The organism is Pseudomonas sp. LB3P81 (genome assembly GCF_054897965.1).
In genome coordinates this window covers 742,360-800,030 of sequence record NZ_JBUBVG010000001.1, presented here as the reverse complement: position 1 = coordinate 800,030, position 57,671 = coordinate 742,360, and the positions used below count along the sequence as shown (strand labels likewise).

Annotated in this window: 47 protein-coding genes, 1 tRNA gene and 2 pseudogenes (2 of these 50 only partly in view); 28 read left to right on the top strand and 22 right to left on the bottom strand. The window is 58.6% G+C overall.

Annotation, left to right across the window (positions count from 1 at the left end; translation table 11 throughout):
* The 4 genes from ACYZTL_RS03575 to ACYZTL_RS03560 form a co-directional block, all read right to left on the bottom strand.
* Positions 1 to 1,197, bottom strand: partial view of a molybdopterin-dependent oxidoreductase gene (locus ACYZTL_RS03575; RefSeq protein WP_461950607.1) — the 5' end (the start) only. It extends 1,803 nt beyond the left edge of the window; only the first 1,197 of its 3,000 coding nucleotides appear in the window; its start codon is at positions 1,195 to 1,197; its stop codon lies beyond the left edge, outside the window.
* A gap of 142 nt (positions 1,198 to 1,339) precedes the next feature.
* Positions 1,340 to 2,254: a VOC family protein gene (locus ACYZTL_RS03570; protein ID WP_461950606.1), complete on the bottom strand. Its 915-nt coding sequence runs from the start codon at positions 2,252 to 2,254 to the stop codon at positions 1,340 to 1,342.
* A 419-nt stretch (positions 2,255 to 2,673) separates the two neighbouring features.
* Positions 2,674 to 3,978, bottom strand: coding sequence for a glycosyltransferase (locus ACYZTL_RS03565; RefSeq protein WP_461950605.1), 1,305 nt, complete (start codon positions 3,976 to 3,978; stop codon positions 2,674 to 2,676).
* A gap of 89 nt (positions 3,979 to 4,067) precedes the next feature.
* A complete protein-coding gene (locus ACYZTL_RS03560; protein WP_461950604.1) occupies positions 4,068 to 4,433 on the bottom strand; it encodes a response regulator in 366 nt (121 codons plus the stop codon).
* A gap of 262 nt (positions 4,434 to 4,695) precedes the next feature.
* Between ACYZTL_RS03560 and ACYZTL_RS03555 the strand changes: the two genes are divergently transcribed.
* From ACYZTL_RS03555 to ACYZTL_RS03535, 5 genes are all read left to right on the top strand, one after another.
* Entirely contained in the window at positions 4,696 to 8,187 is a 3,492-nt protein-coding gene (locus ACYZTL_RS03555) for a response regulator (RefSeq protein ID WP_461950603.1), read from the top strand.
* Positions 8,187 to 9,020: a CheR family methyltransferase gene (locus tag ACYZTL_RS03550; RefSeq protein ID WP_461950602.1), complete on the top strand. Its 834-nt coding sequence runs from the start codon at positions 8,187 to 8,189 to the stop codon at positions 9,018 to 9,020. Before ACYZTL_RS03555 ends, ACYZTL_RS03550 begins: the two co-directional genes overlap by 1 nt.
* Positions 9,017 to 9,610, top strand: a complete 594-nt coding sequence (locus tag ACYZTL_RS03545) for a chemotaxis protein CheB (protein WP_461950601.1) — start codon at positions 9,017 to 9,019, stop codon at positions 9,608 to 9,610. The genes ACYZTL_RS03550 and ACYZTL_RS03545 overlap by 4 nt, the downstream gene beginning before the upstream one ends.
* Positions 9,604 to 10,785: a hybrid sensor histidine kinase/response regulator gene (locus ACYZTL_RS03540; protein ID WP_461950600.1), complete on the top strand. Its 1,182-nt coding sequence runs from the start codon at positions 9,604 to 9,606 to the stop codon at positions 10,783 to 10,785. The genes ACYZTL_RS03545 and ACYZTL_RS03540 overlap by 7 nt, the downstream gene beginning before the upstream one ends.
* A gap of 77 nt (positions 10,786 to 10,862) precedes the next feature.
* Positions 10,863 to 11,240, top strand: coding sequence for a response regulator (locus tag ACYZTL_RS03535; protein WP_010460444.1), 378 nt, complete (start codon positions 10,863 to 10,865; stop codon positions 11,238 to 11,240).
* 126 nt (positions 11,241 to 11,366) lie between these two features.
* On the opposite strand, the gene ACYZTL_RS03530 is transcribed toward ACYZTL_RS03535, so the two are convergent.
* The 14 genes from ACYZTL_RS03530 to ACYZTL_RS03465 form a co-directional block, all read right to left on the bottom strand.
* Entirely contained in the window at positions 11,367 to 13,037 is a 1,671-nt protein-coding gene (locus ACYZTL_RS03530) for an ATP-binding protein (protein ID WP_461950599.1), read from the bottom strand.
* Positions 13,034 to 14,536: an ATPase domain-containing protein gene (locus ACYZTL_RS03525; RefSeq protein WP_461950598.1), complete on the bottom strand. Its 1,503-nt coding sequence runs from the start codon at positions 14,534 to 14,536 to the stop codon at positions 13,034 to 13,036. Before ACYZTL_RS03525 ends, ACYZTL_RS03530 begins: the two co-directional genes overlap by 4 nt.
* Before the next feature lie 202 nt (positions 14,537 to 14,738).
* Positions 14,739 to 15,794 carry a tetratricopeptide repeat protein gene (locus ACYZTL_RS03520; RefSeq protein ID WP_461950597.1) on the bottom strand — a complete coding sequence of 352 codons (1,056 nt, stop codon included), beginning with the start codon at positions 15,792 to 15,794 and terminating at the stop codon, positions 14,739 to 14,741.
* A gap of 100 nt (positions 15,795 to 15,894) precedes the next feature.
* A complete protein-coding gene (locus tag ACYZTL_RS03515) occupies positions 15,895 to 17,850 on the bottom strand; it encodes an acetoacetate--CoA ligase (RefSeq protein ID WP_461950596.1) in 1,956 nt (651 codons plus the stop codon).
* Between the two features lie 186 nt (positions 17,851 to 18,036).
* Positions 18,037 to 18,810, bottom strand: a complete 774-nt coding sequence (locus ACYZTL_RS03510) for a 3-hydroxybutyrate dehydrogenase (protein ID WP_461950595.1) — start codon at positions 18,808 to 18,810, stop codon at positions 18,037 to 18,039.
* A 7-nt stretch (positions 18,811 to 18,817) separates the two neighbouring features.
* Positions 18,818 to 20,209 (bottom strand): GntP family permease, encoded by a 1,392-nt coding sequence (locus ACYZTL_RS03505; RefSeq protein WP_461950594.1) that lies wholly within the window; start codon positions 20,207 to 20,209, stop codon positions 18,818 to 18,820.
* Positions 20,210 to 20,492: 283 nt separating this feature from the next.
* A complete protein-coding gene (locus ACYZTL_RS03500) occupies positions 20,493 to 21,908 on the bottom strand; it encodes a sigma-54 interaction domain-containing protein (protein WP_461950593.1) in 1,416 nt (471 codons plus the stop codon).
* A gap of 167 nt (positions 21,909 to 22,075) precedes the next feature.
* Complete coding sequence (locus ACYZTL_RS03495; protein WP_461950592.1) at positions 22,076 to 23,647, bottom strand: ABC transporter ATP-binding protein; 1,572 nt, start codon at positions 23,645 to 23,647, stop codon at positions 22,076 to 22,078.
* A 16-nt stretch (positions 23,648 to 23,663) separates the two neighbouring features.
* Positions 23,664 to 24,686 (bottom strand): ABC transporter permease, encoded by a 1,023-nt coding sequence (locus ACYZTL_RS03490; protein WP_461950591.1) that lies wholly within the window; start codon positions 24,684 to 24,686, stop codon positions 23,664 to 23,666.
* Entirely contained in the window at positions 24,686 to 25,747 is a 1,062-nt protein-coding gene (locus ACYZTL_RS03485; protein ID WP_461950590.1) for a microcin C ABC transporter permease YejB, read from the bottom strand. The genes ACYZTL_RS03490 and ACYZTL_RS03485 overlap by 1 nt, the downstream gene beginning before the upstream one ends.
* Positions 25,747 to 27,615 carry an extracellular solute-binding protein gene (locus ACYZTL_RS03480; protein WP_461950589.1) on the bottom strand — a complete coding sequence of 623 codons (1,869 nt, stop codon included), beginning with the start codon at positions 27,613 to 27,615 and terminating at the stop codon, positions 25,747 to 25,749. The genes ACYZTL_RS03485 and ACYZTL_RS03480 overlap by 1 nt, the downstream gene beginning before the upstream one ends.
* A gap of 136 nt (positions 27,616 to 27,751) precedes the next feature.
* A complete protein-coding gene (locus ACYZTL_RS03475) occupies positions 27,752 to 28,033 on the bottom strand; it encodes a peptidylprolyl isomerase (RefSeq protein ID WP_461950588.1) in 282 nt (93 codons plus the stop codon).
* 85 nt (positions 28,034 to 28,118) lie between these two features.
* Positions 28,119 to 29,000, bottom strand: coding sequence for an esterase/lipase family protein (locus ACYZTL_RS03470; RefSeq protein WP_461950587.1), 882 nt, complete (start codon positions 28,998 to 29,000; stop codon positions 28,119 to 28,121).
* Positions 29,001 to 29,226: 226 nt separating this feature from the next.
* Positions 29,227 to 30,300: a 3-deoxy-7-phosphoheptulonate synthase gene (locus ACYZTL_RS03465; RefSeq protein ID WP_461950586.1), complete on the bottom strand. Its 1,074-nt coding sequence runs from the start codon at positions 30,298 to 30,300 to the stop codon at positions 29,227 to 29,229.
* Positions 30,301 to 30,919: 619 nt separating this feature from the next.
* Here ACYZTL_RS03465 and ACYZTL_RS03460 point away from each other — a divergent pair.
* From ACYZTL_RS03460 to ACYZTL_RS03430, 7 genes and pseudogenes are all read left to right on the top strand, one after another.
* Complete coding sequence (locus ACYZTL_RS03460; RefSeq protein ID WP_461950585.1) at positions 30,920 to 31,678, top strand: carbon-nitrogen hydrolase family protein; 759 nt, start codon at positions 30,920 to 30,922, stop codon at positions 31,676 to 31,678.
* Complete coding sequence (locus ACYZTL_RS03455; RefSeq protein ID WP_461950584.1) at positions 31,678 to 32,121, top strand: GNAT family N-acetyltransferase; 444 nt, start codon at positions 31,678 to 31,680, stop codon at positions 32,119 to 32,121. The genes ACYZTL_RS03460 and ACYZTL_RS03455 overlap by 1 nt, the downstream gene beginning before the upstream one ends.
* A 126-nt stretch (positions 32,122 to 32,247) precedes the next feature.
* Positions 32,248 to 32,889, top strand: a complete 642-nt coding sequence (gene gacA, locus ACYZTL_RS03450) for a response regulator transcription factor GacA (RefSeq protein WP_008015884.1) — start codon at positions 32,248 to 32,250, stop codon at positions 32,887 to 32,889.
* Positions 32,890 to 32,891: 2 nt separating this feature from the next.
* Complete coding sequence (gene uvrC, locus ACYZTL_RS03445) at positions 32,892 to 34,715, top strand: excinuclease ABC subunit UvrC (RefSeq protein ID WP_461950583.1); 1,824 nt, start codon at positions 32,892 to 32,894, stop codon at positions 34,713 to 34,715.
* A gap of 32 nt (positions 34,716 to 34,747) precedes the next feature.
* Entirely contained in the window at positions 34,748 to 35,308 is a 561-nt protein-coding gene (gene pgsA, locus ACYZTL_RS03440) for a CDP-diacylglycerol--glycerol-3-phosphate 3-phosphatidyltransferase (RefSeq protein ID WP_017339130.1), read from the top strand.
* Positions 35,309 to 35,370: 62 nt separating this feature from the next.
* A tRNA-Gly gene (locus ACYZTL_RS03435) sits at positions 35,371 to 35,446 on the top strand.
* 251 nt (positions 35,447 to 35,697) lie between these two features.
* A pseudogene (locus ACYZTL_RS03430) lies at positions 35,698 to 35,850 on the top strand (Arm DNA-binding domain-containing protein); the annotation flags it as partial.
* 84 nt (positions 35,851 to 35,934) lie between these two features.
* On the opposite strand, the gene ACYZTL_RS03425 reads toward ACYZTL_RS03430, so the two are convergent.
* Positions 35,935 to 37,487, bottom strand: a protein-coding gene (locus ACYZTL_RS03425) for an IS3 family transposase (protein WP_461950368.1) whose coding sequence is annotated in 2 segments (ribosomal slippage) — positions 35,935 to 37,025 and positions 37,025 to 37,487 — 1,554 coding nt in all. Because the reading frame shifts where the segments join, the coding sequence is not laid out codon by codon here.
* Between the two features lie 488 nt (positions 37,488 to 37,975).
* On the opposite strand from ACYZTL_RS03425, the gene ACYZTL_RS03420 reads away from it, so the two are divergent.
* From ACYZTL_RS03420 to ACYZTL_RS03350, 15 genes are all read left to right on the top strand, one after another.
* Complete coding sequence (locus tag ACYZTL_RS03420) at positions 37,976 to 39,322, top strand: outer membrane beta-barrel protein (RefSeq protein ID WP_461950582.1); 1,347 nt, start codon at positions 37,976 to 37,978, stop codon at positions 39,320 to 39,322.
* Positions 39,323 to 39,427: 105 nt separating this feature from the next.
* Entirely contained in the window at positions 39,428 to 40,738 is a 1,311-nt protein-coding gene (locus ACYZTL_RS03415) for an ABC transporter substrate-binding protein (protein WP_461950581.1), read from the top strand.
* Positions 40,739 to 40,763: 25 nt separating this feature from the next.
* Positions 40,764 to 41,489 carry an ABC transporter ATP-binding protein gene (locus ACYZTL_RS03410; RefSeq protein WP_461950580.1) on the top strand — a complete coding sequence of 242 codons (726 nt, stop codon included), beginning with the start codon at positions 40,764 to 40,766 and terminating at the stop codon, positions 41,487 to 41,489.
* Positions 41,490 to 41,492: 3 nt separating this feature from the next.
* Entirely contained in the window at positions 41,493 to 42,203 is a 711-nt protein-coding gene (locus ACYZTL_RS03405; protein WP_461950579.1) for an ABC transporter ATP-binding protein, read from the top strand.
* A gap of 2 nt (positions 42,204 to 42,205) precedes the next feature.
* Positions 42,206 to 43,069: a branched-chain amino acid ABC transporter permease gene (locus ACYZTL_RS03400; RefSeq protein WP_461950578.1), complete on the top strand. Its 864-nt coding sequence runs from the start codon at positions 42,206 to 42,208 to the stop codon at positions 43,067 to 43,069.
* Complete coding sequence (locus ACYZTL_RS03395; protein ID WP_461950577.1) at positions 43,069 to 44,103, top strand: branched-chain amino acid ABC transporter permease; 1,035 nt, start codon at positions 43,069 to 43,071, stop codon at positions 44,101 to 44,103. The genes ACYZTL_RS03400 and ACYZTL_RS03395 overlap by 1 nt, the downstream gene beginning before the upstream one ends.
* Positions 44,104 to 44,188: 85 nt before the next feature.
* Positions 44,189 to 45,118 (top strand): LysR family transcriptional regulator, encoded by a 930-nt coding sequence (locus tag ACYZTL_RS03390; protein WP_461950576.1) that lies wholly within the window; start codon positions 44,189 to 44,191, stop codon positions 45,116 to 45,118.
* A gap of 129 nt (positions 45,119 to 45,247) precedes the next feature.
* Positions 45,248 to 45,742 (top strand): hydroxyquinol 1,2-dioxygenase, encoded by a 495-nt coding sequence (locus ACYZTL_RS03385; RefSeq protein ID WP_461950575.1) that lies wholly within the window; start codon positions 45,248 to 45,250, stop codon positions 45,740 to 45,742.
* 65 nt (positions 45,743 to 45,807) lie between these two features.
* Positions 45,808 to 46,827 carry a hydroxyquinol 1,2-dioxygenase gene (locus tag ACYZTL_RS03380; RefSeq protein WP_461950574.1) on the top strand — a complete coding sequence of 340 codons (1,020 nt, stop codon included), beginning with the start codon at positions 45,808 to 45,810 and terminating at the stop codon, positions 46,825 to 46,827.
* Positions 46,828 to 46,919: 92 nt separating this feature from the next.
* Positions 46,920 to 48,383, top strand: coding sequence for an aldehyde dehydrogenase family protein (locus ACYZTL_RS03375; RefSeq protein WP_461950573.1), 1,464 nt, complete (start codon positions 46,920 to 46,922; stop codon positions 48,381 to 48,383).
* 8 nt (positions 48,384 to 48,391) lie between these two features.
* Positions 48,392 to 49,459 carry a maleylacetate reductase gene (locus ACYZTL_RS03370; protein WP_461950572.1) on the top strand — a complete coding sequence of 356 codons (1,068 nt, stop codon included), beginning with the start codon at positions 48,392 to 48,394 and terminating at the stop codon, positions 49,457 to 49,459.
* Between the two features lie 90 nt (positions 49,460 to 49,549).
* The gene (locus ACYZTL_RS03365; RefSeq protein ID WP_461950571.1) at positions 49,550 to 50,422 is read left to right on the top strand and encodes a dioxygenase family protein; all 873 of its coding nucleotides are present in this window, start codon (positions 49,550 to 49,552) and stop codon (positions 50,420 to 50,422) included.
* A gap of 3 nt (positions 50,423 to 50,425) precedes the next feature.
* On the top strand, positions 50,426 to 50,737 hold the full coding sequence (locus tag ACYZTL_RS03360; protein ID WP_461950570.1) for a YciI family protein: 312 nt from the start codon (positions 50,426 to 50,428) through the stop codon (positions 50,735 to 50,737).
* A gap of 2 nt (positions 50,738 to 50,739) precedes the next feature.
* Positions 50,740 to 51,081, top strand: coding sequence for a Rieske (2Fe-2S) protein (locus ACYZTL_RS03355; protein WP_461950569.1), 342 nt, complete (start codon positions 50,740 to 50,742; stop codon positions 51,079 to 51,081).
* 231 nt (positions 51,082 to 51,312) lie between these two features.
* Positions 51,313 to 51,957 carry a Crp/Fnr family transcriptional regulator gene (locus ACYZTL_RS03350; RefSeq protein WP_461950568.1) on the top strand — a complete coding sequence of 215 codons (645 nt, stop codon included), beginning with the start codon at positions 51,313 to 51,315 and terminating at the stop codon, positions 51,955 to 51,957.
* A gap of 14 nt (positions 51,958 to 51,971) precedes the next feature.
* Here the strand turns inward: ACYZTL_RS03350 and ACYZTL_RS03345 are convergent, their stop codons facing one another.
* The 3 genes and pseudogenes from ACYZTL_RS03345 to ACYZTL_RS03335 form a co-directional block, all read right to left on the bottom strand.
* The gene (locus tag ACYZTL_RS03345; protein ID WP_461950567.1) at positions 51,972 to 53,705 is read right to left on the bottom strand and encodes an AMP-binding protein; all 1,734 of its coding nucleotides are present in this window, start codon (positions 53,703 to 53,705) and stop codon (positions 51,972 to 51,974) included.
* 153 nt (positions 53,706 to 53,858) lie between these two features.
* A pseudogene (locus ACYZTL_RS03340) lies at positions 53,859 to 54,032 on the bottom strand (CHAD domain-containing protein); the annotation flags it as partial.
* A gap of 47 nt (positions 54,033 to 54,079) precedes the next feature.
* Positions 54,080 to 55,939: a pyruvate kinase gene (locus ACYZTL_RS03335; protein ID WP_461950566.1), complete on the bottom strand. Its 1,860-nt coding sequence runs from the start codon at positions 55,937 to 55,939 to the stop codon at positions 54,080 to 54,082.
* Between the two features lie 679 nt (positions 55,940 to 56,618).
* Here ACYZTL_RS03335 and ACYZTL_RS03330 point away from each other — a divergent pair.
* Positions 56,619 to 57,671 carry the 5' end (the start) of a TonB-dependent siderophore receptor gene (locus ACYZTL_RS03330; protein WP_461950565.1) on the top strand. The gene runs 1,074 nt beyond the window's last position, so the window shows 1,053 of its 2,127 coding nt (coding positions 1–1,053); the start codon lies at positions 56,619 to 56,621; the stop codon falls past the right edge of the window.

The following is a 57,671-nucleotide window of genomic DNA, read 5'->3' as shown; positions in this document are numbered from 1 at the left end:
AGTGGCCAGGGCGGCATCGGTCTGCGGCCGGATCGGAATCCAGCGCCCGCCGAGGAGCTGTGCCGTCGGGTTGTTGTGTGGATCGATATGGACGAACTCGATGCCGAGTTCCTTGGCCCACAGGCGGCGGGGCGTGCCTTCGAAACCGGCATAGGCGCCGTTGGTGCTCTCCGGATCGCAGGACCAGAAGACCATCATCTCGGCTTCCTTGAGGCAGTCCTCGATACCGCCGTAGCCGGCCGGCACGCCGATCCGCATGGAATTGCCGAAATGGTGCATGGCGCCCCAGTACCAGCCCTCCCAGCTGTCCGGGTTGGCGGCGACACGGGTGAAGCCGATCAGGTTGGCGAAGCGCGTCAGCGAACTGAGGTAATAGCCGACATTGCCCCACTGGTGGTGGGACGACATCGGGAAGGTGATCGAGCCGGGCCCGTGAACGCGCTTCTGCCGGTTGATTTCCTTGGCGACGATAGTCAGCGCCTCGTCCCAGCTGATGGGTACGTAGGACGATTTGCCCCGGTTCTGCGGATTGCGCTCACCGTCGGGGTCGAAATCGACCCGCTTCATCGGCGTGAGAATGCGCTTTTCCGAGTAGACCAGTGACTTCAGCGACAGGGCGTGCGGCGCTACCAACGCGCGGCGTTTGGGCCGGAAGGTCTTGCCCCGCGCCTGCAGTTCCCAGCTCGGCGCATCCTTGTCGTCCAGTTCGAGCGGCGTGACGCGCTGGATCCGCCCGTTCTTGACATAGACGAACAGCGGGCCGCCATTGGTGCAGGTGGTGTAGCGGCGTGTGCCATCGCGCATCGGCAGGCCCATTTCCAGGCTGATCGTCTGGCTCATGCCGAGCGTCTGCGTGAACCACACAATCAGATGGTCCGGGCCTTTGGCGATGACCTTGAAATTCTTGGCAGCATGGACGATCTCGCCCATGTCGGGATTGGGCATCATGAATTTCAGCGCTGTCGGCAGGTCCTTGAACAGGATGCTGACATCGGCCTGCGCCGCTGTGCCGGCGCGCGTCGTCACCTTGCCGCCTTTGATTTGCAGGAAGCGGCCGATGCTGCCGTCCTGCAGCCCCATATAGGCGGTGCAATTCTTCTGCTTGAGCTGGGTGCGGAATTGCGGATGTTTGTGGGCAGTGAACCCGAGTACCTTCGGCAAGGCGAAAAGTATTGTTTTTAGAAGTATTTTTTTCATGTCTTATTTTAGTTCGTCAAATGCAAGGGAGTAGTTACCTCAAGGGGGCGATTTGCCCGATTCGGAGCCGCTGTGGCCGGGACGCCCGCCCGGATTGCGGGCGGGCTCCTTTCACTGGTCGATTACCGTCAGTCCAGCGGACTCAGATACCAGGGAAGGCCGGCCCCCACTGTAGAAGGGTGTCGCGGCCAAACGGGTAGCGCAGCGTTTGCGTGTCCTCGTTGACCATGTCGCCGTCGCAGTAATGCTCCACGTGGAATCCGGCTGGGTCGGTCCAGTAGTCGAAGATCTGACTGCCATGGAAGTGACGGCCGATGCCCCAGCGGTGCTGGTATTGCTTGTCCTGCATGACCATGTGCCCCATGCCGATATCGTCGAAATCGCGGCATTCGAAGGAGGCATGCTCCAGACCCGGTGCCGGCGCCCCGACGATTGCCAGGGTGTGGTGGTCAGTCCATTCCGGTCCCTTCTCCAGATGCAAGAAAGCGGCCAAAACGTTGGTTTCGTTGTCGTCGTGGATCAGCTCGGACGGTTTCATGCCGAGGTTCTCGCCGTACCACTCGATGATCTGCTGAGGCGCCGGGGAGAAGACCGCCACGTGGCCCAGCCGCTGGATGTGCGAAGGGGCATACTTGGGGCGCTGGTAGCGGCCGAGCCGGTTCTTCGCGTGCGCATCGTTCCAAGCGATCGGTGCACCGTTGCAGGGCACGGGCTGAAGGCGCTGTGCACCAAAAACGAACTCCAGCCGACGGCCGTCTGGGTCGACCGTATGGAAATACTTGCCGCCGCCGGGATGCGGGCAGTCCTCGACGTCCGCGCTGAATCGGGCGGCAAGTTGAACCAGTGCTTCCTGGCTGGCGACGCGAAAGCCCATGCCGACAAAAGCGGCTTCGCCTTGCGTGGTCACGTAGGAAAACGGCGCATCGCCATAGGCTCGCAGGTAGAGGGACTCCCCCTGCTGCGCGACATCCAGCAGGCCGTAATCGATCATGAACTGGCGGACCGCAGCCAGGTCGGGGTGGCGGAAGATGACGTATTCAATATCGTCGATGAGCATTTCTTATTCTCCTAACTGAAGGGTGCAGGCCCGGCTGATCCGGCGTCGGGACTTCAGCTGATTCCCGAGCAAAATTCGCCCAGCCATCGCTAAGGGGCATACCGTTTGAGCACTCTGCACAGTACTTGCTCGAATTGCCGAGGTTCTGATTTACATCAATAAGCCGGCTTGATGGCCTGCCGAAAAGGCGAGCCAGAAACACGATAGAGATGGCAGATAGCCGGGCGTACCGGGCGTTCGAGAAACACCATCCGAAAATGGGTCAGAGCGCCCGAAGCTGATTGAGACGGGATAAAGGGCAACGCCAAGCCTGAGAGGCCGAAAAACTTCAAACCTGGCGGGTTGTGGTAGTTAGGGCTGAATTTTTCAACGGCCTGTCAGTAGAGCATTAAGGTGATGAGGATTACTGGATAGTAAAGTTACGGGATCATCATTTGATTGCGGTTTTTGGCTTCAATCCATTGCGCCATGTACTGGGTACTTTTGTGTTGGTGATGACGCAACATGCTGCCGGTGAAATTATCCCTTCTGATCGCTGGCAGATGCTGCCGGCAATGCTCGATTCGGGCGATCAATGCCGGACCATGAATGTGTTGCTGGTAACGATTGGCGAGCAGTTGCAGCCCATGTGCCTGAGCCTCAAGCCATTGACTCTGGTCTTGATGAAGTCGTACGGCGTGGTCGGCGAACGCCTGTGCAGTGCAAGTCACCGCGCCCGGCCATGGTTCCTCGCCATGCATCGCTTCTGCACCTATCGGTGTCGTGACACTGGGGGTGCCGCACAGCATCGCATCGACAATTTTGCCTTTGATGCCCGCACCGAAACGCAGCGGTGCCATGCACACCCGTGCCGCGGACATGACTTGCAGCGCGTCCTCTGCCCAGTTCATCACATGAAAGCCCTGAGCCGCGTTGTGCAGGGCGGTGGCCTTGGGCGGTGTGTAAGCGCCATAGATGTGCAATTGAGCGCCGGGCAGTTGCTCGCGGATCAGTGGCCAGATGGCGGTTTTCAACCAGAGCACCGCATCCCAGTTGGGCGCATGCCGGAAGTTGCCGATATGCAGAAAGTGCGCACGCTCTTCGAACGGCACGGGCCGCTGACTCGGCAAATCGACCATCAGCGGGCACCAGTGCAACAGGTCGCGCGGCAGTTTGAACTGCTCGACCAGCAACTCGATTTCCACTTCAGAGATCATCAGGTTCAAGTCGCAACGATAGATCGCCGCAATCTCCCGCTTGGCCAGATCCGTGTCGGCCATGAACTCAAACTCTTCACGCAACGCCGGTGCGAACAGTTCGCTGAAGTCATTGGCGTCATCACTGTCCTTCAAACGCTGCTTGAGCCGCTGCTGCCGGGCATCGCGCAGGCTTTGCAGGTCCGACGTCTCAAGCACCCGCACCGCATCGGGACAATGCTTTTCAACGCGCCAGCCAAACTGTTCTTCCATCATGAAGCGATCGAACATCACGACATCCGGTGCCAGCTCGCTGATGAACGTGTCGAAATTGCTGTTGTTCAACTCGATCGGTACTTCGCTAATGCCCAGCACCGTCAAATCTGCCCGATGTTCGCCGCTGCGCGCCGGACTGCTGAAGGTGATATCCCAACCCTGCTGAAGGAAGGTCTCGAGGATCTGCATCATATGCCCGCCGGCTGCTGAAGAAGCAGGTTCGGGCCAGACATAACCAATGACCAGGACTTTGGTGGCGCGGGGCTGGTTCATGCAGGGACATTCCTTGAAACGGGGCAGGGATAAAAACGGGGCGCAATTAAACCACAGCCGGGCGATGGCCGAGCCCGCTTCAGCGAAGACTAGAAGTTGTTCAGAATACCTTTGACCTTGTCCCGCAACTGGTCAATGGAAAACGGCTTGCCGATTACATGCATCCCTTCAGGCGCATCAATGCTTTCGGCATAACCGCTGGCGAACAGAATCGGCAATTCCGGGCGAACCATGCGTGCCTGTGTGGCCAATTCCCGGCCATCCATCACCGGCAATCCGACGTCGGTCATCATCAGATCAATGTACTGATCTTCATCGTTGAGAAACTCCAGCGCCTGTTCGCACCCGTCAGCCTCCAACACCTTGAATTCCAGCTCCTCGAGGACATCGACTATCAGCATGCGCACGATGTCGTCGTCTTCGACGACCAGGATGATGGACTTTTCGGCGGACATAATGGGGCTCTCAAAAATTGAATTCGCGGTGGCCGGGCGATCAAAAACGCCGGGCTCTAACATGAGTAAGTGGCGGAACCCGACAAGTTCCCAATCACGCCATAAAAAAGAATAGCCGCACAAGGGCCGGCAAGGATAACCGCTCCCTTGCGCTGGAGCTGCTGAATGTAGGATTTTGCGCGAAAACACGTTAGAAAAATGGATCAATGCGGCGCAATTGGGGCAAACTCCTTGGCTTTCAACAGTTCGACAGGGCCTCCCCATGACCACCGTGTCTTCGGTTGATGAGCAACGATTTCGTAAACTCCTGAGCCGCAACGTCAGCTTGCCGTTGGGCGTCGGCGTGCTCAGTGCGGTGTTCTTTGTCTCGCTGATCACTTATCTGCTGTCGGTGATCCAGTGGGTCGAACACAGCGATCGGGTGATCAATAACGCCAATGAAGCGGTGAGGCTGACCGTTGATCTGGAAACCGGCATGCGTGGCTTCCTGCTCAGTGGCGACGAGAAATTTCTCGAACCCTACGAAACCGCCCGGCCGAGAGTCACGGTAGTGGTCAACACCTTGCTCGAACTGACCGCGGACAATCCGGTGCAAACGGACCGATTGCAACGGCTCCAGGCTTTGCAGGATGAGTGGGGCACGTACGCGCAGAACCTGATCGACTTGCAGCGTGCGAGTGGCGATTACCGCAGCGTGGTCAAGGCCGGGCGTGGCAAGCGCCTGACCGATGAGATCCGCAAGCAATTCGAAGACGTGATCGACATGGAGCAGCAGTTGCGCGCCACGCGCAACGATGATGTACGCCGCACCACGATCTGGAGCATCAGCCTTTATCTGCTGTTCATTGCCGGCATCAGCGCATTGCTGGCCTACATTGGTCGCCGGGATTTACTCAAACTGGCGCAAAATTACAGCGCTACGCTCACCGCGCAACAGGCCAGTGCCCGGCGTCTGGAACAGCAAGCCTGGCTGCGCAACGGCCAGACCGAACTGGCCGAGCAGGTACTGGGGCAACTGTCGCTTAATATGCTCGGTCGCAACATTTTGCTGTTTTGTGCGCAATACCTGGGCACGGCCGTCGCGGCTGTTTATGTGCGTGAAGAACATGGCGGCCTCAAGCGGATTGCCTCTTACGGTTTTTCCCGCGAGCAGGAAGAGCGCGATCAACAGATTTACAGCGATGAAGGGATTGTTGGTCAGGTGGCGCAACAGGCGCGCTTGATCCGCCTCGACAACGTACCGAGCGATTACTTCAAGGTCACCTCCGGGCTTGGCGAAGGACTGCCGCACAGCGTTTTGGTGGTGCCGACCAGCGACGACGATCGGGTCAACGGTGTGATTGAACTGGGCTTCCTGCGCCCGCTGAACGATCGTGACATCGAACTGCTCGAGCTGATTGCCGGCAATATCGGCACGTCCATCGAAGCCGCGCGCTATCGCCAACGCTTGCAGGAAGTGCTGGCCGAAACCCAGCAGCTCAATGAAGAGCTGCAGGTCCAGCAGGAAGAACTCAAAACCGCCAACGAAGAGCTTGAAGAACAGTCGCGGGTTCTCAAGGAATCCCAGGCGAATCTGGAAACCCAGCAGTTTGAGCTGGAGCAGACCAACGAACAGCTCGCCGAGCAGGCGCAGATCCTCGCCGAGCAACGCGATGCCATGGACCTGAAGAACACCGAGCTCAATCAGGCCCAGACGCAACTCGAAGAGCGCGCCGAAGAGTTGCAGCGCTCGAGCAAGTACAAATCCGAGTTCCTCGCCAACATGTCCCACGAACTGCGCACGCCGCTGAACAGTTCGTTGATCCTGGCCAAGCTGCTGGCGGAGAACCCCCAGGAAAACCTCAGCGCCGAGCAAGTCAAGTTCGCCGAGTCGATCTATTCGGCCGGTAACGATCTGCTGAACCTGATCAACGACATCCTCGACATTTCCAAGGTCGAGGCCGGCAAGCTTGAGGTGCGCCCGGAGAACACCAGCGTCGCGCGTCTGGTGGACGGTTTGCGCGGGATGTTCCAGCCCATGGCCACGGACAAGAAGCTGGATTTCCAGGTCGATCTACAGCCCGGTGCGCCGATGATGATCTTCACCGACCGTCAGCGCGTGGAGCAGGTGATCAAGAATCTGCTGTCCAACGCGGTGAAGTTCACCGAAAAGGGCACGATCAGTCTGACCGTCGCCAGTCAGCCAGGCGAAGGCATTGTGTTCATCGTCCGTGACTCCGGGATCGGCATTGCAGCGGATCACCAGGAAAGTATTTTCGAGGCGTTCCGTCAGGCCGATGGCACCACCAATCGTCGTTATGGCGGCACAGGCCTGGGCCTGTCGATTTCCCGTGACCTGGCGGCCTTGCTCGGCGGTTCCATCAGCGTCACCAGCGAGCCGGGGCAGGGCAGTGTGTTTACCCTGGTCTTGCCGCAGCAGTACGTTGAGCCGGGCGACACGCCGGTCGAACCGATGAAGGCTTCACCGGTGGTCATGACGCCGAAAGTGGCAACCGCTGCGCTTGTGCCGCTGATTGCCGACGTCGATATCCCGCGCTTCAACGATGACCGCACGAGTGCGCCGTTCGCGACTCGCTGCATTCTGGTGATCGAGGACGAGCCGAACTTCGCGCGCATCCTCTACGACCTGGCGCACGAACTGGGTTATCAGTGCCTGGTGGCCCATGGCGCCGACGAAGGGTACGACCTGGCCAAGGAATACATTCCCGACGCGATCCTTTTGGACATGCGTCTGCCGGACCATTCCGGTCTGACCGTGCTGCAACGCCTGAAGGAGCGCGCGGAAACCCGGCACATTCCGGTGCACGTCATTTCGGTCGAAGACCGCGTCGAAGCCGCCATGCACATGGGTGCCATCGGTTACGCGGTCAAGCCGACCACCCGCGAAGAGCTCAAGGACGTGTTCGCCCGCCTCGAAGCCAAGCTGACCCAGAAGGTCAAGCGCGTGCTGTTGGTCGAAGACGACGATCTGCAGCGCGACAGCATTGCCCGGTTGATCGGCGACGAAGACATCGAAATCACCGCCGTCGGCCTGGCGCAGGATGCGCTGGACTTGCTGCGCACGACGATTTTCGACTGCATGATCATCGACCTGAAACTGCCGGACATGCTCGGCAACGACCTGCTCAAGCGCATGTCCACCGAGGATATCTGCTCGTTCCCGCCGGTGATCGTCTACACCGGGCGCAACCTGACCCGCGACGAAGAGGCCGAGCTGCGCAAGTACTCGCGCTCGATCATCATCAAGGGCGCGCGCTCGCCGGAGCGGTTGCTGGATGAGGTCACACTCTTTCTGCACAAAGTCGAATCCCGGTTGTCCCATGAGCGGCAGACGATGCTCAAGACCGCGCGCAGCCGCGACAAGGTTTTCGAGGGTCGCAAAGTGCTGTTGGTGGACGACGATGTACGCAACATCTTCGCCCTCACCAGCGCGCTGGAGCAAAAGGGTGCAGTCGTGGTCATTGGCCGTAACGGTCGTGAAGCGATTGAAAGACTGAATGAAGTGGAGGACATCGATCTGGTGTTGATGGACGTGATGATGCCGGAGATGGACGGTTTCGAGGCGACGAGCCTGATCCGTCAGGACCCGCGCTGGCGCAAGCTGCCGATCATTGCGGTGACGGCCAAAGCCATGAAGGACGATCAGGAGCGCTGTCTGCAGGCCGGCTCCAACGATTACCTGGCCAAGCCTATCGACCTGGATCGATTGTTCTCGCTGATTCGCGTGTGGTTGCCGAAGATGGAACGCATTTAGTGGAACGCATTTATCCCGTGGAGCGAAATAGCGAAATCGAATTGCGGTTGTTGATCGAGGCGATCTACCTCAAATACAGCTACGACTTTCGCGATTATTCCGGCGCGTCTATCAAGCGTCGCGTGCACCACGCGTTGAGCCAGTTCGAGTGCGCCACCATTTCGGCGCTGCAAGAGAAGGTGCTGCACGATCCAGCGGCATTCATGCAACTGCTGCAATTGCTGACGATCCCGGTCAGCGAGATGTTCCGCGACCCGTCGCACTTCCTGTCGATCCGTCAGGAAGTGGTGCCGTTGCTCAAGACCTATCCCTCGATCAAGATCTGGATCGCCGGTTGCAGCACCGGTGAAGAGGTCTATTCGATGGCGATCCTGCTGCGCGAAGAAGGCTTGCTCGATCGCACCATCATCTACGCCACCGACATCAATCCGCATTCGCTGGAGAAGGCCAAGCAGGGGATTTTCTCCATGGAAAATGTCCGCGCCTACACTCATAACTACCAGCAGGCAGGTGGTCAGCGTTCATTCGCTGACTACTACACGGCGGCGTACGGCTACGCGATTTTCGACAAGACACTCTGTGAGAACGTGACCTTCGCCGACCACAGCCTGGCAACCGACAGTGTCTTTTCAGAAACTCAATTAATTTCGTGTCGTAACGTTTTGATTTACTTCAATAAAAATCTTCAGGACAGAGCATTGGGATTGTTCCACGAATCCCTTTGCCATCGTGGATTTCTGGTGTTGGGCAGCAAGGAAACCCCGGAATTTTCGGCTTTCGGCAACCAGTTCGAGCCGTTGGTCAAACAAGAACGGATCTACCGTAAATCATGAACAGTGCAGCGCAGTTGCCTTCAGTAGAGGCTATCGTGATCGGTGCTTCAGCCGGAGGCGTCGAGGCGTTGCTGAGTATCCTCAGCCCGTTGCGCGAAGGCTTCGTGCTGCCGATCATTGTGGTGCTGCACCTGCCCGACGAGCGTCGCAGTCACCTGGCCGACGTGTTTGCCCGACGCGTGGCCATGCGTGTTCAGGAGGCCCGTGACAAAACGCCGGTCGAAGCGGGAACGCTGTATTTCGCAACGCCCGGCTATCACTTGTCGGTGGAGCAGGACCGCACCTTTTCCCTGAGCCTGGAAGACCGCGTGCATTATTCGCGGCCTGCCATCGACTACCTGTTCTCGTCCGCTGCGGATGCTTATGGCCCAACCCTGGCCGCCGTGCTGCTGACCGGCGCCAACCGCGATGGTGCGAGCGGCCTGGCCCAGGTCAAGCATCGCGGCGGCCTGACCATCGTGCAGGACCCGGACGAAGCCCAAGTCGCGACCATGCCCCTGGCAGCGCTGGATACCCACCAGCCGGACCATATTCTCCCTATCCACGGCATCGGCCGTCTGCTTGTCGAGCTGGAACGAATAGCATGCTAAGTAACATCCAAGCCAAACTGCTGATCGTCGACGATCTGCCGGAGAACCTGTTGGCGCTTGAAGCGCTGATCAAGTGTGAAGACCGCATTGTCTACAAAGCCTTGTCTGCCGACGAAGCCTTGTCGCTGCTGTTGCAGCACGAATTCGCCATGGCCATTCTCGACGTGCAGATGCCCGGCATGAACGGCTTCGAGCTGGCCGAATTGATGCGCGGCACGGAAAAAACCAAGAACATCCCGATTGTGTTCGTCAGTGCCGCCGGCCGTGAACTGAACTATGCGTTCAAAGGCTATGAAAGCGGCGCCGTCGACTTCCTGCACAAGCCGCTGGATATCCACGCGGTCAAGAGCAAGGTCAATGTGTTCGTCGATCTGTTCCGCCAGAGCAAGGCCATGAAGCAACAGGTCGAAGCGCTGGAGCAGAGCCGCCGGGAACAGGAAGCGCTGCTGCAAAAGTTGCAGAGCACACAACTGGAGCTGGAGCAGGCGGTGCGCATGCGCGATGACTTCATGTCCATCGTCGCCCACGAAGTGCGCACGCCGCTCAACGGCCTGATCCTTGAAACCCAGCTGCGCAAGATGCACCTGGCCCGGGACAATGCGGCGGCGTTCACCCTGGACAAGATGAACGCGATGGTCGACCGCGACGAACGGCAGATCAAAAGCCTGATCCGCCTGATCGAGGACATGCTGGATGTATCGCGGATTCGCACCGGCAAGTTGTCGATCCGCCCGACGCGCTTCGATTTGTCGGCGCTGGTGCGCAACTTGCTTCAGAATTTCACCCCGCAGATCGAGGCCGCCGAATCCTCGGTGACCCTGGACGCTGAGCAACCGGTGCAGGGCAGTTGGGATGAATTTCGCATTGAACAGGTGATTTCCAACCTGCTGACCAACGCATTGCGTTATGGCGCCAAGAGCCCGATCAGCGTGAAGGTGTACAGTGAGCACGATCAGGCGCTGGTGGAAGTGCGCGATCAGGGGATCGGCATTGATGAGGAAAACCAGAAGCGTATCTTCCAGCAGTTCGAACGGGTTTCGGCCAAACATGCCGTCGCCGGGCTGGGCCTGGGGTTGTTTATTTCAGAACAGATAGTGACCGCCCATGGCGGTTCCATTACCGTCGAGAGCCGGATTGGCGAAGGCGCCTTGTTTCGCGTTTGTCTGCCGCTGTAGGAAAACAGCCGGATAAACGCAACCTCTGATCGACCCCGGGGTCGTATCAGCAGCTATTGACCGAGCAAAGGCTTCCCATGAGTGAAGATGCACAAGACGTCGTATTGATCGTCGAAGATGACCCCTCGATTCTGATGGTGCTGTCGGCCTATCTGTCGGGTGAGGGCTACCGGGTGCTGCAGGCCGAAAACGGCGAGCAGGCCTTCGAGATTCTGGCGAGCAAGCCGCACCTGGACATGATGATTACCGATTTTCGCCTGCCGGGCGGGATCTCTGGCGTGCAGATCGCCGAGCCTGCAGTGAAGCTGCGACCGGAACTCAAGGTGATTTTCATCAGCGGTTACCCGCAGGAAATCCGCGAGACCGACAGCCCTATCACGCGCAAGGCACCGATTCTGGGCAAGCCGTTTGATCTGGATGTGTTGCAGGAACTCATGCAGGACATGCTGTCGTAAGGCGAACAGCCTGACCCTGTAGGAGCGAGCTTGCTCGCGATGGACGTTAAGGATAACGCGTGCTTTCTGAATAAACGCAGCGCCCTCAGGTCCATCGCGAGCAAGCTCGCTCCTACAGGTGCGTGTTCAGATTCGAATCATTTCCCTGACTTTCGCCGTCAACAGGTCGAAGGTAAACGGCTTGGTAATCAGCTGCATGCCCGGATCGAGGAAACCACCACGCACCGCCGCATGTTCGGCATACCCCGTAATGAACAACACCTTGAGATCGGGCCGGAACTGCCGGCCGATTTCCGCCAGTTGCCGACCGTTCATGCCGGGTAGCCCGACGTCGCTGATCATCAAGTCGATACGTTGCCCGGAATCCAGAATCGGCACCGCGCTGTCGGCATCGCTGGCCTCGACGAAGGCATAACCCAGGTCACTCAGCACGGTACTGACCAGCACCCGCACCGCTGGATCATCCTCGACGATCAGCACCGTTTCGCCGTTCAGCGCGAACAGGGCGTGCTGCACATCCGCCGGACATTCCTGAGGCAGCTCGCCACTGAAACGCGGCAGAAACAGACTCACCGTAGTGCCTTCGCCCACTTCACTGTGAATGGCGACGTGCCCGCGTGATTGTTTGCTGAAACCGTAGATCATCGACAAACCAAGGCCGGTGCCCTGGCCGATCGGCTTGGTGGTGAAAAACGGATCGAAGGCGCGGTTGATCGTGCTTTGCGGCATCCCGCACCCGGTGTCTGTAACGCTGAGCACCACATAGTCGCCGGGTTCGAGGTTGCTGTGGGCTTCGGTGAAATCGTTGTCCAGATGTTGATTGCTGGTGCTGACCACCATATTTCCACCGTCGGGCATGGCATCCCGCGCATTGATCACCAGGTTGAGCAAGGCGCTTTCCAGTTGATTGGGATCGGCCTCGGCCACCCACAGTTGCTCGTTGAGCTGCATGTCCAGGTGAATGCTTTCATTGATACTGCGTTGCAGCAGTTCACCCATGGACACCACCAGGGTGTTCATCTCCACGGGTTTGGAGTCCAGCGACTGACGGCGGGAAAACGCCAGCAAACGGTGAGTCAGACCTGCCGCGCGGTTGGCCGAGGTCACGCCCAGGTCGATCAGGCTGTCCAGATCCTCGGTACGTCCGCGTGCCAGACGCCGACGTAGCAGTTCCAGGCTGCCGATGATCCCGGTCAGCATGTTGTTGAAGTCGTGAGCAATACCGCCGGTGAGCTGGCCGACCGCTTCCATTTTCTGCGATTGACGCAGGGCTTCTTCGTTGTGGCGTAACTGTGCGGTGCGTTCCTCGACCTGCTGTTCCAGGGTTTCGAGGGTGGTTTGCAGGCGCAGTTCGCTTTGACTGAGATCAATCAGCCGATCCCTGGCTTCATACTGTCGTCGTCGGCCGCGCAAAGCGGTGGTCACCAGACTGATCAACGTCACGGGATGAAAAGGGCGCTCAAGGAAAGTGACATTGCCCAGTTGCGGGCCGAAGCGCGAGGCCGGGTTTTGTTCGGGACCGCCATGGTAGGTCATCAGCACGATCGGCAGGTCCGACCACGCCGGCTGTTGCTCGATCAATCCGAACAACGGTTCCACATCACTGCCCAGCAAGGCCTCGGAGGAGATCAGCAGCAACCCGGCGCCATGCTCCAGCTCGGTGCAAAGGTCGATCAGATCGCGGGTGATAACGCCGTCGTAACCCGCTTCATTGAGCAGCATCAGCGCAATCTGGCTGTCACGCCCCAGCGGCGCGAGGATGAGCGCGCGCTCGGACGTCGCTTCCATGACCGTCACGGGGTTTCGTCCCCGAGCAATGGATTGCTCGCACCCAGATAAGTCGGCACGCCGCGCAATACGCCCTGGAATGCGTCCAGCGGTTCGCCGATGGTCATGCCCTGCGCGCTGATGCGGTATTCGCGAATGGTTGATTCATGGCTGCCGGTGCGTTTCTTGATGATCGAGATCGCCCGGCGAACCTTGCCCAGCGCTTCGAAGTAGCGCAGCAAAATAACCGTGTCGGCGAGGTAGGTAATGTCCACGGGCGCTTGCATGTCACCGACCAGCCCATGTTGGGCCACGGTCATGAAGGTCGCGGCACCCCGGCGATTGAGGTACAGCAACAACTCGTGTATGTGCAGCACCAGGGCGTTCTCTTCGGGCATTGCGGCTTGATAGCCGTTGATGCTGTCGATCACCACGGTTTTGATATCACGCTCATCGACGCAGCGACGAACCCGGTGGGAAAACTCGCCAGGGGACAATTCGGCGGCATCCACTTGTTCGATCAGCAGGTTGCCGGTGTCTTGCAGGGCCTCGAGGTCGATCCCAATGTTCTTCATGCGCTCGAACAGCAAGCCCAGCTCTTCATCGAAAATGAACAGCGCGGCTTTCTCGCCCCGGGCCACGGCTGCCGCGGCGAAGATCATCGAGATCAGTGATTTGCCGGTGCCGGCCGGACCGAGGATCAATGTGCTTGAACCGGTCTCGATTCCGCCGCCGAGCAGGGCATCCATTTCCTTGATGCCGCTGGTCAACTGCTGACGGACATACCCCCCACGATGTTCGGCAGCCACCAGGCGCGGGAACACATGCACGCCGTCGCCCATGATCGTGAAGTCATGGAAGCCACCGCGGTATTTCTGGCCTCGGTACTTCACCACGCGGATGCGCCGGCGTTCGGCGCCATAGTTGGGGGTCAGTTCTTCAAGGCGAATCACGCCGTGCGCCACACTGTGCACGGTTTTGTCGAGGGATTCGGTGGTCAGGTCGTCCAGCAACACCACCGTGGCGTCATAGCGCACAAAATAGTGTTTGATTGCGAGGATCTGGCGACGGTAGCGCAGGGAGCTTTGCGCCAGCAGCCGGATTTCGGACAGACTGTCGAGCACCACGCGCGTCGGCTTGACCCGCTCGACCACTTCGAAAATCTGCCTGGTGGCTTCACCCAGCTCGAGGTCCGAGGAGTACAGCAGGCTCTGCTGATGCTCGGCATTGAGCAGGCTTTCGGGTGGCGTCAGCTCGAAGATGTGGATGTTTTCATCCAGCTCCCAGCCATGGGACAACGCGCCTTGGCGCAGTTCGCTTTCGGTTTCGGACAGGGTGATGTACAACGAGCGCTCGCCGGCAGTGGCGCCGGCCAACAGAAAATGCAAAGCGACGGTGGTTTTGCCGGTGCCGGGTTCACCCTCCAGCAAAAACACATGACCGCGGGACAGCCCACCGGCCAGGATGTCATCCAGACCTTCAATGCCGGTGGCGGCTTTTGCACTGAACAACTCGTTAGATGTAGACAAAAAATGCCCTCTCATGACCAGGGGAAGCGAGGCAGCAGGCTTGAAGTGTTTAAATGGACTGCCTGTTCACTTGACCATTGGCGGAGATGAGCGTTCAACACTTTTTGGGGTGGGGATTATGCAAAAGCAAAAGATCGCAGCCTGCGGCAGCTCCTACGGATGAACGCATCTGGCGTAGGAGCTGCCGCAGGCTGCGATCTTTTCAAAGGCCTTGCTGCAATGCCGGGTCGTCGGGGTTGAGTTGTTCAAGTTGCGCCAACAGAATCTGCACGTTTTGCAGCTGCCCGCTTTCTTTCCAGTAGTTGATCAACAGGACCCGGGCCTTGCGGTCGGCGGGGTGGCGCTGGACGATTTCCTGCAATTGTTTCTGCGCCGCTTCCAGCTCTTGCTCGCCATACAGCGTGGTCGCCAGGTCGTAGCGATAATCCTTGTTGTCCGGTTCAAGTTCCACGGCTTTGGATAAGCCGAGCAGGGCGAACTCACTCTGACCGTGGTGCAGCAACCACATCCCCAGAGCATGTTGCAGGTACGCGGAGTCGGGCTGGGCCTTCAACTGTTTGGCCAACAGCAGCCGGGCTGCTTCGCTTTGGCCCTGCTTGTCCAGCACTTCGATCTGCATGACCAGCGCGGGCAGATTGTCGGGGGCAAGGCGCAAGGTGTTTTCAAGCGCCTGTTGCGCTGCCTTGTACTCGCCATTGTGCAGATGCAGCCGGGCCAGTTGGTATTGGTTGTCTGCGCTTTCAGGTGCATGGGTGAGCACCTGCTCCCAGGCGTCAATGGCCTGCTGCAACGGTCCGAAATACAAACCCAGGTCGTCCGGCGACAGCCCCAGCAAAGCGCTCACCGCAGCAAACCGGACACGTTGTTCGCTGTCATCAAGCAACGGGCCCAGCAACAAACTGCGCTGGCCGCTGGGAACCAGCCCGCTGATGCTTCTGATGGCGGCGATGCGCACATCGGCCGAGGGGTGTTGCAGGTCGGCATCCGCCAGCTTCAGGGCCTGGGGGCTGGGATAGTTGGGCAGCTCGGCATGCAGCCAGACGCGGCGTTTGGGGGAAATGTCGGGACGCCCCAATTGCTGATAAAGCACCCGCGCCGCGCCCGGTTGACCGCCCCGCGCCTGTGTCAGTGCTTCGCTGTAACCGCGCTTGATCGCTTCCGGCACCACGGGGGTCGTACTGCGCAGGAAAAGCCAGGCGAGGCCAATGGCAAACAGGACGCAGAGGCTGATGATCAGGTAACGGCGGGACTGGGGCATGCAGTAATCCAGGAGCTGGCAAGCTTTTGCAAGGTTGCCAGCTTCGGTCACACCGGGCTGTGAGTCAAACCTGCCTTCTTTGAAAGGCCTGCGGTCTTCGTCAATCAAGGAGTTCCGGTCGGTCGCGAAATTGCGCCAATGCCTCGGGATTGGCCAGCGCATCGGTATTTTTCACCGGCTGGCCATGCACCACGTTCCGCACCGCCAGCTCGACCACTTTGCCGCTGATGGTGCGTGGAATGTCCGTCACTGCGACGATCTTCGCCGGCACATGCCGTGGCGTGGTGTTGGCGCGAATGACCTGGCGAATCTGCTGTTGCAGGGCTTCGTCGAGCTCGATGCCGTCGCGCAAGCGCACGAACAGCACCACCCGCACGTCATCCTGCCACTGCTGACCGATGGCGACGCTGTCGATCACTTGCGGGACTTTCTCCACCTGACGGTAGATTTCCGCGGTGCCGATGCGCACGCCGCCGGGGTTGAGTACCGCGTCCGAGCGGCCGTGAATCATCATCGCGCCATGAACCAGCTGTTCGGCGTAATCGCCCTGGGCCCAGACTCCCGGGAATTGGCTGAAGTAGGACGCGCGCAGCTTTTCGCCGGTCGGGTCGTTCCACAGGCCGATGGGCATCGCCGGGAAGTGTCGGGTACAGACCAGCTCGCCTTTTTCGCCAACCACCGGCGTGCCGGCATCGTTCCAGACCTCGACGGCCATGCCCAGGCTCTTGCCCTGGATTTCGCCGCGACGCACCGGTAGCCACGGATTGCCGTTGACGAAGCACGAAACGATGTCGGTGCCGCCGGACATCGACGCCAGGCACAGGTCGGCTTTGAAGTCGCGATAAACGTAGTCGTAACTTTGCGGCGACAGCGCAGAACCGGTGCACAGCAGGGTTTTCAGGCTGCCAAGATCGTGGCTTTGCCGAGGCTTCACGCCGTTGCTTTCCAGCGTCGCGAGGTACTTGGGGCTGGTGCCGAACACGCTGATGCGCTCGTCGTCGATCAGGTCGATCAAACGTTCCGGGCCGGGATGAAACGGCGAGCCGTCGTACAGCACCACGGCGCTGTCCACGGCCAGGGCCGAGACCAGCCAGTTCCACATCATCCAGCCGCACGTGGTGTAGTAGAACAAACGGTCGGCGGGGCCGAGATCGCAATGCAGGCCATGTTCCTTGACGTGTTGCAGCAGCACGCCGCCGGTGCTGTGAATGATGCATTTGGGCACGCCGGTGGTGCCGCTGGAGTAGAGGATGTACAGCGGGTGCGCGAAGGGCACGGCGACAAAGTCCGGCTCGCCGCCCGGTTCGTAGAATTCATCCCACAGCGTTACGTCGGCCTGGGTGCGGAATTCTTCGATGCGAGCCTGTGGTCGAGCGTAAGGCACGACGATCAATTGTTGCAGCGACGGCAAGCGTTCGAGGATTTCGTTGACCTTGGCGCGCTGGTCGATGTCTTTGCCGGCATAGCGGTAGCCGGCGCAGGTGATCAGCACTTTCGGTTCGATCTGGCCGAAGCGGTCGATCACCCCTTGGGTGCCGAAGTCCGGCGACGAACAGGACCAGATCGCCCCGAGGCTGGTGGTCGCGAGCATGGCCACCAGGGTTTGCCAGGTATTGGGCATGCACGCGGCGACGCGGTCACCGAGGCCGACGCCGGCGACGATCAAACTGTTTTGAAAGCCGGCGACATGTTCGGCCAGTTCGGCCCAGGTCAGCTGTTCGCGCTGGCCGTTTTCGCCGATCGCGATCACGGCGACGGCATCGTCACGACGGCGCAGCAGGTGTTCGGCAAAGTTCAGGGTGGCGCCGGGGAACCATTGGGCGCTGGGCATGTGATCGCCTTCGATCAGCACGGCGTCGGGTTGATCGTGGAAGCGGATATCAAAGAAATCGACGATGGCTTGCCAGAAGTCGACCCGCTGATCGATGGACCATTGATGCAGATCGGCGTAGTCGGCGACGTCGAGGCGGTGTCGCTGATTGATGAAGCGCCGGAAGGCCTCCATGCGGGTCTTGGCGATGCGCTTGGCGCCGGGTTGCCAGAGGATGTCGGACATGATTTGCCTCTTCTTATTAATGCATTCAGTCGGCTTTTTGTGGCGAGGGGATTTATCCCCGTTGGGTGGCGAAGCCACCCCAAACCCGCCACCCCAGGTATAACTGACATACAGAGAACGCAGGATTTACGACTGCTTCGCAGCCGAGCGGGGATAAATCCCCTCGCCACAGGGGTTAGCGGCTGATTACTGCGCCAACCACCCACCATCAATATTCCACGCCGCGCCCCGCACCTGGCTACCGGCCTCGCTGCACAAGAACAACACCAGCTCACCCAATTGCGGCGGCGTGACGAACTCCAGCGACGGCTGCTTCTCGGCCAGCAAATCATGCTGCGCCTGCTGCGGATCAATCCCGGTGGCGATGCGGTCATCAATCTGCTTCTGCACCAGCGGCGTCAACACCCAGCCCGGGCAAATGGCGTTGCAGGTGACATTGGTCGTGGCGGTTTCCAGGCCGACCACCTTGGTCAAGCCGATCACCCCGTGCTTGGCCGCGACATAAGCCGCTTTGCCCACCGACCCGACCTGGCCATGCACCGAAGCGATATTGATGACCCGTCCCCAACCTTTTTTGCGCATGCCCGGCAGGCTCAAACGGGTGCTGTGGAACACCGACGACAAGTTGATCGCAATGATCGAATCCCAGCGCTCAACGGGAAAGTCTTCCACGCAAGCCACATGCTGGATGCCGGCATTGTTGACCAGAATGTCCACGCCGCCGAACTCGCGCTCGGCGTATTCGATCATGTCGGCGATCTGCGTCGGGTCACTGACATCGGCGGGGTGATGGCCGACCTTGCCGCCGAACTGTTCAACCTCGGCAATCACTGTGGAGGCATCGCCGAAACCGTTGAGAATCAGGTTGGCGCCAGCCTTGGCCAGGCTGATAGCGATGCCCAGGCCAATGCCGCTGGTGGAGCCGGTGACCAGTGCGGTCTTGCCCGAAAGAGTCGTCATGAATACCTCACACAATACCAGTGGCGTAGAAAATACCGATCACCACAAAAACCGCCAGGGTCTTGATCAGCGTAATACAGAAAATGTCTTTGTAGGCTTCGCGGTGGGTCAGGCCGGTCACCGCCAGCAATGTGATGACCGCGCCGTTGTGCGGCAGAGTGTCCATGCCGCCACTGGCCATCGCGGCGACGCGGTGCAGCACTTCCAGGGGAATGTTCGCTGCATGGGCCGCGGCGATAAAGTTATTGGCCATGGCCGCCAGTGCAATGCTCATGCCGCCCGACGCCGAACCGGTGATGCCGGCCAGCAGGGTCACGGTGATCGCTTCGTTGACCAGCGGGTTGGGAATGCTTTTGAGCCAGTCAGCCAGTACCAGAAAGCCCGGCAAGGATGCGATCACCGCGCCAAAACCGTATTCCGACGCCGTGTTCATCGCTGCCAGCAATGAACCGCTGACCGCACTTCGACTGCCTTCGGCCAACTTGCCGCGAATCGCCTTGAAGCCGAATACCAGCACCATGATGATGCCGACCAGCAACGCAGCCTGAACCGCCCAGATCGCCGTGAGTTTGGCGATTTCAGTGGTCACCGGCGCGGCCATGCCTGGCAGCGCGAGGCTGTGGGTCTTGCCGTACCACTGTGGAATCCACTGGGTAAACAGCAGGTTCATGATGCCCACCGCCAGCAGCGGCGACAGCGCAATCCACGGATTAGGCAGCTTGATATTGGCAGCGGTTTCCGGTTCGTTGCGCAGGTCGGAGCCATAGCCTTCACCGGCGCGCTGGGCCTTGTTGCGTTGGCGCTGGAGAAACAGCATGCCGGCGCAGAACACGAAAATCGCCCCGATCACACCCAGCCACGGCGCCGCCCAGGCGGTGGTGTTGAAGAAGGTGCTGGGAATGATGTTCTGGATTTGCGGGGTGCCGGGCAGGGCGTCCATGGTGAACGAAAACGCGCCGAGGGCGATGGTCGCCGGGATCAGGCGTTTAGGGATATTACTCTGGCGGAACATTTCGGCAGCGAACGGGTAAACCGCAAACACCACCACAAACAGCGACACGCCGCCGTACGTCAGCAGGGCGCAGACCAGCACGATCACCAGCATCGCCTGGCGGGTGCCGAGCAAACGAATCGCCGCCGCGACAATGGAACGCGAGAAACCCGACAACTCGATCAGCTTGCCGAATACCGCACCGAGCAGGAACACCGGGAAGTACAGTTTGATGAAACCGACCATTTTCTCCATGAATACCCCGGTAAAGGCGGGGGCGACAGCGGAAGGGTCGGTGAGCAGAACGGCGCCGAGGGCGGCGATCGGGGCAAAGAGGATAACGCTGTAGCCACGATAGGCCGCGAGCATCAGCAGCGTGAGGGCTGCCAAGGCGATGATCACACTCATGGTGTGTCTCCTGGATTGTTATTTTTTTGGGGTGAAGTTTTGTGGGAAAGGGCTTTAGCGAGTTTCGTGCCAAGCCTGTAACATATTGAAATATAAGGATATTTATTATTTTCCGAGCCGATATTGAGCTATTTATCTCTGTTTTGAGACTTGTGCTGGCAGGTCTGGCCCTTTGCGAGCAAGCCCGCTCCCACAGTTGACCGAGTTGTTCAGGAAAACATGGTCAACTGTGGGAGCGGGCTTGCTCGCGAAGGCCTGTCTAGCAATGGAGATGAGTGTCTCTTTATGGAGACTCGGCAATCCCCAGCGCCACCATCTTCTTGTACAGCGTCGACCGCCCAAGCCCCAGCCGTGCCGCCGCTTCAATCACCTTTCCCCCGCATTGCGCGAGGGCGGATTCAATCAATTGCCGGTCAAATCGTTCGCGAGCCTCACTAAACGTCTCGTGTGCAATCGACTCAACCTTCAATGGCACCGCGCGTTCGACCGGCGTAAACGTACCAATCGCCGCGCCGATATCCCCTGCATTCAGCATCAGATCGTCACTGAGCAACGCCGCCCGCTCCAGCACGTTGCGCAGTTCGCGAATATTCCCCGGCCAGGCGTGTTGCCCCAATAGCTCCAGCGCTTCGCGGTTCAGTTCATGCTGACTGCGCAGCTCCTCAAGAATCGCTTCACTGAGCGCCGGCAAGTCATCGAGACGATCCCGCAGCGGCGGCACCTGAATTGGTAGCACGTTGAGGCGGTAATACAGATCGGCACGAAACTCGCCGCGTTTGATCGCCGCTTCAAGGTCGGTCGAGGTCGCGGCGATCACTCGCACATCGCTCTGAATCACTTCGTTGGAACCTACCGGTTCGAATTCTTTTTCCTGCAACACCCGTAGCAGTTTGCTTTGCAGGGGCAGCGGCATGTCGCCGATCTCATCGAGGAACAGCGTGCCACCCTGGGCAATCTGCAACTTGCCGGCACGGCCCTTGCGGTCCGCACCGGTGAACGCGCCGGGGGCGGTGCCGAAGAATTCGGCTTCCAGCAGCGATTCGGGAATCGCGGCGCTGTTGATGCTGACAAAGGCTTTATGGGCGCGCGGCGAAGCCCCGTGAATAGCCTGCGCCAACAGCTCTTTGCCAGTGCCGGTTTCGCCGAGCAGCAACACCGGCGAATCTGCGCTGGCACTGCGCCGGGCGCGGCGTTTGACTTCGAGGCTGGCCGCGCTGGTGCCGATAAAATGCGCGAAGTTGTACTTGGTCTGTCGTGCCCGCAGCAACGAGCGGGTGGAGGCCAGTTCCTCCTGCATGCTCATGTAGCGCTTGAGCATCGGTGACAGGCTGCGCAACTCGTCGAACAACGCAAAACCAATCGCACCGATCACCTCGCCGGCATCGTCGTGAATCGGCAGGCGCATGACCACCAGCGGTTCTTTGGGGGTGTCCTGCATGTCGAGCAAAATCGGCCGACCGGTGCGCACCACCTCACGCAGCAGACTGCCGGGGATCACACTTTCGCAGGCCTTGCCGATGGCCACTTCAGCCGACGCCAGACCGAAGCGCCGAGCATAGCGTTCGTTCATCCAGACGATGTTGGCGTCGCGATCGACGATCACCGTGCCTTCACTCGACTGCTCGATGATTTCGAACAACGAACGGATCGCCAACAGGCGAACGCGCTGGTAATCCTTTAGGCTTTCGGTGGTGTTCATGTCGGCTGATCCTGATTGTGTATTGCTTGTACTGGCCCCTTCGCGAGCAAGCCCGCTCCCACAGGATTTGGGGATGCCGCCGAATTTGAGCTCGACGCAAAAACCTGTGGGAGCGGGCTTGCTCGCGAAGGGGGCGACGCGGTCTTATTGAATGACGCGGATTATGCCTACCGCGGATGTGCCGCCGCCAACAGCTCTTTGGTGTACGGATGCTGCGGCGAATCAAACACGTCGTGGCTGGCACCGCTTTCCACCACCTTGCCGTCCTTGATCACGATCATGTCATGGGCGAGGGCGCGGACCACCGCCAGGTCGTGGCTGATAAACAGGTACGTCAGCCCGTGTTTTTCCTGAAGCTGACGGAGCAGGGCGACCACTTGTTTTTGCACTGTGCGGTCCAGCGCCGAGGTCGGTTCGTCGAGCAGGATCAGCGCCGGTTTCAGCACCAGTGCCCGGGCAATGGCGATGCGCTGACGCTGGCCGCCGGAAAATTCGTGGGGGTAGCGATGGCGGCTTTGCGGGTCGAGGCCGACTTCCTGCAGTGCCCGAATCACTTCGGCCTTGCATTCGTCCGCCGTCAACTGGCTGTGAACCTCCAGGCCTTCACTGATGATCTGCGCCACGGACATCCGTGGACTGAGGCTGCCGAAAGGGTCCTGGAACACCACCTGCATTTTCTTGCGCCACGGCCGCAGTTGTTTTTGCGTCAGACCATCCAGCGCCTCGCCCTGAAAGCGAATGCTGCCTTCGGAGTCGAGCAGACGCAGGATCGCCTGACCGAGCGTCGACTTGCCCGAGCCGGATTCACCCACAATGCCCAGCGTCTTGCCGCGCTGGACATTCAGGCTGATGCCATCCACTGCATGCAAATACGTTTTGCGCTGGAACAGTCCGCCACTGAGAGCGAAGCGCACGCAAAGATTCTCCACTTCCAGTACGTTCTCGCGCGCGTCCCGGGCCAGGGCTTCGCCTTCCGGTTCGGCATTCAAAAGCTCGCAGCTGTACGGATGTTTTGGCTCGGTGAACAGCGTCTCGCACGGCGCCTGTTCGACGATTTCCCCGGCCTTCATCACGCACACGCGCTGGGCGATGCTGCGCACCAGGTTGAGGTCGTGGCTGATCAGCAGCAGTGACATGCCAAGTCGCTGTTGCAGGGATTTGAGCAGCAGCAGGATCTTGCGTTGCACCGTCACGTCAAGCGCCGTCGTCGGTTCGTCGGCGATCAGCAACTCCGGTTCGCAAGCCAGGGCCATGGCGATCATCACCCGTTGCCGCTGTCCGCCGGACAGTTGATGCGGATACGCCTTGAGCCGCTCTTTGGGTTTCTGGATGCCCACCAGGTGCAGCAACTCAAGAATCCGTGCCTGCGCGGGTTTGCCGGTCAAGCCTTTGTGCAATAGCAGGGTTTCGCCGATCTGTTTTTCGATGCTGTGCAGCGGATTGAGCGAGGTCATCGGCTCCTGGAAAATCATCGCGATGCGGTTGCCGCGCAACTCCCGCAAAACCCTGGACGGTGCGCCGAGCAACTCCTTGCCGCGATAGCGGATGCTGCCGGTGGTTTCGGTGCCGGTCTCGGGCAGCAGTTGCAGGATCGAGTGTGCGGTCACCGATTTGCCGGAACCCGACTCGCCGACCAATGCCAGGCATTCACCGGGGCGGATGTCCAGGCACAGATTGCGCACCACGGTCTGGCCGCTGAAGGCCACGCTGAGGTTGCGGATTTCGATCAGGTTACTCATATCAACATCCGCTTATTCAAGACCGAGGATCAAAGGCATCTCGCAACGCCTCGCCGATAAACACTAATAAAGAAAGAATCAACGCCAGGGTGAAAAACGCCGTCAGCCCCAGCCACGGTGCTTGCAGATTCTGTTTGCCCTGACCGATCAACTCACCCAGCGAAGCGCTGCCGGCCGGCATGCCGAAACCGAGAAAATCCAGCGCTGTCAGCGTCGAAATTGCCCCGGTCAGAATGAACGGCAGGTAGCTCAGGGTCGCGTTCATCGCGTTGGGCAGGATGTGCCGCACGATGACTTTGCGATCGGTCAGGCCCAGCGCGCGGGCGGCTTTGACGTATTCCAGGTTGCGTCCGCGCAGGAACTCGGCGCGCACCACGTCCACCAGGGCCAGCCAGGAAAACAGCGCCATGATCCCCAGCAACCACCAGAAATTCGGCTCGACGAATCCCGACAGGATGATCAGCAAATACAGCACCGGCAGCCCCGACCAGACTTCCAGCAAACGCTGACCGATCAGGTCGACCCAGCCGCCGTAATAGCCTTGCAACGCGCCGGCAGCGATGCCGATCAGCGCGCTGACAAACGTCAGCATCAACGCAAACAGAATCGACACCCGCGCGCCGAAAATCACCCGGGCCAACACGTCGCGCGCCTGGTCGTCGGTGCCCAGCCAATTGACGTTCGAGGGTGGGCTCGGCGCCGGTTTGTTCAAGTCATAGTTGGGTGTGTCGTCGCTGAACGGGATCGGCGGAAACAGCAACCAGCCGCCGTCCTTTTTGATCAGCTTCTGTACATAGTCGCTGCGGTAGTCGGCCTGGAACGGCAGTTGCCCGCCGAATTCCTGCTCGGTGTAGCGCTTGAAAACCGGGAAGTACAACGAGCCCTGATAGCTGACCACCAGCGGTTTGTCATTGGCGATCAGTTCGCCGCCCAGGCTCAACAGGAACAGGCCGACAAAAAGCCACAGCGACCACCAGCCACGGCGGTTTTTCTTGAATCGTTCGAAACGGCGACGCGCCAACGGAGAAAGCGTGAACATCAGGCGTTCCTCGCGGCGAAGTCGATACGCGGGTCGACCAGGGTGTAGCAGAGGTCGCCGACCAGTTTTATCAGGAGGCCGAACAGCGTGAAGATGAACAGCGAACCGAACACCACCGGATAGTCCCGGGACACCGCGGCTTCGTAACTCATGCGGCCCAGGCCATCGAGGGAAAAGATCACCTCGATCAGCAGCGAGCCGGCGAAGAACACACTGATGAATGCCTGGGGAATGCCCGACACCACCAACAGCATGGCGTTGCGGAACACGTGGCCGTACAGCACGCGCCGTTCGCTCATGCCTTTGGCGCGGGCGGTGACCACATATTGGCGGGTGATTTCATTGAGGAAAGAGTTCTTGGTCAGGATCGTCAGCGTGGCAAACCCGCCGATCACCAACGCCGTCACCGGCAACACCAGGTGCCAGAAATAGTCGGCGATCTTGCCCACGGTGGAGAGGGAGTCGAAGTTGTCCGAGACCAGGCCGCGCACCGGGAACCAGTTCAGCGACGTGCCGCCGGCGAACACCACGATCAGGAACATCGCGAACAGGAACGCCGGCATCGCGTAGCCGATGATGATCGCGGTGCTGCTCCAGATATCGAAGTGGCTGCCGTGGTGCACGGCTTTGCGGATACCCAGCGGGATCGACACCAAATAAGTAATCAGCGTCGCCCAAAGCCCGAGGGAAATGGTCACCGGCATTTTTTCCAGGATCAGATCGGTGACTGTGGCACCGCGGAAAAAGCTCTTGCCGAAGTCCAGTTGCGCATAGCTTTTGAGCATCAGCCACAGACGTTCCGGCGCCGGTTTGTCGAAGCCGTATTGTTTTTCGATCTCCTTGATCAGCTGCGGATCGAGGCCGCGACTGGCCCGTGAACTGCCGCTCATGACTTCGCTGGAACCGCCGCCGACACTGGCGCCGCCGATGCCTTGCAGGTGCGCGATCGCCTGTTCCACCGGACCGCCCGGCGCGGCCTGAACGATGACGAAGTTGACCAGAAGAATGATCACCAGGGTCGGAATGATCAGCAGCAGACGCCGCAGAATATAAGCCCACATCAGTGCGGCCCTCCGGGTTTGCCGCGCTTGATAAGCTCGGCGGTCATCTGTTGGTTGGTCAGCGGCGTGGTACTCACTTCCCACCAACTCTCGATGGCTTCGTCATTGGCGGCTTGCACGCTGGGAATCCCGAAGCGGTTCCACCACACGGTCGAACTGCCCGGCGGATAGTAGTTGGGAATCCAGTAGTAGTTCCATTGCAGCACCCGGTCGAGTGCATGGGCGTAGCGCAACATATCGGACTGGGTGGTGGCGCGAACCAGGCCGCTGACCAGCGTATCGACCGCAGGATTCTTCAACACCATGTAATTGTTGGAGCCCGGATCATTGGCCGCCGCCGAGCCAAAATAGTTGTTCAACTCGTTTCCCGGCGAGGTGGTGACCGGGTAGCCCGTGACGATCATGTCGTAATCCCGGGACATCAGGCGATTGACGTACTGGGACGAGTCGATGCGGCGGATGTTCATATCGATGCCGATCTGCTTCAGCGTGCGCTTGTACGGCAGCAGCAAACGGTCCATGCCGTTCTGACTGACCAGGAACGTGAAGCTCAGCGGTTTGCCTTCGGCGCTCACCAGTTGGTCGCCATCCGGTTTCCATCCGGCCTGTTCCAGCAAATCCAGCGCTTGCAGTTGTTTGTCGCGGATCACGCCGCTGCCGTCGGTTTTCGGTGCCTCGAAGACTTGGGTGAACACTTCGTCGGGGATCTGTCCACGCAAGGGTTCAAGAATCGCCAGTTCGGCGGCATCCGGCAGGCTACGGGCGGCGAGGGCGGTGTTGGAGAAGAAACTCTGCTGGCGGATATAGAGGTCGCGCATCATCTGCCGGTTGCTCCATTCGAAATCCCAGAGCATCACCAGCGCTTGGCGTACGCGGCGGTCCTGGAACAGCGGATTTTGCAGATTGAACACGAAGCCTTGCGCCGATTGCGGTGCGTTTTGCGCCAGATGCGCCTTCTGCAGGCGACCGTCACTGAGGGCCGGGCTGTCGTAGCCGATGGAGTAAGCCGTGGCGGAGAATTCACGGTTGTAGTCGTAGGCACCGCCGCGCAACACCTGACGGGCCACGTCGGTATCGCCGAAATACTCGATGCTGAAATGGTCGAAATTGTAGAGCCCGCGGCTGACCGGCAGATCCTTGCCCCACCAGTCTGGATTGCGCTCGAACGTGATGCTGCGCCCGGAATCGACCTTGCTCACCTTGTACGGACCGCTGCCCAGTGGCGGCTCGTAACCACCGCCGCCGGCGAAATCGCGGGTTTTCCACCAGTGCTCGGGAAACACCGGCAAGGTCGCGATGTCGAGGGGCAGGGTGCGGTTTTCATTGCTTTTGAAATCGAAACGCACCGTTAGCGGGGATTCCACTTCGACACCTTTGACGTCAGCGAACTGAGTGCGATAACGCAGGCTGCCCTGGGTCATCAGCAGATCGAAGGTGTAGCGCACATCTTCGGCGGTGATCGGCTTGCCATCGGCGAAGCGGGCCTTGGGATTGAGGTAGAAACGCAGCGACAAACCGTCGTCCGAGCGCTCCATTTTCTGCGCCACCAGACCGTACACGGTGTAAGGCTCATCCATTGAACGCTGGGCCAGCGGCGAATAGATCAAGCCGTCGATCTGCGTCACGCCGATGCCTTTGTCTATATAAGGCAAGACATGGTCGAAGTGGCCGATTTCGACGGCTGATCGGCGCATGGTCCCGCCCTTGGGAGCCTGGGGGTTGGTGTAGGCAAAATGACTGAAGCCGGCAGGGTATTTCGCCGGTTCGCCGTAGACGGTCAGCGCGTGTTGGGGTGCGGCGTTCACACCGGCGGCGCCCAACAGCAGGGCCACGGCAGTGAACAACAAAGTGGGGAAAGCCAGTCGCATTGTCAGCCTTATAGCCGGGTGGTCGATAACCGCAATTTGTACGCTAGCAGCGCGTCCCTCGCCAGCCGTATCACACATCCGAAACACGACGGCCCACCAAAAGGCGGGCCGTTGTGCGCAAAGCTTCGCGAATGGATCAGTCCTGACGACTTGTCACTTCCAGCAAGTGAAAACCAAACTGAGTCTTCACCGGGCCTTGCACCACGTTGAGCGGTGCGCTGAAGACCACGGCGTCGAATTCCTTGACCATCTGGCCTGGACCGAACGAACCCAGATCGCCGCCCTGACGGCTGGACGGGCAGGTGGAGTTGGCTTTGGCAACTTCGGCGAAATCGGCGCCAGCCTCGATTTGGGCTTTGAGTTCGTTGCACTTGGCTTCGCTGGCAACCAGGATGTGACGGGCAGTGGCTTTTGCCATGGGAAAATACTCCTTTTAATGTTCAGTAAAGTGCTGAGCCTACCGGATTCAGTGGCCCATTTCTCCTCAAAGTTCCTTCCAGTGCTTACAGGCCAGCCTTTCGCAGGCGTTCGGCGTGCTGCACATACAGATCAATCGGGTCGATGCTTTTGCGAACCCGGCCGGCTGTCTGGTTGATGCTGTCCAGGTGATCCAGCGGATAGTCGGAACGGATCACTTTGCCCAGATGGGAACTGAAGCGTCCGACCATGCCGTCGTTCTGCTCGGCTTCGGTGGTGAAATATCGAGAAAAGGCCCGTGAGAATGCATTCAGCGGATCGAGTGCATTGAGCCCTTCATCGAGAACGTTCCCTTGCAAAGTGCCGCTCCAGGAATAGTAGCGAACCCCGTCAACCAGCTCGCGGCCCTTGCCGCCCCAGGTTTTTGGCAATCCCTGGGGGTATTTCTCATTAAACGCGCAGACACCTTCAGTGGTCAGCGCATTCAACGCGGCGATAGCGTTCTGCGGCAGGTGCGGGTTGCCACTCAGTAACGACAGGAAATCGGCGAACAAGGTGACGACCGTTTCGGCCGCCCGCTCCGGGAGGCGTCCGGGCGTCAGTGCCTTGCGCAGGAAATCCGCCAGTTCCGAGCCATGGTTCGGTCCGCTGACCGACGTCACCGATGCTACGACTTCCGGCGCTGTTGCTGCGGCATAACGTGCCGCCAGTGCCCCCTGGCTGTGCCCGATCAGATTGACCTTGTCTGCGCCGGTTCCCTCCAGCACCCGTTCGATCTGTGCCAAAAGCTGTTCACCGCGTGCTTCGTTGGTATGGGTAGCCGACAGCTGAGGTATGAACACCCTGGCGCCGTCGCTGCGCAGTGCTTGCTTGATGTCTTGGAAGAGTCCGAATGGGCCGATCCGGTCGAAACCGAACAGGCCGTGAACCAGCAGGATGGGATAGAGAGTGCTTGCATTCCGTTGCATGTTCGTACCTTTTCGCGGGAGATCGTGGATGTGCTTGGGCCTCACTCTAAAGCACTCGGGTGTTCGCGCGATGTATGAAAAAGCCGCTGTAAATGGGTGAAAACGGAATAGGTAAGGTACGAATATTCGAATCAGCAGGAGGCTTTTTTCGGAATGTCCGGACGTCCTTTGATCGGAGGTAGCGCAGAGTTCTGCAATGACCTACCTCCGAAATGTCATTTGCCTGTCAACCGCGTGCCGCTCGCAACCGTTCCGCCGCCGAACGCAACAACGCGTCAGTCCCTTCCCACCCAAGGCAGCCATCGGTAACTGAAACGCCATACCGCAGCGATGGGCTCAACGGCTGGCAACCCTCGAACAAATGACTTTCGATCATCATCCCGATCAACGATCGATCACCTTGCAGACGCTGTTCAAGCACATCGTTGAATACCGCCGGTTGACGCAGCGGGTCTTTGCCGCTGTTGGCGTGGCTGCAATCGACCATGATCCGCGCCGGGATCTTCAGCTTGGTCAAATCGCTGTTCACCTGAGCGACGCTATCTCGATCGTAGTTCGGGCCGCGATGGCCGCCGCGCAATACCAGGTGAGTGTCTGCATTGCCCGGGGTCTGAATGATCGCCGGATGCCCCTGACTGTCGACACCGAAATGCCGATGCGGATGGGCGGCCGAGCGCATGGCGTCACTGGCAACGCCGACACCGCCATCGGTGCCGTTCTTGAAGCCGACCGGTATGTTCAGGCCGCTGGCCATTTCCCGGTGGATCTGCGACTCGGTGGTGCGGGCGCCAATGGCCACCCAGCTGAGCAGGTCGTCGAAGTAACCGGCGGCCATCGGTTGCAGCAGTTCAGTGGCAATCGGCAAGCCCAATTGGAGCATTTCGCGCATCAACTGGCGGGACAGGGTCAGGCCGCCGGCCATGTCATCGCTGCCATCCAGGTGTGGATCGTAGGCCAGGCCTTTCCAGCCGACCGTGGTGCGAGGTTTTTCGACGTAGGCGCGCATTACCAACAGCATTTCATCGCTGACTTCGGCGGCGAGGCGGGCGAGGTTGTTCGCGTATTCGAGGGCGGACCGGGGATCGTGAATCGAGCAAGGCCCGACGATCACCAGCAAACGGGCGTCTTCACCGTTGAGGATCGCGCGGACCGCGTCGCGGTGGGCGGCGACTTGCCGGGTCAGGGCGTTGCTGAGGGGCAGTTGCTGTTTGAGCTGTAATGAGCTTGGCAAACGCAGGGTCAGCGCTTCATTGGCAGGGCTCATGATGGACAGCGGCAGAGCAGAGACGGACGAGTTCATATTCAGGCTTCCTGGGCGGGCGGCGGGTTCGTTCCCGCGCGCTCGGCCCTACTGGGGTGTTCGACAATTGGCCGGATTGGCTGCGTGTGTGTGCTTGCCACCTGTGGGTGACCGATCGGAGGCGGCAGGCTGTCCCGAGCGGAGGCTGCTAAATCGCCAGGCGGTAAAACTGTCGTAACGGTAATAAGTGGCGTAGTTCATGTCGTGAATCCTCAAGTTGTCTGATGTGTTGCTAAAAATACGTAGGGCTGAAAAAACAAAACCCCCGGTCGGGAGGCCGACCGGGGGTTGAGAATTCTCTGGTGGCGCCCCGTTTAAAGTGGGCGCCATGTGGGTATCAGGCGCGCCAGTGGCTAAACCAATACCCAAAATAAAAGCTGACCGAAGCACAAACGGTGTTCGCCCGGGCAGCCGCAACCGAGCGCGGGGCGCTGGCGGTACGAAGCTGTGAGAGGGCGTTGAACATGGTCTGTCTCCGATGGATGCGCCGAGCTTACTAGAGGCCGGTACGCGGATTCAATCAGAAATTGCTATCGGTCACCGACGGCGTTTTCTATCGCTTGAGTACGCCGAAGGTTGTGACACACTTCGACCTTAATCAAAAAAACACGGACGAAACATGACGCTTCTGACCATCGCCGCTGCTCAATCGATCTCCATCGCAGGTGACCTGGCCGCCAATATTGCCTGGCATCAACGCTTCATGCAGGCGGCGGCGGGGCAGGGCGTGCAGTTGCTGGTGTTTCCGGAACTGTCGCTGACCGGGTATGAACGTGGACTGGCGGCTGAGCTGGCTATTGCGCCGGATGCCGCTGTGCTGCAACCGCTGCGGGATTTCGCGCGGGAAGTAGGCGTTACGACTGTGGTCGGGATGCCAATTCGCCTGTCGGAAAATTCGCCGGTGTTGATCGGAGCGCTTGTGTTGGGCGCCGACGGCTCATTCGGGGTCTACAGCAAACAGCATCTGCATCCGGGCGAAGAGGTAGCGTTTGCGCCGGGAACCGGCGGTTCGACCCTGACAATCGGCAGCGACACGGTCGCCTTGGCGGTGTGCGCCGATTTTTCCCACGCCAGCCATGCGGCCGCAGCGGCACAACAGGGCGCCGATCTGTACGCCGCGGGCGTGCTGATCACGGAAAACGGTTACGCCCCGGATACCGCATTGTTGCAAGACTATGCCGTCAAGCACTCGATGGCGGTGCTAATGGCCAACCATGGCGGTGCGACAGGTGGCTGGGAGTCGGCAGGACGCAGCGCCATCTGGTCGTCGAACGGTTCGCTGATTGCCGCCGCACCCGGTACCGGCAACCTGCTGGTCGTTGCTCGGCGCAATGCTGGCGGCTGGACGGGACAGACAGTCGTCGTCGCGGAGGCCTGATGGGGTTTGAGTTACGTCCAGCGACATCAGAGGATCTCGACTTTGCTCGTGAACTGACCTGTAAAACCATGCTCCGCTACTACATTAAGCATGATCTGCTGTGGCAGGACGAGGCCTTCGATGTGGCCTGGGCGGGACGGGAAAACTGGCTGATCGTTCGTGACGACGTGCGGCTGGGTTATGTGAGCCTGAGCCGGGACGCAAAGGCCTTGTACATCCGCGAGTTGCATGTGCTTGAACCGTGTCAGGGACAGGGCGCCGGTTCCTGGGCGATCGATCAGGTATTGGCGATGACGCGCAAGGAACGACGCCCGGCATTGCGCTTGACGGTATTTGAAAATAATCCGGCGAAAGGGTTATACGAGAGAAAGGGCCTGAGGGTGGTCGGCACAGACGAGTGTTTCCTGAGAATGCAGCGCGATGTCGAGGTCGCGAATCGCTGAAACACGCTTAAGACAGGCCTTTCAAGATGTATTGAAACTTTTTATATAACGCTTGCCGCTAGGTCTGCCAGTTGCTTTTTGCTAAGGTGTCGACAACTCAATAAGACCATATCGCGGGGTGTCTGCTTGATTAGGGTGCTAGTAGTCGATGACCATGATCTCGTTCGTACAGGCATTACACGAATGCTGGCTGACATCGATGGCCTGCAAGTGGTCGGCCAGGCTGAGTCCGGCGAAGAATCGCTGCTCAAAGCGCGTGAGTTGAAACCCGATGTGGTGCTGATGGACGTCAAGATGCCCGGTATCGGCGGTCTTGAGGCCACCCGCAAACTGTTGCGCAGTCATCCGGACATCAAAGTCGTCGCGGTCACCGTGTGCGAAGAAGACCCGTTTCCTACACGGTTGTTGCAAGCCGGTGCTGCCGGTTACCTGACCAAAGGCGCCGGGTTGCCGGAAATGGTCCAGGCCATCCGCCTCGTGTTTGCCGGGCAACGCTACATCAGTCCGCAGATTGCACAACAACTGGCGATCAAATCCTTTCAGCCGACCAATGATTCACCTTTCGACGCACTGTCGGAACGGGAAATCCAGATCGCGCTGATGATTGTCGGCTGCCAGAAGGTGCAGATCATTTCCGACAAATTGTGCCTGTCGCCCAAAACCGTGAACACCTACCGTTACCGAATTTTCGAAAAGCTTTCGATCAGCAGCGATGTCGAGTTGACGCTGTTGGCGGTTCGTCACGGCATGGTTGATGCCAGCCTCTGAAAATGACTGACACCTTCGATCCAAGCGCTTTCCTGTCGACGGTCAGTGGACGCCCCGGCGTCTATCGCATGTTCGACAGCGAAGCGCGCCTGCTCTACGTCGGCAAGGCCAAGAACCTCAAGAATCGTCTGTCGAGTTACTTCCGCAAATCCGGGCTCGCTCCAAAAACGGCAGCGCTGGTGGCGCGTATTGCCCAGGTCGAAACGACGATCACGGCCAACGAAACCGAAGCCTTGCTGCTTGAGCAGACGCTGATCAAGGAATGGCGTCCGCCCTACAACATCCTGCTGCGCGACGACAAATCCTATCCGTATGTGTTTCTCTCGGACGGCCAGTTTCCACGCCTGAGCATTCATCGCGGCGCGAAAAAGGCCAAGGGCAAATATTTCGGTCCCTATCCCAGTGCCGGCGCGATTCGCGAAAGCCTGAGCCTGCTGCAAAAGACCTTTTTCGTTCGCCAGTGCGAAGACAGCTATTACAAGAACCGTACGCGGCCATGTCTGCAATATCAGATCAAACGCTGCAAGGCGCCCTGTGTCGGTCTGGTGGAGCCCGAGGTGTACGCCGAAGATGTGCGGCACTCGGTGATGTTCCTGGAAGGTCGTAGCAACGCGCTGACCGACGAGTTATCCGCCGGTATGGAAGAGGCGGCGATCAACCTCGAGTTCGAGCGTGCCGCTGAATTGCGTGACCAGATCTCTTTGCTGCGCCGGGTTCAGGATCAGCAGAGCATGGAAGGCGGGACCGGAGATGTCGATGTGATCGCCGCGTTCGTCAACCCGGGCGGTGCTTGCGTTCATCTGATCAGCGTGCGCGGTGGCCGGGTGTTGGGGAGCAAGAACTTTTTCCCGCAGGTGGGTATTGAAGAAGACGTTTCCGAAGTGATGGCGGCGTTTCTCGGTCAGTACTTCGTCAGCAGCCCTGAACGGGACTTGCCGAGCGAGTTGATCGTCAACGTGGTGCACGAAGATTTTCCGACGCTGATCGCGGCCATTGAAGAGTTGCGCGGTCGCGAGCTAACCATCAGCCACAGGGTTCGTGGTACGCGGGCACGCTGGCAGCAATTGGCCGTGACCAATGCCGAGCAGGCGCTGGGCGCGCGTCTGGCGAACCGGCAACACGTCGCCGCGCGTTTCGATGCCTTGGCCGACGTGCTGAAGCTGGATGAGCCGCCGCAGCGCCTGGAGTGTTACGACATCAGCCATTCCAGCGGCGAAGCGACCGTGGCGTCTTGCGTAGTGTTCGGTCCCGAAGGCCCGATCAAGTCCGATTACCGTCGCTACAACATCGAAGGCGTTACGCCGGGCGATGATTACGCCGCGATGCACCAGGCCCTGACCCGACGCTTCAGCAAACTGAAGGACGGGGAGGGCAAGCTGCCGGACATTCTGCTGGTGGACGGCGGCAAGGGGCAGTTGTCCATGGCGCGCGATGTGCTCAATGAGCTGGCGGTGCCCGACCTGATTCTACTGGGCGTGGCCAAGGGCGCGACGCGCAAGGCCGGTTTCGAAACCCTGTACCTCAACGATGCCGCCCACGAATTCACCTTGCGTGGAGATTCCCCGGCGCTGCATTTGATCCAGCAGATCCGCGACGAAGCTCACCGTTTTGCGATTACCGGACACCGCGCCCGTCGTGGCAAAACCCGCCGCACGTCTACACTGGAGGGCGTCGCCGGCGTTGGACCGACACGCCGGCGCGATTTGTTGAAACATTTTGGTGGATTGCAGGAGCTGTCTCGTGCCAGCATCGACGAGATCGCCAAAGCCCCCGGGATCAGTAAAAAGCTCGCAGAGTTGATTTATGCAAATCTGCACAGCGAGTAGAATGCCACCTCACCTCGTAGCCAGTTGTGCCGATGAATATCCCTAATCTGATTACCGTTCTACGCGTCCTGCTTATCCCGATCTTCATTTTACTGTTCTACCTGCCTTACCAATGGAGCTACCTGGCGTCCGCTTCGGTCTTTGCGTTTGCCGCCGCTACGGACTGGCTGGACGGTTACCTGGCTCGCCGTCTGGAGCAAAGCACGCCGTTCGGGGCTTTTCTCGATCCGGTGGCTGACAAGCTGATGGTCGCCGTGGCGCTGGTGTTGCTGGTGCAGGAACACGGCAACCTGTGGCTCACGCTGCCGGCCGCCGTGATCATCGGTCGCGAAATTGTCGTCTCGGCGCTGCGGGAGTGGATGGCCGAGCTCGGTGCCCGTGCTCACGTCGCCGTGTCGAACCTGGGCAAATGGAAAACGGCTGCGCAAATGCTGGCGCTGGTGATCCTGCTGGCCAACCCGTCGGACTTCACGTTCTGGGTTTTGGTGGGTTATGCCTTGCTGCTGATCTCTGCGGGCCTGACGTTGTGGTCCATGGTTCAATATTTGCGGGCTGCCTGGCCGCATCTGAAGACCGACGTAGAAAAGAAATAAACTTTTTTGAATCAAGGGGTTGACGGGGCATCTGGATTCTATAGAATGCGCCTCACCAAGACGCGGGAATAGCTCAGTTGGTAGAGCACGACCTTGCCAAGGTCGGGGTCGCGAGTTCGAGTCTCGTTTCCCGCTCCAAATACAAAAAAAGCGCCACTCAATGAGTGGCGCTTTTTTTTGCGAGTTTTTTTTGTTGGCATTGAAAATAGAGGCTTCGGCCTTTTTTTTCGTTCCAGCGATTTCTACTGAAAACCCAACCAGCACGCATTTTGGGTACATCAATAAGTACATCGAAATCCGGGCTGCGGACGTAGCAGTTCTCTGATAGATGATGCATTGCTGGAGCCCCTACATCTCTCCTCAATCGATCGAGACGAGGAGATGTACGCATGCCTTTGACTGATACGGCCGTTCGCAACGCAAAAAATTTCGGGAAAAATTACAGCCTCAGGGACATGGAAGGCTTGCACCTGTTCGTCAGCTCGAAAGGTGCCAAGAGCTGGCATTTTCGTTTTACCTGGCTGGGCACGCCGGCTCGAATGTTGGCATTCGTTCAGTGACGGCGGTGAGCTGTCTTTGTTAGGAAGGCGGCGTTTTTCAAGGTAGTTGTCGCGTCAACCGTCTAACTATGCCGCTCTTTTCTCGACCTGTTGCTCTCGATCCGGGTTCAACAGCACGGTGCCGATCGGCTCCCAGTTACGTGTGCAACCCGACCACCGTTCCGGCTTTTTCTCTTTGGCTCGTTCGTACAGCTCATGTCGCCGGGCCAAGACCTGATGGTCCAGTCCTCGATGCCGCTCAGCCGGTGTGACGAACCGGATACGGCTATGCCGGTGTTCGTTGTTGTACCAGCGCATGAAATCCCTCACCCAAGCTCGTGCGGCGTCCAGACTGGCAAAGCCATGCTGCGGCCATTGCGGGCAGTACTTCAGTGTTCTAAACAGCGACTCCGAGTAGGGATTGTCGTTGCTCACCCGCGGTCGGCCCCGCGAGGGCGTGATGCCCAGTTCGTACATCTTGCTCAACAGCGTCACCGATTTCATCGGCGCTCCGTTGTCCGAGTGCAGCACCAGCGGTTCGTGTAAACACTGCTCGCCGATCACGCTGCGTTGCAGCAGCGCGGCGGCTTTCTCGCCGCTTTCCGCGTCGTAGACCTCCCAGCCCACGGCCTTGCGGCTGTAAATATCCTCGATCAGATAGAGGTAGTAATACTTGCCGCGTATCGGCGACGGCAGATACGTGATGTCCCATGACCACACCTGATTGGGCGCTTCAGCCGCATGCGTCGTTGGGGCCGCGTGCCGCCTGGGGCGCTGGCTACGACCTCGATGCTGCTGTTGACCCGCCGCACGCAAGACGCGATAAAACGTTGCCTCCGACGCCAGATAGCGCCCTTGATCGGCCAGGCGCGGCACGATCTGGCTCGGCGGCAGATGGGCGTACTCCAGGCTGTTGCACAGCGTCACAATGGTCTGTCGCTCAGCCTCGTTTAGTGCATTTCGCGGCGTTGGCCGTGTGACAGTCGTTCGGGCATCGGCCTGGATAACGTCTGTTTCAGTCCACCGTTGCAAAGTCCGCAGCGATAGACCGATTTCCAGGCAGGCCCTGATTTTTCTGGCTCCCGCCGCGACCGCGTTGCTCAGCCAGTCCACGAGTAACTGCCGTTCTGGCAAAGACGTCAGTTGTCCTCGTTGTCGGTCCCCCAGTAGTCGTTGAGCTTTTTTCGCAGCACCAACAACGCCGCTGTTTCAGCGAGCGCCTTGTCTTTGCGGCGCAGTTCGCGCTCAAGTTCCTGGATGCGTTTCTTATCTTTGCGAGACTGCTCCCGATCTTCTTTTTGCTGGGCCTTTTCCGATTTCTGGCCGGTGATGAAGGCTTGTCGCCAGGCAGTGATTTGCTCGGGGTAAAGGCCTTTGCGGCGGCAATACTCGCCCAGGTCGATCTCGGACAAACCGGCCGCTTCAAGGACGACAGCAAACTTGGTTTCGGCTGACCAGTTCTGAGCCGATTGCTTGTTTTCGGACACTGCACTTCCTTCAGAACTGAGCTGCTTGCGCCAGTTGGACAAAGACATTTCGCTGACCCCTTCGCGCCGGGAAACCTCGGCCATCGACAGGTTCAGTGGGGGAAGCAGCATCTTGAGTAATGCGGCTCTGCGTTCAGGTGAATAGTACGGCACGACCAGTCTCTTTCCGCCCCCGATATGCTTTTTTAGGAAAAACCGGAGAGGCGACAACTATCCTGACACCGGGGGAAGGTAGGGCTGGAAATCCATAGCTCGTCGCTTTCAAATTGCGAGAAAGCCAGTTCGTGTTCGACACCTGCTCAAAGGCTGAGGAGTGGGCTTTCCTATGCACGGTTTCCAAACTTTCACCAAGTGGGCAAATCATCAGTCCTGTAAGAGCCGGTATTGCAGAGACCTGGATGCAACTTTTTAGCTTTGAGGTGCAAGATTGTTCTGAATACGCAAACACTGAAGTCGCCGAGAATGGAATTGTTGGTCTCGTGAGGGGCTTGTAGCCTCCATTAGGCCGAGCACTACGATCCGCCAAAGATCGGGTGGAGCCCAAGCCAAGGCTCATCAAGACTGACACTTCAACGTCATACCTTGCTTTCGGACTATGCCCTCTAGGGGGTTGGCTCCTAATAAAAATAAGGAAGGCAGGTATGAGTATTCGTGCATGGGTCTGTGCAGCAACCCTGCTCGCTCCCGCTCTGGGCGCCGGCATTGTGTTTCCCTCGATGGTTTTTGCGGCGGACGATCCAATGGGCTCGCTGGTTCGCGGGGTTTTCGGCGATAGTCTTGAGCGCGAGCATGGCATCAAGGTCTACGGCTGGGGCCAGGTGGGAGTGAGCTACAACGATAACGGCACGGATGACGTTAGCAAACAAAGCTTCTTCACCACAGACGAAGGTGTGAATCTCAACCAATTCGCCCTGGCGGTGGAGAAAAAAACCAAGAGCAATGTGATTGGTCGTGTGGGGCCGTTTCCCGGGCCGATGCCGCAAGAGGCTGACTGGGGGTTCAACGTCACCGCGCTGTACGGCAAGGATGCGCGCTTCTTCAAGACTTATGGCTGGGACGAAGACTTGAGTGCCAATCGCGACAACAAGGCGGAAGACGAAGCGTTCACCGTTGCTCAGGCGTATGTCGACTTCTACTTCCCGGTGCTCGGCGGTTCGGATTTGATGATCGGGATTTTCCACACGCCGCTGGAAAATGAAATCGGCTTCGCCTTGCCATCACCGGCACCGAGCGACTTCTACTCACACACCTATTCCTTCATGCATGGCCCTGCCAAGCATGCCGGTGCGCTGTACTCGTTCAAGCTCCCATCGGCGCCCGGGGAAAGCATGCTGGGCTTCGAGTTAGGTGTGGTGCAGGGCTGGAACAACCTGCAAGACCCCAACCATGACCCGGATGTCATCGCCAACGTACGTTGGCGTTCGGCAGATTTCAGCACCTGGATCGACTGGGAAAACATCTACGGTAACGGCGCCGGCGACAGCTTCGCCGAATGCAGTTGTGGTTCGCCGCTACCAGCCGGCACCAAGGATGACGACTACAAGCGCCTGGCTTCTTACCTGACGCTGTCGCAAGTACTAGACCCGAACAACCGCGTGGCGCTGGAGTTGAATTACGGTAAGCAGGAGCAGGCCGCTTTCGCCGGGTTCGCCAATAAAAACGATGCCACCTGGTATGGCACGGACATCAACTGGTATCACCGAATCAGCGAAAACCTGATGTGGAACAGTCGCGCCGAGTGGTTCTACACCGATGCTCCTGTTCACGTGATGATGGCCAACATCGACCCGCAGACCGGGATTCCCGATCCGACGTGGGGCAGTTTTTACGGTGTCACTACCAACCTGGCTTGGACGCCGACCCCCAGTGTGCGACTGCGACCCGAATTGCGCTACGACATCCATTCTGGCCCCGGTCGCGATGCTTATGCCGATGGGCAAAAAGATTCGCAGCTGGTCGCGTCCTTCGACGTCAGTTTCTTTTTCTAAGCCGACCACTCTCGCATAGCACTTGACGCTGCGTGATGCCTAACCCTCACGTTGCGACCTTGTTCGTCCGGACTTTGCCGGCATGCAGCCGCATTGGAGTACTACATGACAGACAACAACGATAAAAACCTGTTTGGTCGCGACTTTTCGCGCCGTGATTTCCTGCGCAGTACCGGCTTGGCTGCCGGTGGTGTGGCATTGGCGAGCATGCCGTTCAACTTCGCTCTGGGCAGTGAGCGGGTGATCAAGCTCGGCTACGTCAGTCCGCAGACCGGGCCGTTGGCGCCCTTTGCGGCGGCCGACAGCTACATCATCGACTCGCTCAAGCAAACACTGAAGAACACGATCAATGTGGCCGGCAAGGCGTACCGTCTGGAAGTCATTGTCAAGGATAGCCAGTCCAACCCCAACCGCGCGGCGGAGGTGGCGAGCGAGCTGATCCTGTCTGATCAGGTCGACCTGATGCTGGTGTCATCGACACCGGAAACCACCAACCCCGTTTCCGACCAATGCGAAATCAACGAGATCCCGTGCATTTCCACCGTGGCGCCCTGGCAGCCGTGGTTCTTTACGCGGGGTGGCAAGCCTGACCAAGGTTTTGAGTGGACGTATCACTTTTTTTGGGGCCTGGAGGATGTGATCGGCACTTACTCCTCCATGTGGGGCGCCATGCCGTCGAACAAGGTGGTCGGCGGCCTGTTTCCCAACGATGGCGACGGCAATGCCTGGGGTGATCCGAAACTCGGTTTTCCACCGGTGCTGGCGCAAAAGGGTTTCCAATTGATTGACCCCGGTCGGTTTCAGAGCCTGACCGATGATTTCTCGGCCCAGATCGCTGCGTTCAAAAAGGCTGATGTCGAAATCGTCACAGGCGTCGTCATTCCTCCGGATCTGACCACGTTCTGGACTCAGGCTCGCCAGCAGGGCTTCAAGCCCAAAGCGGTGTCGGTGGGCAAGGCTTTGCTGTTTCCCACAGCGGTCGAAGCGTTGGGCAAGGCCGGCAATAACCTGTCGACCGAAATCTGGTGGAGCCCCACCCACCCATTCAGTTCGTCGTTGACCGGCGCCAGTGCCGGGCAACTCGCCCAGGGGTTCACCCAGGCCACCGGTAAGCAGTGGACGCAACCGCTGGGTTTTGTGCACGCCCTGTTCGAACTGGCGGTGGATATCCTCCAGCGCACAGAAGAAGTCGGTAACTCTCAGGCTGTGCGCGATGCATTGCTCAAGACCAACCTCAACACCGTGGTCGGGCCGATCAACTGGAACGGCGGGCCGATGAAAAACGTCGCTAAGACGCCCTTGGTCAGCGGCCAATGGCGCCTCGGCAATGACAATAAATATGACCTGGTCGTGACCAACAATACCAGCGCCCCGGCTATTCCACTGGGCGGTGAAATGCAGGCCATTGCGTATTGATCGCGCGAACCGACACGGGTGCACCATGCAACAGCCACTTCTGCAAATGAACGATGTGTACAAAAGCTATGGCTCGGTGAAGGTCACGGACGCAATGAGTCTGACTCTGCAGCCGGGCGAAGCCTTGGGCATCATAGGCCCCAACGGCGCGGGTAAAAGCACGCTGTTCAACTTAATTGCCGGTGGTGTAGCGGCCGACAGCGGCACCGTCTATTTCGAAGGACGCAACGTTACTCGCGAGCCAGTGTTCAAGCGGTGCCAACAAGGCATTGGTCGCTCTCATCAAATCCCACATCCGTTCGTGAAAATGACGGTGTTCGAGAACTTGCTGGTCGGCGCGACCTTCGGCGCGCGGTTGCGCGGCCAGGAAGCCAACCAATGGTGCGCACAGACGCTGGAACTGACAGGCTTGATGCGCAAGGCCAACGTCCTGGCCGGCTCGCTAACGCTGCTCGACCGCAAGCGTCTGGAAATGGCCCGGGCCTTGTCGACCCAGCCACGATTGTTGTTGCTCGATGAAATCGCCGGGGGGCTGACCGAGCCGGAATGCCTGGCATTGGTGGAAACCATTCAGGGCATCCACAAGGCCGGCGTCGCCATCATTTGGATCGAGCACATCGTCCACGCCTTGCTGGCGGTGGTCAGCCGCCTGACGGTGATCAACTTCGGCGCCAAACTGGTTGAAGGCGAGCCGCGCAGTGTGATGGCCGATCCGCGAGTCCAGGACATTTACATGGGCATCGGGAGCTGAAGCATGACAACCCCTTCAAATCTTCTGTCCATCGACAAACTCTGCGCCGGCTACGGCGACTTTCAAGCACTTTTCGACATCAGCCTGACGCTAGATCAGGGCGAAACAGTCGCGATCATCGGTTCCAACGGCGCGGGAAAATCGACTTTCCTGCGCTCGCTGGCGGGGCAGATCAAAAACAGACCGGGTGCTATCACCTTCAGGGGCCAGCCCATAGGTGACCTGGCTGCCAACCAGGTGATCGAGCGTGGCATCGCTCTGGTGCCGGAGGGTAGAAAGCTGTTTCCGTCGCTGACGGTCGAAGAAAATCTGCTGATTGGCGCCTACAGCAAACGGCCTGGGCCGTGGACGCTGGCGAGCATCTATCAACTGTTTCCGGTACTGGAAGCATTGCGCAAACGCCCCGGAACCGCGCTGTCCGGCGGCCAGCAGCAAATGGTTGCGATTGGTCGGGGCTTGATGGCCAACCCGCACTTGCTGTTGTGCGACGAGATCAGCCTGGGCCTGGCACCGACAACGATCAAGGACATCTACGCGGCGCTGCCCTCGATCAAGGCCGACGGCACCACGGTGATTCTCGTCGAACAGGACATCAATCAGGCGCTAAGTGTCTGCGACCGTTTCTATTGCTTGCAGGAAGGGCGCGTGTCCCTGACCGGCCGCCCTGGAGACGTCGACAAAGCGCAAATCAAAGCCGCGTACTTCGGGGTTTAGTTATGGAATGGCTTAATACGCTTCTTCAGGGCATGTTGCTCGGTGGTCTCTACGCGATGTTCGCAGTGGGGTTGTCGCTGATGTTCGGCATCATGCGCTTGGTAAATATCGCCCATGGCGACTTCATCGTGCTGGCGTCTTACCTGGCGCTGGTGGTGGTCAATCACTTGGGTTTCAGTCCGCTGGCAAGTCTGATGATTGTTGTGCCGGTGATGTTCTGCTTTGGCTACCTGCTGCAGCGCTGCCTGCTCAATCGAACGCTCGGCCAGGACATTCTGCCGCCGTTGCTGGTGACCTTCGGCCTGTCGATCATCGTGCAGAACGTGCTGCTTGAGTTCTTCAGCGCCGACAGTCAGAAGCTGTCCCAGGGTGATCTGGAAGTCGCGAGTGTCGGTTTCGGTAGCCTGAGCGTGGGCGTCATGCCGTTGATGGTGTTTGGGAGCGCATTGCTGATCATCGGTGGCCTGCAATTGTTGTTCTACAAAACCGCATTGGGCCGAGCGTTTCGAGCCACCTCCGATGACCAGCAGACTGCACGGCTGATGGGCGTCAACAACGCGCATATTTTCGGTCTGGCAATGGCGCTGGCGATGGCAGTGGTGTCGATCGCCGGGGTGTTTCTGGCGATTCGTACCAGCTTCGACCCTACCGTGGGGCCGGCGCGTCTGTTGTATGGGTTTGAAGCGGTGATCATCGGCGGCCTCGGCAGCCTGTGGGGCACCCTCGCTGGCGGGGTGATTCTCGGCATCGCGCAGGCGGTGGGCGCAAAAATCGATCCCGGCTGGCAAATTCTTGCCGGTCACCTTGTGTTTCTGCTGATTCTGGTCGTGCGACCGCGTGGCCTGTTTCCCCGGAGCGTCGACTGATGAATGCCCTGAATAATTCTGCGCTTATCTGGCGCGTACAACGCACGACCACCAGCAGCAAGGTCGGGCTGTCATTGCTGGGGCTCTGCGTGCTGGTACTGATTAGCGCGCCGTTTTGGGCCGATCGTGCAAGCCTGCGGCTGGTGGTGGAATTCGCCTATTACCTGGCCCTGGCGCAAATGTGGAACCTGTTGGCGGGTTACGCCGGCATGGTCTCTGTCGGGCAGCAAGCGTTTGTCGGCCTGGGCGGCTATTTGCTGTTCATGCTGTCCACGCAACTGGGGGTGCCGCCCTTGTTCGCGGTGTTGCTCTCGGGCGTGCTGGTCGCACTGCTGGCGATTCCCACCGCGTTGATCGTGTTTCGACTGCGCGGTGCCTACTTTGCAATCGGCACCTGGGTCGTGGCCGAAGTCTTTCGCCTGGGACTGGCGCAGATGAGCAGTCTGGGTGGCGGTTCAGGGCAAAGTCTGCCGGCAGCTATTGTGCGACAGATCGGCAACGATCGGGACGGGCGCGAGATGCTGATCTACTTCACCGCCCTGGCCATCGCCATCGGTGCCATGGCAGTGGTGTTCTTTTTGCTGCGGTCGCGACAGGGGCTGGCCTTGGCCTCGATCCGCGACTCGGAGCCTGCATCCGGCAGCTTGGGGGTCAATACCTTCCGAACCAAGCTGATGGTGTACGTGCTGGCGGCCGGTTGCACCGGGGTTGTCGGGGCGCTGATCTTCCTACAAAAGCTGAGGATTTCCCCGGATGCGGCATTCAACCTGCAGGACTGGACGGCGGTGGTGATTTTCATTGTCATCATCGGTGGCATCGGCACCCTGGAGGGGCCTTTGATCGGCACGCTGATCTATTTTGCGTTGCGCGGATGCCTGGCCCAATTCGGCGCCGTGTACATGATCATTCTGGGCTTGGTCGCGGTAGTGATGATGCTCAAGGCTCCGCAAGGGGTGTGGGGCCTGATTAGTGAGCGCCTGGGCTGGCAGGTTTTCCCCATGCAACGGCAGCTGTCTCTCCAGAGCCGAAAGTAGCACGTTGTCGGGGATGTGGAGTGCGAGGTGCCGACAGGCTAACCTCGCTATTCCTATAAGAACAAAAACATCCAGAGAACCTGCCATGGATCGTTTACTCAGTGTCGAAGCCTTTGTGCGGGTTGCCGAAACCGGCAACTTCGCCAAGGCGGCTCAGCAATTGGGCGTGACTCGCTCGGTGATCACTCACCGCATCCAACAACTGGAACAGTTTATCAATGCGCCGCTGTTCCATCGCAGCACCCGGCATGTCCGGCTCTCCGAGGTCGGCGAGACCTACTACAAGGAGTGCGCGGACATGGTCGCGAGTTTCAACTCGCTGACTGAGCATATGCGCGAGCTGCGCGCCAAACCTACCGGCAAGTTACGCGTGCAGATGCTGCCGGGCTTTGCCATCGGCCACTTCGGCAGAATGCTGGCCGAGTTCACGCGGCTGTACCCGGACATTGAAGTTGACGTCATCGTCAACGACCGGGTAGTCGATCCGATCGAAGAAGGCTTCGATGTCGCGTTTCAGATGTTCCCTCCCATGGCGGAAACCCTGATCGAGCGCAAGCTGTTCAGCGTTCGCCGGCTGTTCTGCATGTCACCCGACTATGCCGAAGAGTTCGGCATGCCCACGCACCCGCAGCAGCTGCTGCAACACAAGATTGCCCTGTACGAGGGCTATCCGTCGCGCAATCGCTGGATCTTCACCGGAGAAGACGAGCAGGTAGAGCTGAGCCTTCCGGGCCAGGTGCGGTCGAACTCTGTGCATTTGCTGCGTGATTACGCGTCAACCGGGGTCTGTATTGTCTGTCTTCCAACGTTGGTGGCCAGCGACGACCTGCTTAGCGGTAGGCTCATTCCGGTACTGCCAGAATATGCACTGTCATCCTTCAATTTTTCTGCGGTATACCCCGCTACCCAGCGTCGGGCGTTGAAAGTGCGCACCCTGATCGATTTCCTGGTGGAAAACTTCGGCGACGAACCATGCTGGGACAAGCCTTTGCTGGGGCGTGGCTGGGTGCGTTGAGCGGCATATCACTGATGGCAGTGTTTGCGTTTCGCGAACACTGTTGTCGCCCTTCCTCTAATTGTTCCAGGCGCACGTGCGACGTACTGTTGACTCACTGTTACTACAACAACAAAACGGTGAAAAACCATGAGTAGCGCTGCAATCGAAACGGTCTTCGGCTCGTTGGATAACTACAGCAAAGGGTCGGTTGAAATCATCAGCGGCCAGGCCAGTCATTACGCCTTTTCGAACATTTTCGAAGTAGCGGAAAAATCTCTTCCTTATGAAAAAGTCGTCGTCGGTCTCAATCTCGGCTACGTCATCGAGACCCTGCGCGCCGAAGGTCAATCGCCTTGGTACACGGCCGCGCACGACGAGTTCGCTATCGTCATGGACGGTGAAGTGCGTGTGGACTTCCTCAAGCTCGATATGCCGTTGAAAGCAGGCGAGGGCACTCATTTGGCCGGTGAAGTGCCGGCGGGCAAACCCATGGGCTACGTGCTGCTCAAGCGCGGCCATCAATGCCTGTTGCCGGTCGGCACCGCTTATCGCTTTGAGGCCAGCCGCCCGGGCGTGATCCTGCAGCAGACCATCAAAGGCCCGTTGTCGGTCGAGAAATGGGCAGACATCTGCTTCAAGTGATCAGCCGGATCTGACCTGTTCAGTTCCGATGCCCAAACCAACAAAAGCAACAAGAGGAATCCGTCATGGCCATGCTTGAAACCGCTGCCGTTACCACGCTCTTAGCCGACGATGAAGTCAAGTTCAGCCCGCCTCATGCCGTCACCGGATATTGCTCCTTCCAACTCGGCGCCTTCGAACTGTCTCGCGACGAGTATTTCGCCCGTATTACCTGGCCCGCCAAAGGTCAGACCCGTTCCCATCTGATTCCGGTCGATGCCTTTTTGCGCGCCATGATGCGCGACGTGGCCTGGGGCTTTTTCTATGGCTGGGTCAACTTTGACCACGTCATTGGCACCCGCAATTACTACGGCAAAGTCGACCTGTACGCGGGCACTTTCAATGGCACGCTCAAGGCCGCAGGCGTCAATTACACCGAAAACTTTGAAACACCACTGATCATGGCAACCTTCAAAGCCATCCTGCGCGACTGGACTAACGCCACCTTTGACCCGTTCGCAGCGCCGGAAGAAACCGGTACAGCGTTCGGCCGCAAAAACGGCAACAACATCGAAGCCATCGAACGCTTTCGTATCGCCACCAAGCGTATGCCGGGCCTGCCTGATGATTCGCCGTTGCGTAACGATCTGCCGGTCAATCGCCAGTTCCTCGATGTTTCTCAGGACGAGCCGGAAATCCACGCTGCAGAAGGTTTCGAAGGCGAGTTGCATGCCTTTAGTCTGTTCAAGTACCTGTCTCGTTCCGACGTGACCTGGAACCCGTCGGTGACCTCGGTGTGCAAGGCCAGCCTGTTCTGCCCGACCACCGAAGAATTCATCCTGCCGGTGTTCCATGGCAATGACCGGGTCGAGTGGTTCTTGCAATTGTCCGATGAAATCCTCTGGGACGTCGGTGACAAAGATGACGGTAACCCGCGAGCCCGTATCACTATGCGTGCCGGCGACATCTGCGCCATGCCGGCGGACATTCGTCACCAGGGCTATTCGACCAAACGTTCGATGTTGCTGGTCTGGGAAAATGCCACACCGAACCTGCCACAACGCTATGAAAGTGGCGAGCTTAAGCCGTATCCAATCGAGTTTTAAGACCTCGTGTCTGGCCCGGCGTCCGTCGGGCCGTGCTCTCAAGAATCATGTCGTCAGACACTGCGCCATCGGCACGGTGCGAGGATAATATTATGCAAAATCAGCTCTATATCGATGGTCGTTTCGTGGATGCGCTGGCCGGTGGCACCATCGACGTCGTGTCGCCCCATGACGGCGCGTTGATCACCCGCATTGCCGCCGCTGAAGCCGCGGACATCGACCTCGCGGTCGCCGCCGCCAAACGTGCCTTCCCGGCCTGGTCTGCCTTGGGCGCCGCCGAACGCGGGCGCTTGTTGCTCAAATTGGCGGACAAGATCGAGGAGTGTGGCGAAGAACTGGCGCAGCTCGAATCCCTGAACACCGGGCATCCGATTCGTGATTCCCGTGGCCTTGACGTACCGCGCACCGCCGCCTGCTTCCGCTATTTCGGCGGCATGGCCGACAAGATCGAAGGTTCGGTGATTCCGGTCGAAGCCGGGTTCCTCAATTATGTGCAGCGCAAGCCAATCGGTGTGGTCGGGCAAATCGTGCCGTGGAATTTTCCGTTGATGTTCACCAGCTGGAAAATGGGCCCGGCACTGGCAGCGGGTAACACCATCGTCATCAAACCTTCTGAGATCACGCCGCTATCGACCTTGCGTATCGTCGAGCTGATGACAGAAGTCGGTTTCCCGAAGGGTGTGGTTAACGTGGTGCCAGGCTACGGTCATACCGCCGGTCAGGCACTGGCCGAGCACCCGGACGTGGGCAAAATTGCCTTCACCGGTTCGACGGCGACCGGTCGCAGGATCGTTGAAGCATCAAAAGGAAACCTCAAGCGCATTCAGTTGGAGCTGGGCGGGAAGGGCGCCAACATTGTGTTCGAAGACGCCAATCTGGAAGCGGCCGTCAACGGCGCCGCCTGGGCAATCTTCCACAATCAGGGCCAGGCCTGCATCGCCGGTTCGCGATTGATTTTGCACAAAGACATTGCCGACCAGTTCCTGGAGCGCTTCATCGCCCTGGCCAAATCCATTCGCCTTGGCGATCCGATGGATCCCGAGACCGAGATGGGGCCGTTGACGTCGGCGCTGCACCGTGACCGCGTACTGGCCTATATCGATATCGCCATCGAGCAGGGCGGTAAAGTCCTGGCGGGCGGCAAGACGCCAGATGACAAGGCGCTAGCCAATGGTTTTTATGTAGAACCGACCGTGGTCGAGGCCAGGCCTGATGACCGGGTCTGTCAGGAAGAGGTATTTGGCCCCTTCGTCACCGTGGTGCGTTTTAGTACCGACGAAGAAGCCTTGGCCATTGCCAACAGCTCCGAATACGGACTGGGCAGCGGCCTGTGGACGCAAAACCTGTCCCGCGCGCACAAACTGGCCAATGCCATCCATGCCGGCATGTGCTGGGTCAACTGCTACAAGCGCGTCAGCCCTGGCAGTCCGTTTGGTGGCGTTGGTCAGTCGGGTTACGGCCGCGAAATGGGCTTCGAGGCGATCCACGACTACACGGAAGCTCGTTCGGTCTGGGTCAATGTCGATGCCAAAATCGCTCCGCACTTCAAACGCTGAGGCCTGTCATGAATCCTTTTGTGTACCAAAGTCTGCCGACTCGTGTGGTGTTCGGTTGGGGCAAGCTCTCGGCATTGTCTGAAGAGATCGATCGCCTGGGTGCCAAGCGTGCATTGATCTTGACCACGCCGGAACAGCGCGGCCTCGGGGAGCATGTCGCTCAGTTGCTCGGCGACCGCGCGGCGGACGTCTACTCCAGGGCCGTGATGCATGTTCCGCTGGAAATGGCGCAAGCAGCGCGCGGCGAAGCAGCGCGGCTACATGCCGATTGCTGCGTGGCCATTGGCGGCGGCTCGACTATCGGCCTGGGCAAGGCGATTGCTATGGATTCGGGACTACCGATTGTGGCAATTCCGACGACTTACGCAGGTTCGGAAATGACCCCGATTTACGGGCTAACCGAAAACCGCCTTAAGAAAACCGGTCGTGACCCCCGGGTTTTGCCAAAGACCGTGATCTATGACCCCCAGCTTACGCTGACCTTACCCGCGCAGATTTCCGCCTGCTCGGGAATGAATGCCATGGCGCACGCGGTTGAAGCGCTGTACGCCCAAGATGCCAATCCTATAATTGGTTTCATGGCCGAGGAGTCGATTCGTTCACTTGCTTTGGCATTGCCGGGCGTGGTCAATGACCCCAATGACCCGCAAGCTCGCAGCCAGGCGTTATATGGTGCGTGGCTGGCGGGGATTTGCCTCGGTTCGGTCGGCATGGCTTTGCACCACAAGCTTTGCCACACCTTGGGCGGGACGTTCAATCTGCCTCACGCCCAAGCACACGCGATCGTTCTGCCCCACGCGGCGCATTACAACCGTGAAGCAGCGGCGGGGCCGTTGCAACGTGCCGCCCGCGCCCTGGGTGGCAGCGAGGCGAGCGAGGTGGGTGCCTTGTTGTACGCACTCAACCAGAAGCTGGGTATTCCACTGGCGCTGGCGGACATCGGCCTGTCTGAAAACGGCCCGGCCGAGGCGGCGCAAATCGCTTGTGCCAGTCCCTACTACAATCCACGGCCGTTCGAACAAGGCCCGATCGAAGCGCTGTTGACCCGAGCCATGAAAGGCTTAGCCCCCGCCTGAATCCTCTGTGTGGCCAAACAGCATAGGGACGATCAATCGCCCCGATGCTTCGTGTTATCAGCAATGTCCCTTTTCGTCGGAACAACAATAATGACCGATCATGACAAAGTCATAGAAACACTGATCTCCGAGCAGGCTGTAAATAGCTTCAGTGAAGCGCCTGATGCGCGTTACAAACAGATCATGCAAAGCCTGGTTCGTCACCTTCACGCGTTTGTCAGCGACGTCGAGCTGACGGAGCGGGAATGGTTTGAAGGCATCGGGTTTCTGACCGAGACCGGCCACAAGTGCGACGGTCTGGTGCGCCAAGAATTCATCTTGCTGTCGGACACCTTGGGCGTGTCGATGCTTGTCGATGCGATCAATCATCGCCACAGTGCAAACGCCACCGAGACCACTGTATTCGGGCCGTTCTACATCGAAGGCATGCCAGATCGGGAGTACGGCGAAAACATGGCCTTCACCGAAGGCGAACCAGCGCTGGTGCGCGGTCGAGTGGTCGATATCCATGGCAACCCGCTGGCCGGCGCGATACTGGACGTTTGGCAGACCGCCGAAAATGGCATGTATTCAGGTCAGGACACCAATCAGCCATTCGGCAATCTGCGTGGTCGCTATCGCACCGATGCCGACGGCTATTTTGCGATTCGCACGATTGTCCCTGTGTGCTATCCGATACCTACCGATGGCCCGGTTGGGCGCATGCTCAATGCCGCCAACCGTCACCCGTGGCGGCCTGCGCATTTGCATTTCATGGTTGAAGTGCCTGGGTATCGCAAACTGGTCACCCACCTGTTCAACCACGATGATCCGTACCTGGAGTCAGATGCAGTGTTTGGCGTCAAACAGTCGTTGCAGGTGATCTATGAAGATCGGTTCATGCACGATGATTTGTCCGCCAGCCTAGGTATTGATGTGCCGTTCAAGCGTGCGTGTTATGAATTTGTCATGGAAGCCGAGTGATCCATGGGCCAATTTTTTGCGGTATTCGCTACAGACCACCCAAACTCACTGGCCCTACGTCAGCGTTTGCGGCCCAGTCATCAAGCCCATTTGCGAGCGACCGAGATGCATCGGGTGATTGTCCGGTTAGGCGGCCCGACCCTGGATGACGCCAGTGCGGCCATGAATGGCACGTTACTGGTGATTGAGGCGGGCAGCCTGCCAGAGGTGGAAGCGTTCATACAGGATGACCCGTATGTTCAGGCAGGTCTGTTTGCCAGTATCCAGATCCGTCCATGGCACTGGAGCCTTGGCAACCCAGAATTACGCGGCTGATTATGAGCACCATTACACTTTGCCAACGGGACGACATTAAGGACGGCGGTGCCCTAGGTCTGCCTGCACACCAGCAGCTGCATCCCGCCGGGCTTGTTGCGGTGCGGCAAGGCGAGCAGGTGTGGGTCTATATCAACCGATGCCCGCATTTCTCGGTGCCGCTGGATTATCGCCCGCAAGAATTCTGCACCTATCGCGGCAAGATTCTGATGTGTGCTCATCACAGCGCGATGTTTCGTTTCGAAGATGGACACTGTATCGACGGCCCCTGCAAGGGCGCGCAGCTGGAGCCAGTAGCAGTGCGGTGGGTCGATGATCGATTGGTCATGGATGTTAACGTTTAGTTGCAGATCTCTGATCTGATACTGAGCGGCATTTTTGTCGGGGTCTTGGATGCAACCGCGAGCGGCTGCGTATCCTTATGACGGTAGTTGGTAAGTCCCCGTGTACTGCTAAAGCGTACGGGAACAGTTAGAGGGAAAACACTAATGATTGAGTTGGGCGACAGAGCTACGGGATACACGAAGGTCATAAGCTGGTCGAAACCGTAACTCGGCTCGTAGAATGAATCTCACATGTGCGGTTTAATCTATGACCCCGCCGGGAGCGTGAAGCTAACTGTGAAAAGCTCGCTAGATGTAAACGCACTGGATCTGCTCAGGGCAGTTTTCGACCGGTATGGAGTGAATGATCCGCAGCTCTGGGGGCACCTTGTGGAGGTGTTCGAACTCCGTTACTTTACTCGCGATCAGCCGATCATTCGCGCAGGCGAAACCCCTACGCACTTCTTTGTAATCCTTTCCGGCCTGATCCGTTATTACTATTCGTCACCAGAAGGTAAGCAACGGAATAAGGCTTTCTTCCACGAAGGAGAGGTGATCGGTTCGCTTAGCGCCTACTTGAAGCAACAACCCTGCACCTACACTATTGAGGCGCTGGAACACAGCTGGCTGGTGGCCGTGCCGCTGCATACGCTCATCCGCCTGCGTGAGCATTTTCCGCAGTTGCAGGGGTTTGTCGACAAAGCCACCAGGGAAATCATGCTACGTAACGAATCCCGCGAGGCTCTGCTCCTTACCTGCAACAGCGAGGAGCGCTATCGCTGGTTGCTAGAGCACGAAGCATGGTTACTGCAGCGGGTACCGCAGTACCAGCTGGCCAGTTATCTGAGCATGGATCCGGTGTCATTTTCGCGGATTAAGTCCAAGCTGGGCGCCTGATTAAGTAGTCATAATCAATCACAGGTTTCTCCCTTCGGCATCTGAACGCGCAAGTTCAGTCGTTCGGCTTGTTCGGCGCACCACTTCAAATGCTCTCGTGGCACTGCGTCGAGATTGAGTAGCAGACTGCCATCGGCCTTATGGCTTACCTCGACGACGAGCTCTCCGCAACGCGGCGTTATGCGTTCGCTAACAGTGTAAGCTGCCGCCAGTTCCCGCAGGCGCTGTTTGAAGATCTTTCCTACCGCCGTGACTGGAAGGGCGTCGACCAGGAAAATGCGCTTCGGGCATGCGGGGCGCTCAGCGATGTTCTCGAAGGCATACTGCTGCAGTTCGTCAATGCTGATCTGGCTGCCCTTGTGCAACTGCACGAAGGCCACCGGCAGCTCACCGGCGTATTCATCGGGCATACTTACTGCTGCGGCTAGCGACACCGCGGGGTGGGACTCCAGGCAGTTCTCGATCAAAGCTGGGTCGATGTTATGGCCGCTGCGAATAATCAGATCCTTGGCTCGGCCGGTGATGAACAAGTTGCCCAGCTCGTCCAAATGCCCCAAGTCGCCAGTGCGTAGCCAGCCGTCTTCAAGGGGGACGGTACTCTGTCCCAGATAACCGGGGAATACCGTCGGGCCTCGAACACAGATCTCACCGCCGTTGGCGATCCGCACTTCCACCTCTCCACTGACATGTCCCGCACTACCGGGAATCGAAGGGCGCTCAAGATTCGGCAGGGCAATGATGCCAGCGCATTCGGTCATGCCATAGGCCTGGTACAGATTAAGCCCGGCAATCGCGCGAACTTGTTCGCAAAGCGCTGCGGGCACCGGTGCGCCGCCAGAGAGCATAAAACGCAGCGAGCTGATGTCGTGGCCATCCAGGGGCACTTCAAGCATCGCCGCAACCGAGGTCGGGATGCCGCCGCTGATGGTAATGCCAAACGCCTCGACCAATTGCCAGTGCAGACGGATCACTTCGGGATTGCGGAAACCTGCGAGCGTGGGCAGCAACATCTGCAAACCACTGGCGAGTCCTCCCAAACTGTTCACCAAGGCCCCGGCGACGTGGAAGATCGGCAGACCGTTAAGCGCAACATCGTTGTGGCTGGTTGCCATGCAACGCACGTAGGCGAGGGCTGCCGCAACTTGATTGGCATGGGTGTGGCAGGCCAGTTTAGGCACGCCGGTGGTGCCGCCAGTATGGAAGTAAGCGGCGATGTCGTCGGCACGCGGCAACAACGGGGTCTCCAGTTCTGAGGCGCTGTAAAGCGTGAGTAACTCATCAAACCAGTACTCTCCAGCCTTCGCCATCACGGATACGCACTTGGGCCTGTGTGGCAAACGCTGGGCTACGCTGAGGGCCTTTTGCCAAAGATCATTGCCCGGTAGTGGGCCGAGCACGAAGATCAGGTCGGTTTTCGCCTCTAGCATCAGGTTGTATAGGGCATCCTCGTTGAGCAGCGGGTTGAGCGGGTTGGCGATGCCAACGCTGGCGGCGGCCCAGAGCAGGTACTGGCTCTGCGGAATGTTTGGCAGTAGCAGCGAAACCACAGGCTTGTGGCGGCCCGCGAGATCCAGGATCAGTCGTGCCGCACGGTTCACGTTGCACAACAGCTCGGTGTAACTGAAGTGCTGCGTATCAAGCGGTGTCAGGCTGTTGATGTAGCTCAATGCGATCTGGTCAGGATGAGTCTTGGCCGAAATCTGAAGGAGTTCGTATACGGTTTTTGCACTGACGGGGGACGTGGACATGGTGGACTCCTGCTCATTGTATTTTTTGCGGATTTTGGGCAGGTCGTGTGGGAGAGGGCATTAACAATTGTTAAGAGACCTTCAGCGAGTTGGAAGGAAGTACCAAACCTCGTGAATATCCTCTGGTTTCATTGACGAGCTGGCAGCGATGGTTACCTCAGGCATGTTGCGCAGAGGACGCAAAAGGCTTCGTATTTTGCGAACCGCTATCCTCAAGTCATGCAGAGCTTCGCTGTCACTGTTGGCTTGCAGCCGAGCGCGCGAATGATAGAGGGAGACTTCCAAGGAAATGATCTGGGCCACGAAATCGTCGACAAATGACATCATCGTCCTCGCACGGAGAAATGTGAGAAGAGTAGCAGATGGCAATTTTGCTACGCTGATTGCACGGGCAACCTTGCAACGCGCAGCTTTCTCAGCATGTCGCGCTTCTTGTCATGGTGGCTTTGCATACGTTTAAGCAGATCGTCCAAGGTGCTTATGGCCTTGAGGATAAACGGCCCTTTGTTCAGCATCACGCACTCAGCGCGAATGCCCATGGCTGCGTCAGTGATCTCTGCTCGGGTAGGGGCGCCCGTCTTGGCCAAGGACTCAAGGACTTGCGTGGCCCAGATCACGGGGACGTGGGCGGCCTCGCATAGGCAAAGCATCTCTTCTTGCAGCTCAGCGGTTCGTTCGAAACCTGTCTCCACTGCCAGGTCGCCCCGGGCGATCATGACCCCTAACCTTGGACTCCTCATTCCGGTGAGCAGCAGCTCCGGGAGATTTTCGAAGCCTTGGCGGGTTTCGATTTTCAATACAATGCCCAAATGTTCAGCATTCAGGCGTTCCAGATGCTGAAAGAGTGATCGAACATCTTCTGCTTGATTGACGAAGGAGAGTTCAATGATGTCGGCATGCTGAATGGCAAACTCAAGCGCTGCGATATCGTCTTCGGCCAAAGCCTTGAGACCGAGATTTGTGTCGGGAAGATTGATTCCTTTGTCAGTCTTGAGCTTCACACCACCCGGTGCGTGATGAATCTCAATGTGCAACGCATTGGTCGTTTTGGATAACACCTCGCCACCGATTTTTCCATCGTCAAACCATATCGGGTCGCCGGGCTTCGTTGCACGGAAGACTGCGTCAGACGTGCAGCTGATGTGTGCCGGGGTAGTCACATTACCTGCTTCGTCTACTATCGCCGGGCCTCCTTCATCAGGATCTCTGGTGAGCGTTAACAGATCACCCTCATGCAATTTGATGGTTTGAGACTTAGGAGGCACAGCGATAACTCGCCCGATGGATTTGCGTCCAGCGGGCGTCTGGAGTTCCAGCTCCATTTCCGGCACGAGGTAGGTGGTTTGATCAAGCTCCACCCAAATGCCTTGAGTATGCGTTTCGACCACGCGCATTGTGCGTTTGGAAAAGCGTGCATCACGGCATTTCAGGATGTTACCCACCTCGATCTGTTCCAGCCATTCAGCGGGTAACTGGATGGAGTCGGCTGCCGGAAAAGCGTCTGATGTTAGATAAAGCCGCCCTGGTTTCAGCACTTTTCCCGTGTCATCGCGTAGCGGGCGGATCTTGAGCACCGGTATACCTTCGGCCAGGGCACCGGTGCGAAGTTTTGGCCCAGGGAGATCCATTGCGACCTGACAGGGTTTGCCCAACTTGAGGCTCGCCCGGCGTACATGGTCAATCATCGCCAGCCATTGTTCCGGCCCATCATGCGCACAGTTGATCCGTTGGCAGTTCATGCCTGCTGCCACCAGGCGCTCAACGAACTCATAATCACCGGCGGCTTCTGTAGGCATGGTGACCATAATACGAACGGCTCTGTCCCGGTCGTGGCTGCCGAAGAGCGCCTCGCCGTGTTCAACCAACAATACTGCATTTTTCTTTGGGGGCTGTTTCTGGCCTTCAGTACTGCAGGACATCACTCTTGAGGTCATTCGCTCAAGCACGGATATCACCCGGTCTACTGAGCCACAGACATCGCGTTCGCTTCTTCCAAGTGACGATAGACCCAACGCAGTCAGCTGAGTCTGCAATGGCCGGATGTCGTGGCGCCTGAGGACAAGGTAATCGAGGAGGTTTGCAGCACTGTCGCGATAGCTCGGATGAATACGCGATACATCGAGGTGAGACTGCGATGCATTGCTCATCTTATTGCGCAGAGCCACCAGGGATTTCAGTGCAGCGTGCATCTCATCGGCGTATTCGGTCTGGCCTGACGGCAGAGGTGTGGTCATGGCGCGCACTCGGGACAAAGGCGGGTCGCCTGTTTCCATAGTGGTTCGCTTAGATGACGTTTTTCTTACAGCGAGTGAGCCAGACGTCCGGCGTTTGTCAGCGATCTGTTGCAGCGATTTATATGATAGATGAAACCGACCTGAAGTGAACTTTGGCGCGGAAACCGATTCTGCCGTAGCCACTCAGCTGCAAAGCTCCTTGATTCGTGTAATCAGGTGCAGAAGCGATTTGTAAAAGTTGACCACTTTGCAATCTCGAAAAATGCGTACTTCATCCCGTACATCGAAAGCGTTGTTCACAGAAAATATCAATGCTTTCAAGGAGAAAGAGCGCGGATTTCAGTCTCGTTTCCCGCTCCATAATTCAAAAAAAAACGCCACTCAATGAGTGGCGTTTTTTTTGTGCGCAGCATTTACGTCAGCATTGAAAAGAGAGGCTTCTGCCTCTTTTTTTGTGCGCGCAGAGCATGGGCGCAATATTGGGGGCGAATGTCCCGCCGTAAGCTGACCACAGCGAACGAAGTGAAGCGCGAACCGGATATAAGACAAAGAAGTGCAGGCAGTGCTTAGAAAAAATTGAATGAGAATGTGTATCAAACGCTAATGATATGGTATACCGTGCGCCGCGATTTGTTGGCACGTATGCCGTCCCATTGGCTATTTTCTCAAGGTTTCCTAGATGCGTCGTACTCTGGTTTCTATCTGCGTGCTTCAGGCTTTATCTGCTTACTCTTGGGCGGAGCAAGCTACAACCGATAAAACCAGTCTGGAATTGCAAGCGACCGACATCGTCGGTACGTCGGAGTATGAAACGGCTCAAGGGCCGGTGAAGGGCTACCGTGCAACGCGTTCTGCCAGCGCGACGCGAACCGACACTTCTATTCATGAAACACCGCAGTCCATCAGTGTGGTGACCAAAGATGCTGTTGAGGACATCGGAGCTACCCGCCTTCAGGATGCGCTTGACTACGCCGGCGGAGTAGGACGGGCAAACAACTTCGGCGGCCAGGGGCTGACCACCTTCACTGTGCGTGGATTTACCACCGGCGAGTTCTATCGCAACGGATTTCCGATCAACCGTGGTTATCCGAACATGCCTGATGCGAACACCATCGAGCGGCTGGAAGTACTGCGCGGCCCCGCAACCATGCTCTATGGTCGGGGTGATCCTGGTGGCACGTTCAACGTGGTCTCCAAACAGCCTTTGGCTGAACGTACTGTGACGCTGGGCAGCCAGCTCGATGATCAGGGAATGAAGCGTGGCACGCTGGATGCCTCTGGCCCGCTCGACGAAGAGGGGCGCCTGGCTTATCGCCTGAACGTGGTGGGAGAGGGCGGAGATACTTTCCGCGATCATGTCGAAACCGAACGTTACGGTGTGACGCCGGTTATTTCCTGGCAGGCCAACGACGACACCAAGGTGATCTTCGAGGGCGACTTTATGCGCAACAATCACCCGCTGGATCGCGGCGTGACGCGCTATCCGAAACAGGTTGGCACCGCGTCTCGTGACACGTTCTTTGGTGAAAAAGACGCCGGCAAGTTGCACAACGATAACAACATGGCCCAGCTGCGTTTCGAACACTTCCTGAATGACGACTGGACATTGGGTGGTGGTTTCCAGTGGCTCGACGGCACATTGCAGGGCAACGCCGTCGAAGCGAACGGTGTCGCAGCCGACGGACGCACGCTGGGACGCAACTTCAACTATCGCAAGCTGGAGTGGACGGAT

What these genes read in the sequence shown, in the direction of transcription:
- ACYZTL_RS03515 (WP_461950596.1), bottom strand. Translation starts at nt 17,850, where the DNA reads ATGTCCGACATCCTCTGGCAACCCGGCGCCAAGCGCATCGCCAAGACC.
- ACYZTL_RS03555 (WP_461950603.1), top strand. Translation starts at nt 4,696, where the DNA reads ATGACCACCGTGTCTTCGGTTGATGAGCAACGATTTCGTAAACTCCTG.
- ACYZTL_RS03465 (WP_461950586.1), bottom strand. Translation starts at nt 30,300, where the DNA reads ATGAACTCGTCCGTCTCTGCTCTGCCGCTGTCCATCATGAGCCCTGCC.
- ACYZTL_RS03460 (WP_461950585.1), top strand. Translation starts at nt 30,920, where the DNA reads ATGACGCTTCTGACCATCGCCGCTGCTCAATCGATCTCCATCGCAGGT.
- ACYZTL_RS03395 (WP_461950577.1), top strand. Translation starts at nt 43,069, where the DNA reads ATGAATGCCCTGAATAATTCTGCGCTTATCTGGCGCGTACAACGCACG.
- ACYZTL_RS03335 (WP_461950566.1), bottom strand. Translation starts at nt 55,939, where the DNA reads ATGACCACACCTCTGCCGTCAGGCCAGACCGAATACGCCGATGAGATG.
- ACYZTL_RS03485 (WP_461950590.1), bottom strand. Translation starts at nt 25,747, where the DNA reads ATGTGGGCTTATATTCTGCGGCGTCTGCTGCTGATCATTCCGACCCTG.
- ACYZTL_RS03520 (WP_461950597.1), bottom strand. Translation starts at nt 15,794, where the DNA reads ATGCCCCAGTCCCGCCGTTACCTGATCATCAGCCTCTGCGTCCTGTTT.
- ACYZTL_RS03370 (WP_461950572.1), top strand. Translation starts at nt 48,392, where the DNA reads ATGAATCCTTTTGTGTACCAAAGTCTGCCGACTCGTGTGGTGTTCGGT.
- ACYZTL_RS03500 (WP_461950593.1), bottom strand. Translation starts at nt 21,908, where the DNA reads ATGAACACCACCGAAAGCCTAAAGGATTACCAGCGCGTTCGCCTGTTG.
- ACYZTL_RS03405 (WP_461950579.1), top strand. Translation starts at nt 41,493, where the DNA reads ATGACAACCCCTTCAAATCTTCTGTCCATCGACAAACTCTGCGCCGGC.
- ACYZTL_RS03420 (WP_461950582.1), top strand. Translation starts at nt 37,976, where the DNA reads ATGAGTATTCGTGCATGGGTCTGTGCAGCAACCCTGCTCGCTCCCGCT.
- ACYZTL_RS03400 (WP_461950578.1), top strand. Translation starts at nt 42,206, where the DNA reads ATGGAATGGCTTAATACGCTTCTTCAGGGCATGTTGCTCGGTGGTCTC.
- ACYZTL_RS03345 (WP_461950567.1), bottom strand. Translation starts at nt 53,705, where the DNA reads ATGTCCACGTCCCCCGTCAGTGCAAAAACCGTATACGAACTCCTTCAG.
- ACYZTL_RS03510 (WP_461950595.1), bottom strand. Translation starts at nt 18,810, where the DNA reads ATGACGACTCTTTCGGGCAAGACCGCACTGGTCACCGGCTCCACCAGC.
- ACYZTL_RS03490 (WP_461950591.1), bottom strand. Translation starts at nt 24,686, where the DNA reads ATGTTCACGCTTTCTCCGTTGGCGCGTCGCCGTTTCGAACGATTCAAG.
- ACYZTL_RS03535 (WP_010460444.1), top strand. Translation starts at nt 10,863, where the DNA reads ATGAGTGAAGATGCACAAGACGTCGTATTGATCGTCGAAGATGACCCC.
- ACYZTL_RS03410 (WP_461950580.1), top strand. Translation starts at nt 40,764, where the DNA reads ATGCAACAGCCACTTCTGCAAATGAACGATGTGTACAAAAGCTATGGC.
- ACYZTL_RS03350 (WP_461950568.1), top strand. Translation starts at nt 51,313, where the DNA reads ATGTGCGGTTTAATCTATGACCCCGCCGGGAGCGTGAAGCTAACTGTG.
- ACYZTL_RS03470 (WP_461950587.1), bottom strand. Translation starts at nt 29,000, where the DNA reads ATGCAACGGAATGCAAGCACTCTCTATCCCATCCTGCTGGTTCACGGC.
- ACYZTL_RS03365 (WP_461950571.1), top strand. Translation starts at nt 49,550, where the DNA reads ATGACCGATCATGACAAAGTCATAGAAACACTGATCTCCGAGCAGGCT.
- ACYZTL_RS03565 (WP_461950605.1), bottom strand. Translation starts at nt 3,978, where the DNA reads ATGAACCAGCCCCGCGCCACCAAAGTCCTGGTCATTGGTTATGTCTGG.
- ACYZTL_RS03385 (WP_461950575.1), top strand. Translation starts at nt 45,248, where the DNA reads ATGAGTAGCGCTGCAATCGAAACGGTCTTCGGCTCGTTGGATAACTAC.
- ACYZTL_RS03560 (WP_461950604.1), bottom strand. Translation starts at nt 4,433, where the DNA reads ATGTCCGCCGAAAAGTCCATCATCCTGGTCGTCGAAGACGACGACATC.
- ACYZTL_RS03390 (WP_461950576.1), top strand. Translation starts at nt 44,189, where the DNA reads ATGGATCGTTTACTCAGTGTCGAAGCCTTTGTGCGGGTTGCCGAAACC.
- ACYZTL_RS03475 (WP_461950588.1), bottom strand. Translation starts at nt 28,033, where the DNA reads ATGGCAAAAGCCACTGCCCGTCACATCCTGGTTGCCAGCGAAGCCAAG.
- ACYZTL_RS03495 (WP_461950592.1), bottom strand. Translation starts at nt 23,647, where the DNA reads ATGAGTAACCTGATCGAAATCCGCAACCTCAGCGTGGCCTTCAGCGGC.
- ACYZTL_RS03415 (WP_461950581.1), top strand. Translation starts at nt 39,428, where the DNA reads ATGACAGACAACAACGATAAAAACCTGTTTGGTCGCGACTTTTCGCGC.
- ACYZTL_RS03545 (WP_461950601.1), top strand. Translation starts at nt 9,017, where the DNA reads ATGAACAGTGCAGCGCAGTTGCCTTCAGTAGAGGCTATCGTGATCGGT.
- ACYZTL_RS03375 (WP_461950573.1), top strand. Translation starts at nt 46,920, where the DNA reads ATGCAAAATCAGCTCTATATCGATGGTCGTTTCGTGGATGCGCTGGCC.
- ACYZTL_RS03540 (WP_461950600.1), top strand. Translation starts at nt 9,604, where the DNA reads ATGCTAAGTAACATCCAAGCCAAACTGCTGATCGTCGACGATCTGCCG.
- ACYZTL_RS03355 (WP_461950569.1), top strand. Translation starts at nt 50,740, where the DNA reads ATGAGCACCATTACACTTTGCCAACGGGACGACATTAAGGACGGCGGT.
- ACYZTL_RS03480 (WP_461950589.1), bottom strand. Translation starts at nt 27,615, where the DNA reads ATGCGACTGGCTTTCCCCACTTTGTTGTTCACTGCCGTGGCCCTGCTG.
- ACYZTL_RS03360 (WP_461950570.1), top strand. Translation starts at nt 50,426, where the DNA reads ATGGGCCAATTTTTTGCGGTATTCGCTACAGACCACCCAAACTCACTG.
- ACYZTL_RS03570 (WP_461950606.1), bottom strand. Translation starts at nt 2,254, where the DNA reads ATGCTCATCGACGATATTGAATACGTCATCTTCCGCCACCCCGACCTG.
- pgsA (WP_017339130.1), top strand. Translation starts at nt 34,748, where the DNA reads ATGAATATCCCTAATCTGATTACCGTTCTACGCGTCCTGCTTATCCCG.
- uvrC (WP_461950583.1), top strand. Translation starts at nt 32,892, where the DNA reads ATGACTGACACCTTCGATCCAAGCGCTTTCCTGTCGACGGTCAGTGGA.
- ACYZTL_RS03505 (WP_461950594.1), bottom strand. Translation starts at nt 20,209, where the DNA reads ATGAGTGTGATCATCGCCTTGGCAGCCCTCACGCTGCTGATGCTCGCG.
- ACYZTL_RS03380 (WP_461950574.1), top strand. Translation starts at nt 45,808, where the DNA reads ATGGCCATGCTTGAAACCGCTGCCGTTACCACGCTCTTAGCCGACGAT.
- ACYZTL_RS03455 (WP_461950584.1), top strand. Translation starts at nt 31,678, where the DNA reads ATGGGGTTTGAGTTACGTCCAGCGACATCAGAGGATCTCGACTTTGCT.